The 56,788-nt window shown below is 59.5% G+C and carries 53 protein-coding genes and 1 tRNA gene (2 of these 54 only partly in view); 25 read left to right on the forward strand and 29 right to left on the reverse strand.

Annotated elements, in window-relative coordinates; genetic code table 11:
• From JAO77_RS20665 to JAO77_RS20675, 3 genes are all read right to left on the reverse strand, one after another.
• Positions 1-277, reverse strand: the start of a protein-coding gene (locus JAO77_RS20665; protein ID WP_198992337.1) for an SDR family oxidoreductase. It extends 593 nt beyond the left edge of the window; 277 of the gene's 870 nt are visible here — the first part of the coding sequence; the start codon lies at positions 275-277; its stop codon lies beyond the left edge, outside the window.
• 341 nt (positions 278-618) lie between these two features.
• Entirely contained in the window at positions 619-1,731 is a 1,113-nt protein-coding gene (locus tag JAO77_RS20670) for a toxin-antitoxin system YwqK family antitoxin (protein WP_198992338.1), read from the reverse strand.
• A 135-nt stretch (positions 1,732-1,866) separates the two neighbouring features.
• Positions 1,867-2,682: a cyanophycinase gene (locus JAO77_RS20675; RefSeq protein ID WP_213019448.1), complete on the reverse strand. Its 816-nt coding sequence runs from the start codon at positions 2,680-2,682 to the stop codon at positions 1,867-1,869.
• Between the two features lie 158 nt (positions 2,683-2,840).
• On the opposite strand from JAO77_RS20675, the gene mgtE reads away from it, so the two are divergent.
• On the forward strand, positions 2,841-4,223 hold the full coding sequence (gene mgtE, locus JAO77_RS20680) for a magnesium transporter (RefSeq protein WP_198992340.1): 1,383 nt from the start codon (positions 2,841-2,843) through the stop codon (positions 4,221-4,223).
• Between the two features lie 105 nt (positions 4,224-4,328).
• Positions 4,329-5,402: an exosortase X gene (xrtX, locus tag JAO77_RS20685; protein WP_198992341.1), complete on the forward strand. Its 1,074-nt coding sequence runs from the start codon at positions 4,329-4,331 to the stop codon at positions 5,400-5,402.
• Positions 5,403-5,408: 6 nt separating this feature from the next.
• Here the strand turns inward: xrtX and arfB are convergent, their stop codons facing one another.
• The gene (gene arfB, locus JAO77_RS20690) at positions 5,409-5,816 is read right to left on the reverse strand and encodes an alternative ribosome rescue aminoacyl-tRNA hydrolase ArfB (protein ID WP_198992342.1); all 408 of its coding nucleotides are present in this window, start codon (positions 5,814-5,816) and stop codon (positions 5,409-5,411) included.
• 101 nt (positions 5,817-5,917) lie between these two features.
• Positions 5,918-6,865 (reverse strand): 3-oxoacyl-ACP synthase III family protein, encoded by a 948-nt coding sequence (locus tag JAO77_RS20695; protein ID WP_198992343.1) that lies wholly within the window; start codon positions 6,863-6,865, stop codon positions 5,918-5,920.
• Between the two features lie 244 nt (positions 6,866-7,109).
• Here JAO77_RS20695 and JAO77_RS20700 point away from each other — a divergent pair, with 244 nt between their 5' ends.
• Together JAO77_RS20700 and JAO77_RS20705 are read left to right on the forward strand one after the other, a co-directional pair.
• Entirely contained in the window at positions 7,110-7,550 is a 441-nt protein-coding gene (locus tag JAO77_RS20700) for a hypothetical protein (protein ID WP_198992344.1), read from the forward strand.
• Positions 7,551-7,807: 257 nt separating this feature from the next.
• Entirely contained in the window at positions 7,808-12,706 is a 4,899-nt protein-coding gene (locus tag JAO77_RS20705) for a reprolysin-like metallopeptidase (protein WP_198992345.1), read from the forward strand.
• 312 nt (positions 12,707-13,018) lie between these two features.
• Here the strand turns inward: JAO77_RS20705 and JAO77_RS20710 are convergent, their stop codons facing one another.
• Positions 13,019-13,315 carry a tyrosine-type recombinase/integrase gene (locus JAO77_RS20710; protein WP_198992346.1) on the reverse strand — a complete coding sequence of 99 codons (297 nt, stop codon included), beginning with the start codon at positions 13,313-13,315 and terminating at the stop codon, positions 13,019-13,021.
• 147 nt (positions 13,316-13,462) lie between these two features.
• Between JAO77_RS20710 and JAO77_RS20715 the strand changes: the two genes are divergently transcribed.
• Genes JAO77_RS20715 through JAO77_RS20725 form a run of 3 tightly spaced genes read left to right on the forward strand, consistent with a single transcriptional unit; the run spans position 13,463 to position 14,241 of the window.
• The gene (locus JAO77_RS20715; RefSeq protein WP_198992347.1) at positions 13,463-13,603 is read left to right on the forward strand and encodes a hypothetical protein; all 141 of its coding nucleotides are present in this window, start codon (positions 13,463-13,465) and stop codon (positions 13,601-13,603) included.
• A 22-nt stretch (positions 13,604-13,625) separates the two neighbouring features.
• Positions 13,626-13,790 (forward strand): hypothetical protein, encoded by a 165-nt coding sequence (locus JAO77_RS20720; protein ID WP_198992348.1) that lies wholly within the window; start codon positions 13,626-13,628, stop codon positions 13,788-13,790.
• The gene (locus JAO77_RS20725) at positions 13,783-14,241 is read left to right on the forward strand and encodes a hypothetical protein (RefSeq protein WP_198992349.1); all 459 of its coding nucleotides are present in this window, start codon (positions 13,783-13,785) and stop codon (positions 14,239-14,241) included. Before JAO77_RS20720 ends, JAO77_RS20725 begins: the two co-directional genes overlap by 8 nt.
• A 477-nt stretch (positions 14,242-14,718) precedes the next feature.
• On the opposite strand, the gene JAO77_RS24415 is transcribed toward JAO77_RS20725, so the two are convergent.
• From JAO77_RS24415 to JAO77_RS20745, 5 genes are all read right to left on the reverse strand, one after another.
• On the reverse strand, positions 14,719-14,850 hold the full coding sequence (locus JAO77_RS24415; protein WP_286192480.1) for a hypothetical protein: 132 nt from the start codon (positions 14,848-14,850) through the stop codon (positions 14,719-14,721).
• 45 nt (positions 14,851-14,895) lie between these two features.
• Positions 14,896-15,582 (reverse strand): hypothetical protein, encoded by a 687-nt coding sequence (locus tag JAO77_RS20730; RefSeq protein WP_198992350.1) that lies wholly within the window; start codon positions 15,580-15,582, stop codon positions 14,896-14,898.
• An 11-nt stretch (positions 15,583-15,593) separates the two neighbouring features.
• Positions 15,594-16,097 (reverse strand): hypothetical protein, encoded by a 504-nt coding sequence (locus JAO77_RS20735; protein ID WP_198992351.1) that lies wholly within the window; start codon positions 16,095-16,097, stop codon positions 15,594-15,596.
• 13 nt (positions 16,098-16,110) lie between these two features.
• The gene (locus JAO77_RS20740) at positions 16,111-16,923 is read right to left on the reverse strand and encodes a TIGR04255 family protein (RefSeq protein WP_198992352.1); all 813 of its coding nucleotides are present in this window, start codon (positions 16,921-16,923) and stop codon (positions 16,111-16,113) included.
• Between the two features lie 500 nt (positions 16,924-17,423).
• Positions 17,424-17,496: transfer RNA gene (locus tag JAO77_RS20745), tRNA-Phe, on the reverse strand.
• Positions 17,497-17,670: 174 nt separating this feature from the next.
• Between JAO77_RS20745 and JAO77_RS20750 the strand changes: the two genes are divergently transcribed.
• The 5 genes from JAO77_RS20750 (at position 17,671) to JAO77_RS20770 (ending at position 23,725) form a co-directional block, all read left to right on the forward strand.
• A complete protein-coding gene (locus JAO77_RS20750) occupies positions 17,671-19,053 on the forward strand; it encodes a 4Fe-4S dicluster domain-containing protein (protein ID WP_198992353.1) in 1,383 nt (460 codons plus the stop codon).
• A gap of 29 nt (positions 19,054-19,082) precedes the next feature.
• On the forward strand, positions 19,083-19,991 hold the full coding sequence (locus JAO77_RS20755) for a (Fe-S)-binding protein (protein ID WP_198992354.1): 909 nt from the start codon (positions 19,083-19,085) through the stop codon (positions 19,989-19,991).
• A gap of 144 nt (positions 19,992-20,135) precedes the next feature.
• A complete protein-coding gene (locus tag JAO77_RS20760) occupies positions 20,136-20,621 on the forward strand; it encodes a hypothetical protein (RefSeq protein WP_198992355.1) in 486 nt (161 codons plus the stop codon).
• Positions 20,622-20,731: 110 nt separating this feature from the next.
• Complete coding sequence (locus tag JAO77_RS20765) at positions 20,732-22,654, forward strand: CHU_0125 family OmpA-like outer membrane integrity protein (RefSeq protein WP_213019449.1); 1,923 nt, start codon at positions 20,732-20,734, stop codon at positions 22,652-22,654.
• Between the two features lie 117 nt (positions 22,655-22,771).
• Positions 22,772-23,725 carry a DUF4476 domain-containing protein gene (locus JAO77_RS20770; protein WP_198992356.1) on the forward strand — a complete coding sequence of 318 codons (954 nt, stop codon included), beginning with the start codon at positions 22,772-22,774 and terminating at the stop codon, positions 23,723-23,725.
• Between the two features lie 144 nt (positions 23,726-23,869).
• Here the strand turns inward: JAO77_RS20770 and JAO77_RS20775 are convergent, their stop codons facing one another.
• The gene (locus tag JAO77_RS20775; protein WP_198992357.1) at positions 23,870-24,343 is read right to left on the reverse strand and encodes a DUF4293 family protein; all 474 of its coding nucleotides are present in this window, start codon (positions 24,341-24,343) and stop codon (positions 23,870-23,872) included.
• 97 nt (positions 24,344-24,440) lie between these two features.
• On the opposite strand from JAO77_RS20775, the gene JAO77_RS20780 reads away from it, so the two are divergent.
• From JAO77_RS20780 to JAO77_RS20790, 3 genes are all read left to right on the forward strand, one after another.
• Entirely contained in the window at positions 24,441-25,643 is a 1,203-nt protein-coding gene (locus JAO77_RS20780; RefSeq protein ID WP_198992358.1) for a thiolase family protein, read from the forward strand.
• Between the two features lie 75 nt (positions 25,644-25,718).
• Positions 25,719-26,999 carry a kynureninase gene (gene kynU, locus JAO77_RS20785; RefSeq protein ID WP_198992359.1) on the forward strand — a complete coding sequence of 427 codons (1,281 nt, stop codon included), beginning with the start codon at positions 25,719-25,721 and terminating at the stop codon, positions 26,997-26,999.
• A gap of 70 nt (positions 27,000-27,069) precedes the next feature.
• A complete protein-coding gene (locus tag JAO77_RS20790; protein ID WP_198992360.1) occupies positions 27,070-27,729 on the forward strand; it encodes a hypothetical protein in 660 nt (219 codons plus the stop codon).
• A 77-nt stretch (positions 27,730-27,806) separates the two neighbouring features.
• On the opposite strand, the gene JAO77_RS20795 is transcribed toward JAO77_RS20790, so the two are convergent.
• The 4 genes from JAO77_RS20795 to JAO77_RS20810 all read right to left on the reverse strand — a co-directional run bounded on the left by JAO77_RS20795 (position 27,807) and on the right by JAO77_RS20810 (position 32,115).
• Complete coding sequence (locus JAO77_RS20795) at positions 27,807-28,469, reverse strand: phosphatidylserine decarboxylase family protein (RefSeq protein ID WP_198992430.1); 663 nt, start codon at positions 28,467-28,469, stop codon at positions 27,807-27,809.
• Positions 28,470-28,785: 316 nt separating this feature from the next.
• On the reverse strand, positions 28,786-30,075 hold the full coding sequence (locus JAO77_RS20800) for a Glu/Leu/Phe/Val family dehydrogenase (RefSeq protein WP_198992361.1): 1,290 nt from the start codon (positions 30,073-30,075) through the stop codon (positions 28,786-28,788).
• A gap of 152 nt (positions 30,076-30,227) precedes the next feature.
• Positions 30,228-31,166, reverse strand: a complete 939-nt coding sequence (locus JAO77_RS20805) for a phosphatidate cytidylyltransferase (protein WP_198992362.1) — start codon at positions 31,164-31,166, stop codon at positions 30,228-30,230.
• A 16-nt stretch (positions 31,167-31,182) separates the two neighbouring features.
• On the reverse strand, positions 31,183-32,115 hold the full coding sequence (locus tag JAO77_RS20810) for a CPBP family intramembrane glutamic endopeptidase (RefSeq protein ID WP_198992363.1): 933 nt from the start codon (positions 32,113-32,115) through the stop codon (positions 31,183-31,185).
• A 246-nt stretch (positions 32,116-32,361) separates the two neighbouring features.
• Here JAO77_RS20810 and dusB point away from each other — a divergent pair, with 246 nt between their 5' ends.
• The gene (gene dusB, locus JAO77_RS20815) at positions 32,362-33,351 is read left to right on the forward strand and encodes a tRNA dihydrouridine synthase DusB (protein WP_198992364.1); all 990 of its coding nucleotides are present in this window, start codon (positions 32,362-32,364) and stop codon (positions 33,349-33,351) included.
• 46 nt (positions 33,352-33,397) lie between these two features.
• On the opposite strand, the gene JAO77_RS20820 is transcribed toward dusB, so the two are convergent.
• Complete coding sequence (locus JAO77_RS20820; protein WP_198992365.1) at positions 33,398-33,829, reverse strand: DUF4174 domain-containing protein; 432 nt, start codon at positions 33,827-33,829, stop codon at positions 33,398-33,400.
• A gap of 98 nt (positions 33,830-33,927) precedes the next feature.
• On the opposite strand from JAO77_RS20820, the gene JAO77_RS20825 reads away from it, so the two are divergent.
• Entirely contained in the window at positions 33,928-34,926 is a 999-nt protein-coding gene (locus JAO77_RS20825; protein WP_198992366.1) for a DMT family transporter, read from the forward strand.
• 65 nt (positions 34,927-34,991) lie between these two features.
• On the opposite strand, the gene JAO77_RS20830 is transcribed toward JAO77_RS20825, so the two are convergent.
• From JAO77_RS20830 to JAO77_RS20845, 4 genes are read right to left on the reverse strand one after another with little or no spacing between them, the layout of a single operon-like run.
• Positions 34,992-35,555, reverse strand: a complete 564-nt coding sequence (locus tag JAO77_RS20830; protein WP_198992367.1) for a hypothetical protein — start codon at positions 35,553-35,555, stop codon at positions 34,992-34,994.
• A 24-nt stretch (positions 35,556-35,579) separates the two neighbouring features.
• Positions 35,580-35,789, reverse strand: a complete 210-nt coding sequence (locus tag JAO77_RS20835) for a hypothetical protein (protein ID WP_198992368.1) — start codon at positions 35,787-35,789, stop codon at positions 35,580-35,582.
• Positions 35,786-36,139 carry a hypothetical protein gene (locus JAO77_RS20840; RefSeq protein WP_198992369.1) on the reverse strand — a complete coding sequence of 118 codons (354 nt, stop codon included), beginning with the start codon at positions 36,137-36,139 and terminating at the stop codon, positions 35,786-35,788. The genes JAO77_RS20835 and JAO77_RS20840 overlap by 4 nt, the downstream gene beginning before the upstream one ends.
• On the reverse strand, positions 36,140-37,906 hold the full coding sequence (locus JAO77_RS20845) for an amino acid permease (protein WP_198992370.1): 1,767 nt from the start codon (positions 37,904-37,906) through the stop codon (positions 36,140-36,142).
• A 115-nt stretch (positions 37,907-38,021) separates the two neighbouring features.
• Between JAO77_RS20845 and JAO77_RS20850 the strand changes: the two genes are divergently transcribed.
• The 4 genes from JAO77_RS20850 (at position 38,022) to JAO77_RS20865 (ending at position 41,400) form a co-directional block, all read left to right on the forward strand.
• The gene (locus tag JAO77_RS20850) at positions 38,022-38,843 is read left to right on the forward strand and encodes a carboxypeptidase-like regulatory domain-containing protein (protein ID WP_198992371.1); all 822 of its coding nucleotides are present in this window, start codon (positions 38,022-38,024) and stop codon (positions 38,841-38,843) included.
• A gap of 50 nt (positions 38,844-38,893) precedes the next feature.
• Positions 38,894-39,418, forward strand: coding sequence for a peptidase associated/transthyretin-like domain-containing protein (locus JAO77_RS20855; protein WP_198992372.1), 525 nt, complete (start codon positions 38,894-38,896; stop codon positions 39,416-39,418).
• A 38-nt stretch (positions 39,419-39,456) separates the two neighbouring features.
• The gene (locus JAO77_RS20860) at positions 39,457-40,530 is read left to right on the forward strand and encodes a lipocalin-like domain-containing protein (protein ID WP_198992373.1); all 1,074 of its coding nucleotides are present in this window, start codon (positions 39,457-39,459) and stop codon (positions 40,528-40,530) included.
• A gap of 243 nt (positions 40,531-40,773) precedes the next feature.
• Complete coding sequence (locus tag JAO77_RS20865) at positions 40,774-41,400, forward strand: superoxide dismutase (protein ID WP_235998543.1); 627 nt, start codon at positions 40,774-40,776, stop codon at positions 41,398-41,400.
• Between the two features lie 99 nt (positions 41,401-41,499).
• Here JAO77_RS20865 and chrA read toward each other — a convergent pair whose 3' ends face one another.
• The 4 genes from chrA to JAO77_RS20885 all read right to left on the reverse strand — a co-directional run bounded on the left by chrA (position 41,500) and on the right by JAO77_RS20885 (position 47,059).
• Positions 41,500-42,792, reverse strand: a complete 1,293-nt coding sequence (gene chrA / locus JAO77_RS20870) for a chromate efflux transporter (RefSeq protein WP_370550316.1) — start codon at positions 42,790-42,792, stop codon at positions 41,500-41,502.
• Positions 42,793-42,929: 137 nt separating this feature from the next.
• Positions 42,930-44,297 (reverse strand): putative hexosyltransferase, encoded by a 1,368-nt coding sequence (locus JAO77_RS20875; protein ID WP_198992375.1) that lies wholly within the window; start codon positions 44,295-44,297, stop codon positions 42,930-42,932.
• 237 nt (positions 44,298-44,534) lie between these two features.
• A complete protein-coding gene (aspA, locus tag JAO77_RS20880; protein ID WP_198992376.1) occupies positions 44,535-45,944 on the reverse strand; it encodes an aspartate ammonia-lyase in 1,410 nt (469 codons plus the stop codon).
• A gap of 140 nt (positions 45,945-46,084) precedes the next feature.
• A complete protein-coding gene (locus tag JAO77_RS20885; protein ID WP_198992377.1) occupies positions 46,085-47,059 on the reverse strand; it encodes an isopenicillin N synthase family dioxygenase in 975 nt (324 codons plus the stop codon).
• A 225-nt stretch (positions 47,060-47,284) separates the two neighbouring features.
• Here JAO77_RS20885 and JAO77_RS20890 point away from each other — a divergent pair, with 225 nt between their 5' ends.
• The gene (locus JAO77_RS20890; protein ID WP_198992378.1) at positions 47,285-48,148 is read left to right on the forward strand and encodes a hypothetical protein; all 864 of its coding nucleotides are present in this window, start codon (positions 47,285-47,287) and stop codon (positions 48,146-48,148) included.
• Between the two features lie 164 nt (positions 48,149-48,312).
• Here JAO77_RS20890 and JAO77_RS20895 read toward each other — a convergent pair whose 3' ends face one another.
• The 4 genes from JAO77_RS20895 to ribD all read right to left on the reverse strand — a co-directional run bounded on the left by JAO77_RS20895 (position 48,313) and on the right by ribD (position 51,853).
• Positions 48,313-49,710 (reverse strand): FAD-dependent oxidoreductase, encoded by a 1,398-nt coding sequence (locus tag JAO77_RS20895; protein WP_198992379.1) that lies wholly within the window; start codon positions 49,708-49,710, stop codon positions 48,313-48,315.
• A 37-nt stretch (positions 49,711-49,747) separates the two neighbouring features.
• Positions 49,748-50,149 (reverse strand): hypothetical protein, encoded by a 402-nt coding sequence (locus JAO77_RS20900; protein ID WP_198992380.1) that lies wholly within the window; start codon positions 50,147-50,149, stop codon positions 49,748-49,750.
• Between the two features lie 13 nt (positions 50,150-50,162).
• The gene (gene msrC, locus JAO77_RS20905) at positions 50,163-50,642 is read right to left on the reverse strand and encodes a free L-methionine (R)-S-oxide reductase MsrC (protein ID WP_198992432.1); all 480 of its coding nucleotides are present in this window, start codon (positions 50,640-50,642) and stop codon (positions 50,163-50,165) included.
• Between the two features lie 140 nt (positions 50,643-50,782).
• On the reverse strand, positions 50,783-51,853 hold the full coding sequence (gene ribD, locus JAO77_RS20910) for a bifunctional diaminohydroxyphosphoribosylaminopyrimidine deaminase/5-amino-6-(5-phosphoribosylamino)uracil reductase RibD (protein ID WP_198992381.1): 1,071 nt from the start codon (positions 51,851-51,853) through the stop codon (positions 50,783-50,785).
• Positions 51,854-51,937: 84 nt separating this feature from the next.
• Between ribD and prmC the strand changes: the two genes are divergently transcribed.
• The 3 genes from prmC to JAO77_RS20925 all read left to right on the forward strand — a co-directional run.
• Entirely contained in the window at positions 51,938-52,792 is an 855-nt protein-coding gene (gene prmC / locus JAO77_RS20915) for a peptide chain release factor N(5)-glutamine methyltransferase (RefSeq protein ID WP_198992382.1), read from the forward strand.
• Positions 52,793-52,956: 164 nt separating this feature from the next.
• Positions 52,957-53,730 carry a LytR/AlgR family response regulator transcription factor gene (locus JAO77_RS20920; protein WP_198992383.1) on the forward strand — a complete coding sequence of 258 codons (774 nt, stop codon included), beginning with the start codon at positions 52,957-52,959 and terminating at the stop codon, positions 53,728-53,730.
• Between the two features lie 253 nt (positions 53,731-53,983).
• Positions 53,984-56,788 carry the 5' portion of an FG-GAP-like repeat-containing protein gene (locus JAO77_RS20925; RefSeq protein ID WP_198992384.1) on the forward strand. It continues 1,590 nt past the right edge of the window, so 2,805 of the gene's 4,395 nt are visible here — the first part of the coding sequence; the start codon lies at positions 53,984-53,986; its stop codon lies beyond the right edge, outside the window.

The following is a 56,788-nucleotide window of genomic DNA, read 5'->3' on the forward strand; positions in this document are numbered from 1 at the left end:
CCTGCACTAGCTGCTGCGTTTTTTCAGCATCTTCCTGCTCGCTAGGCATGTACACGATGGCTACGTTGGCGCCTTCGCGAGCAAAGTGCACGGCCACGGCCCGGCCAATGCCCGAGTCGCCGCCCGTAATGAGGGCCACTTTATTCAGCAACTTATCGGCGCCTTTGTAACCCTCGCGGATGTATTCGGGCTCGGGCGTCATTTTGTGTTCGAGGCCGGGGTGACCGGCGCCGGCATCCTGCTTTTGGGGCGGGAAGATGGTGGGTTTGTCAGACATAGAAAGGGAAAGTGAGTGTTACCGAGGAGCTTCAACGCAAGAATTCCCATCGGGTTAGCTCAAGTGTACAGGCACACTGGCAGATTTTAGCCGATGCCGCTTTCCTTTTGTCCACATTCTACCTGGCACCTAGGCAGGCCCTATGCTCATCAATCTTGCGGACAGCACCATTACACTGCTCCCTTTATCAAGGCAAACTCAAAAGGTCATGCAGTGCGCAGCGAAGCATCTCGCGTGCTGACGTCTGCTAACGTTAGAGATTACTGCGCCACGCAAGATGCTTCGCTGCGCGCTGCATGACCTTACTTACTGCCGCAGGACAGACCTTGGCCTCCAACAACCTAGGGAGCGGGCGTAGTCGGCGAGGCCGGCACGGCGGGCGGCGTGGCTACGGGCGCCTTGGGCGGGTGGTAACCAGGGCGGCGCTCCTGAGCCTTACGCACGGGCGCCCGCTGGGCGGGGGGACCGTGGCTGCCGGGACGGCGCGGGTCGTTTTTGGTGGCGTCGGGGTCGGCCTCGCCGCGCTTGTCGAGGTTCTTTTCTTTGTCGTAGATGGGTGAACCGCCGTGGCTGTACTCCCGAATAAGTTCGGGCTCGGCTACTTCGGGCTCGTAGCCGGTTTCGCCGTACTGAAACACGTAGTGGCGGTAGCCTTTATAGTCCCAGTAGTTGGTCCACTCGCCCACGCGGCGGCCGTTCTCGAAATGGCCGCTCCACTCGCGCTTGCCGTCGGCGGTGTACTTCACGTAGTCGCCTTCCAGCTTGCCATTTACGTAGGGCACCACCTCCTTTATCATGGTGTTGCCGCCGTCGTAGTAGCTGATGTTGGCATCGCGCGGGAAGCCCATCTCGAAGTGCGACTTGGCCGTGAGGTTGCCCTTGACGTCGTAGCGCTCCCAGCGCAGGTGCTTGGTACCTAGGGCGTAGTAGCCCGACTCGATGACCTGGTTGTTGCGCATCCGCTTAAACGGGCCGTGCAGCACCTTGTCGGCGCTGGGGTCAAGCTCACCGTTAGCAGCGAATATTTTGTGCTTACGCGGGTTGTAGTAGTAAGCCGCTGGCGCCATCGCGCTAGGCTGCTTGAAGTTCTTGAGGTAGTAGAAGATGACGATTTCCTGGCTTTTGCCGGTGCCCGTCTTGTAGAAGCCCTTCTTGATGCGCTCGCCCAGGAAAAGCTTTTTCTTCTTGGGCGCCTTGTCTTTGCGTTGGGCAGTTTTTTCGGCCTCTTTGGCGGCGCGCTCCTCTTCTTTTGTCAGCACGGCCTTGCGGCCGGCGGTGCTCAGCTTAGGGTTTTTCTTGCCAGTAGTGGTGAGGGTATCGCCGGGCGCGGCGGCCCCGGCCAGCAGCGGCTGGTCGAGTTTGGAGTTAAACGATACGGTTTTGCGCATGCAGGCCCCAGCCAGCAGCAGGACAAACAACACGGCCAGGCGCGGCCCAAAACGGAGTAACGGCATTATCCTAAGCTTATTCGGCAGCCCAACGCAAATATATCCCTATTTGGTGCCCAGCTTTTTATCAATGAGTAGTGAGCAACGAGCAATGGACAGTTGACTGTAGCATCTTTTATGCCGCCATCAACGACTCATTGTTCATTGATAATTGCTCATTACTAAGGTGTCGCCGGCCACTAGTAGGTCTACGCTGAGGCCGCGGGCACCTAGGGGCTTGCCTTTGGGCAGCGTGGCCACGTTGTTGGCCGTTACGTGGTGGGCATCGACCACCACTACTACCTCGGTGCCGAATACCTCGGCGGGGCGGCCGGGGTGCAGCAGCAGGCCAGTTTCTTCGCTCAGGCCCAGGCCCAGCAGGTGGGGGTGAGCCAATACGGCGTGCAGCAAGCGCGGGTATCGCTCGCGCTCGATGAAGTGTTGGTCAATGAGCAGGTTGGGCAGCAACCCTAGGCCTGGTATTACCTCGATGCCGCCGCCTAGCAGGCTGCGCCAGCCGCGGCCGGCCACCAGCATTTGCTCGCCCAGGGCCGAGGCGCCGGCACTGGTGCCGGCTAGCAAAAAGCCCGCCTCATGCTGGTAGCGCTGGCGCAAAATCTCTAAGAACTGCGTGCCAGCCAGGCACTCGGTCAGCCGCTCTTGGTTGCCACCGGTCAGGAAAACCAGGCCGGCCGCTTGCAGCCGGGCCAGGGTGGCGGGCGCGTCGGCAGGGTGCTCGGCATCTACCTGCAGGTGCGCCACGTGCGGGCACCCTAGGGTGCCCAGCACGCGAGCGTAGCCAGCATGCGTGGCGGCCGGCTCGTGGGCCGTGGCGGTGGTCAGTATCTCGATGGGCGCGTGGCGGTCGGGCAGCAGCCCAGCCAGCATGGCCAGCGTGGGGTCGTCGTAGCCACCGCCCAGCAGCACAATGGTTCCTAGGGGCGCGGCGGCAGCAGAGGGCACAGAAACAGGAGTCAAAGCAGCGGAAGGAAGTGTTGCAGAGACGAAGTACGCCAAAATTGCCACCTAGGCCGTGTCTTACAACGTAACTGGGCCGTAATTTTGCCGGGCGCCCCAACTCTTGCCTAGCGAAACACTCATCCCTACCGACATTTTTCGGTTTTTACGCCCTGCCTATGACCTCGCCCGAAACCGTGGACCATATTACATCGCTAATCCAGGAGGGCGAATTTTTTAAGCTGAAAAAGCTATTGCGTTCTTTTCAGCCCGCCGAGCTGGTTGAGCTGATTGAAAACGAGGACGAGCGCGAGCAGCTTATTATTTTTCGGTTACTTCCGCTGCAGCTGGCCACCGAGGTCTTTGAGTACCTCGACCTGGAAATACAACGCCACTTTCTAGATAATCTAGCGCAGGACAAGATTACGGACATCCTCAACGAGATGTCGCCTGACGACCGCACGGCGCTGCTCGAGTACCTGCCCGCCAACTTCGTGGCCGAGCTGGTGCAAAACCTCTCGGAGCCCGAGCGCCGCGTGACTTTGCAACTGCTGGGCTACCCCGAGTACTCGGTGGGCCGCCTCATGACGCCTGACTACATCGCCATCCGCGAGAACTGGACCATTCAGCAATCGCTCGACTACGTGCGCCAGCACGGCGGGCAGTCCGAAACGCTGAACGTGCTCTACGTGACCGATGCCCGCGGCGTGCTCATCGACGACATTCGCATCCGGGAGTTTCTCTTGGCCAACCCCGCCACGCGGGTGCGCGACCTCATGGACCACCGCTTTGTGCAGCTCACCGTGGACCAGGACCAGGAAGATGCTATCGACGTGTTTCGGCGCAACGACCGCGGCGCGCTGCCCGTGGTGAGCGCCGACCAGGGTATTCTCCTAGGTATCGTGACGCTGGACGATATTCTGAGCATCCGGGAAGAGGAAGACACTGAGGACATCCAAAAATTCGGTGGCTCTGAAGCCCTGGACGAGCCTTACATGACCACGCCGCTGATGCGGCTGGTGCAAAAGCGCGCCGGCTGGCTGGTAGTGCTGTTCTTGGGCGAGCTGCTGACGGCCTCGGCCATGCAGTTCTTCGAAGGCGAGCTACAAAAAGCCATCGTGCTGGTGCAGTTCATTCCGCTGATTATCAGCTCGGGCGGCAACTCGGGTTCGCAAGCTACTTCGCTCATTATCCGGGCCATGGCCCTAGGTGAGTTTACGTTGGGCGAATGGTGGCGCGTACTGCGTCGCGAGCTAGCGGGCGGTATCATGCTGGGCCTGATTTTGGGCCTGGTGGGCTTCGGGCGCATCGCCATCTGGCAGAGCATCAGCCCGATATATGGCCCGCACTGGCTGCTGGTGGCGCTTACGGTGGGCGTAGCGCTGGTTGGCATTGTGCTGTGGGGCAGTATTGCCGGCTCGATGCTACCGCTGATACTACGCCGCCTGGGCCTCGACCCGGCCACCTCGTCGGCCCCCTTTGTTGCCACGCTGGTCGACGTAACGGGGTTGATTATCTACTTCACCGTAGCCCTAGTGATGCTACGAGGCACCCTGCTGTAAGTAGCCACCTAGGGGCTCTGTTGGCAGCCCCCGCGCCAAAGACGCTACGGCAGCTTTGGCGCGGGGGCTGTAACTTTAACTACCTCTTAGGTTTTACTTTACAATATGGCGGCATCGTCTACTGCTACTCTTTCCTCTTCTGCGGCGCCGGGCACGCGCCAGCTTTGGCGCTTTGGCCTGGTCAGTGGCGGCTTTCTGCTGCTCTGGATTATTGGCATGGCCTACGGCCTGGGGGTCAATAGTCCGCTAGATGCCTTGCTGTGCCGGCAGCTGGCGGTGGGTAGTGTGTGGGGCCTGCGTGCTATAGGCTGGCAAGCTGGGGTAGCCACCGACATGCCTAACCTGCTGCTGCTAAACGGCCAGCCGACTGTGGTGGTAGGCGCCCCCTGCGATGGCCTGGTGCTGTATGTGTTGCTGGTAGGTTTCGTACTGGCCTACCCGGGCCCCACCCAGCGGCGGCTGTGGTTTATTCCGGCGGGCATTGCGGCATTGTGGCTGCTCAATGTCATCCGCATTATGGCGCTGGCACTCAACCACCGCTACTCGCCCGAAACCTTCGATTTTGACCACCACTATGCCTTCAGCGCGGTGGCTTATGCAGCCCTAGGTGGCCTCTGGCTGCTTTGGACGCGCCAAGCGCCGGCCGCTACGGCGGTAGCAACTCCCCTCCCGGCAGCCGTGCCAACGAACGCAGTGGCCCCCAACTCGTGGCTTACGGCGCGGGCCGCGGCGGGCGTGGTGCTGCTGGCAGTGCTGGCGCTGGTTAGCATTTTTCAGAGCAATATGGTGGCGGCTCTCAGCCGGGGCTGGGCGGCGCTGTTGGCCACGGGCCCGGCCTGGCTGCACTACGTGCCGGGCGCCTCGGCTGCCGATGTGCCGGCGGGTGTTAGCCACTTGGCGCTGCCAGTGGGCGTGGCTTTTCTAGGGTTGTTTCTCGTTATCAGCCTCACGGGGCTGTGGTTGCTTTTGCCGGCCCGCGCTTGGCGGCAGGCGTGGCTTTGCTACGCGGGCATTGGGGCCGCCTGCTTGCTGCTGCTGGCCCTAGGGCGCGCTGGTGGGGGCGCGGGCACGTACCGCCTAGGTCGTCTGCTGCTCGATTTTCTGGCTTCGCTGCTGCCGGTGGTGGGTTTGCTGGTGCTGCTGTGGCGCCCCACGGCGGCACCTCAGACAGCCAAGTAACTCTGGCTACTCAAATCGGCGGCGGTTAGCTTTCTTTTCGCCTTGGCGCTTCTTACTTTCTAGGCGCTGGCGCACGGCGCCGGCACTGGGGCGGGTGGCGCGGCGCGGCTTGGGGCGGCGCAGGCTTTTTTGCAGCAGCTCGCGAAAGCGCGTTAGGGCAATTTCCTTGTTGCGCAGCTGGCTGCGGTCGTCTTGGGCTACTACTAGTAGGTAGCCCTCGGTGGTGAGCTGGCCGGCCAGCTTTTCCAGTATCAGCTGTTTCTGCTCCTCGCTCAGTACCTGCGAGCTTTGCAGGTGCCAGCGCAGCTCTACCCGACTTTCTACCTTATTCACATTTTGCCCGCCCGGCCCGCTGGCCCGGCTGGTCTGAAACGTGATTTCGGGCAGAAAAGCAGCGGCGGGCGGGAGACTCATTTAACAATTATCAATTAGCATTTAACAATTCAAGAACAATAACTGAGACGGTTATTACTACCGCCTAACTGTTAAATGCTAATTGATAACTGTTAAATGATTTACTTCTCCAGCAGCATGGCACCGTAGGAGTAGCCGCCGCCAAATACGGTCACGATGAGCTTATCGCCTTCCTTAAGCGTGCTCCACACTTCGGCTACGCCAATGGCCGAGCCAGCGCACCCCGTGTTACCTAGGCGCTCGATGTTGTTGACGGCGCGGGCAGGGTCGAGGCCGAGCTGCTTCACCACGTTAGCCGAGATGCGCAGGTTGGCTTGGTGCGGTATCAGGTAGGTGAGCTGCTCTACGGTCAGGTTGTTTTTATCGAGCAGCTGCTGGGTAATGCGCGTCATGTAGGTGCACGCCTGCTGAAAAACATCGCGGCCGAAAGGCATTACGATACCTTTCTCGACTGGCTTGAGCGTGACGGCTTCATCGGCTTTGCCTACTGGGGCAGCCCCGCCGGTCATCACCTGCACCACCCGCAAATCGCCGGGAGCCAGGCGCTCTTTGGTGAAGAGCAAAGCGGCTGCGCCGTCGCCCCACAGGTGGCCCGCAATGGTGTCTTCCTCGTTGTTGTAGGCCGTGTTGTGCTCGGTTACTACCACCAGCGCTCGGCTAGCCTTACCTAGGGCAAAGTACCCTTCCACAATCTCGACGGCATTGAGCAGCGATGAGCAAGCCGACGAAACACTTATCGTGGGTATCTCATTGATGTTCAGCTCACGCTGCACGGCGTGCGCGGCGGTGTAGATGGTATCGTGGGGCGTGTAGGTACCCGCCACGATGAGGTCGATACCGGCCGCGTCGAAGTCGGGTAGCTCGGCCAGCAGGGCGCGGGTAGCGGCTACGCCCATAGTGTTGGCGTTTTCGCCGGGGCCTGCTTTACGGCGCTCCCGGATGCCGGTGCGCTCGATTATCCAGTCGGAGGCCAACCCGTTGAGACGGGTAAAATGTTCGTTGGTAACAACGGCCGCCGGCAAGTAGGCAGCCACGTGATGCAAGTACACGCAGTGGGTAGTGGGTGGTAGAATATCAGTACAAAGTTCCGGCTAACACGCGCTGGGCGCCGAATAAAACCCGCAAAAGCCGTAATCTTATACGTTAGCTGGGCGCTAACCCCGTTGAAAATATACACTAGGACCGGCGCCGGGGGCGTTGGCACCGTACTTGCCAAGGCTACTGCCTGGCAGTTTTCTTCTATTTTTTATGCATTTACGATTTTTAGGGTTTGGCGGGTTGCTGAGTCTGCTAATGGCTCATTCCGCAGCTGCCCAGAAATACAATACCGCCGCCGGCGTGCGCCTGGGAGGCGGCAACTACGGCATCACCTTGCAGCAGCGCGTGGCCTCGCGCATAACCATCGAGGGCATTGCCGGGCTGCGCGAGCGCGAGTACAGCGGCACGGTGCTGGGCGAGTACCACTTCGGCATTCTGGGGCCTAGCCTCAACTACTACTTTGGCGCGGGCGGCCACCTAGGGAATAATAAGGATACCGGCGGGTTTGGCGGCTTCGACGGCTTGGTGGGCGTGGAGTATAAGGTGGCTTTCCTGCCGGTAGTGCTCAGCTTCGACTTTAAGCCTAGCTACGAGATTAACAGCGATGACTATGCGCGCTTCCCTACGGCATTTTCGATTCGCTATGTGTTCATCAAGCGCAAAACCAATCTTTTTGACCAAATAAGGGGACGCTAAGCAAAGCTCAGCGCACTCACTTGCTTGCCAGCGCTAATTCGCGACAAGTAGCCACAACGGCTACCTAGGCTAATGCCTTATAGTGTAAAAAGCTATAAAGGCGGCCTAGGTAGCCGTTGTGGCTTTATGGAAAATCAACCAGCCGATTCCTGGAATTTTACAAGCATGGCTAAAGCAATCAGTGCTCATCTGGCGTAGCTTTGACAATATTCACCCCACACTCTCATTCTATAATCCAACTTTTTCCCGTTCATTTCATGCTGCATCATTACTTACGCTTACTCATTGCCTACGCCCGGCGTAGCGCGGGGGGCATGGGCATAGCCCCACTGCTGCTAGGTGCCCTCGGGCTACTGCTCACTTTTGGCGCGCAGGCGCAGCAAGGGCCGGCTCCGGCGAGCTTCTTCACCGACGATGCGGGAGCGCGGCGCGTAGCTGCTACTTCGCCCGCAGCCGCGGCGCTGACAGCCTCACGCGCCCTCACCCTGAACGAGCCGGGCCTGCGCACTGCGCTAGCTACGGCACCGCTCGAAAGCAGAGGTAGCGCTATTAAGCCTTTGATTATAACCTTGCCCCTACCCGACGGTACCAACACCCGCTTCGCCGTGCGCGAGTCGCCGATAATGGCGCCTAAGCTGGCAGCAAAATTTCCGAACATCAAGACCTACGTGGGCGTGGGCCTCGACGACCCCCACGCCACGGTGCGGCTCGACCTAACGCCGCGGGGCTTCCATGCCCAGGTGTTATCTAGCAAGACCGGCGATTTTTTCATCGACCCGGCCGCTAAAGCTGACACGCAGCACTACCTCAGCTTCTGGAAGCGGGCTATGCCGGGCCGGCAATTTGAGTGCAATACCAAGGAGGAAGGCGCGCTACGCCCCGATGCAGGCAAGGGGGCAGACAACACCGCGGGCCGCACCAGCGGCCCCGTGCTACGCACCTACCGGCTAGCCATGGCCGCCACGGCCGAGTACACCGCCTACCACGGCGGCACGGTAGCCCTAGGGCTGGCTGCCATCGTCACGAGCGTAAACCGCGTGGTGGGTGTGTATGAGAAGGAGCTGGCCGTGCGCTTTGTATTGGTAGACGATAATGCCTCGCTGGTATATACCGATGCGGCCACCGACCCCTTTGACAACGACAATGATAACAACGCACTGCTAGCTCAAAACCAAATTAATACCGATGCCATTATCGGCACCGCTGGTTATGACATTGGGCACGTATTCAGCACGGCCAGCGGTGGGGTAGCTGGCCTGGGCGTGGTGTGCCGCGACGGCCTGAAGGCGCAGGGTACCACTGGCACCCGCACGCCCATTGGCGACGCCTTCGACATTGACTACGTGGCCCACGAGATAGGGCACCAGTGCGGCGGCAGCCACACCTTTGACAGCACCACGGGCAGCTGCGGCGGCGGTAACCGCAGCGGCAACACGGCATTCGAGCCGGGCTCGGGCACGACCATTATGGCCTACGCGGGCATTTGCGGTGCTACCAATACGCAGTTGAACTCGGACGCTTACTTCCATGTGGGCAGCTACGACCAGATTTTGGCTTACCTAGGGTCTACTTCCTGCGCGGCTACGGCCAGCACCGGCAATGCCCCGCCCTCTATCTCGCTGCCCACTAGTGGCCTAGTGCTGCCAATTGGCACGCCATTTAAGCTTACGGCCAACGCCTACGATACCGACGGCGACGCCCTTACTTACAACTGGGAAGAGTACGACCTAACTCCCAACGGCGCCGCCTCGCTCGATGCGCCGCAGGTGGATGGCGTGACGATGCCGCTGTTTCGGTCGTTCAGCCCCGTGGCCAGCCCCACCCGCTACTTCCCGCGCCTGAGCGACCTTGTCAACAACACCACCAGCCTGAGCGAGCGCCTGCCCACCGTGACGCGCGAGCTGCGCTTCCGCGTGACAGTGCGCGACCAGCACAATGGCCCCCTAGGTATCATTGGCGGCGTTAATAGCAGCGCCATCGTGAGCCTGAACAGCACCCGCGCGGCCGGGCCGTTTGTGGTATCTGCTCCCAACACAGCCGCAGTAACCTGGGCTGGCGGCAGCACCCAGCCCGTAACCTGGGATGTGGCCGGCACCAACGCCAACGGCGTGAACTGCGCCACCGTGAACATCCGCCTCAGCACCGATGGCGGCCTCACCTACCCCACCGTGCTCTTGGCCAGCGCACCCAACAATGGCTCGGCCACCGTAACGGTGCCCAGCGTGGCTACTACCACGGCCCGCATCATGGTAGAGGCAGCTGATAATTACTTCTTCGACATCTCGAACGCCAACTTTACCATTACCGCGCCAGCCGCCGCCTGCGCTGCCCCCACCGACCTCAGCGTGAGCGCCATCACGGCCACGTCGGCCACGGTGGGCTTCATGGCTAGCAGTTCGGCTACGTCGTATGTGGTCACGACCTCGCCGGCCACTACTACCCAAACGGTAACGACTTCGCCGGTGAGCCTCACAGGCCTGGCTCCGGGTGTCAACTACACAGTAAGCATCGCGGCGAGCTGCGCGGCGGGCGCTACGGCCACCACGGCCAGTGTGAGCTTTGCCACCACGCCCCCGCCTGTGTGCCCCGATATCACGAACCTAGCCGTGAGTGCCATCACGAATACCTCGGCCACGGTGACGTTTACGCCGGCCGCGGCTACTACTACCTATACTATCACCACCACGCCGGTTACCACCACCCAAACCATCACGGGCTCGTTGATAAACTTGGTGGGGCTAACGCCTGGCACGGCCTACACAGTAAACGTGGTGAGCAACTGCGCTGGCGGCGGCACTACCACCAGCACTGTCGACTTTGGTACCATCCCCAGCAACGATGAGTGCACCGCTGCCATTAGCCTCACGCCGAGTATGACGTGCACCGGCACTAATGGCACCGTCACCGGCGCTACGGAGTCGATTGCTTCTTCTTCATGCAGCGGTGCCTCCGCCAATGACGTGTGGTACAGCTTCGTGGCTACGGCAGCCCCGCTGCACATTGTGCAGCTCGACAGCCCCTTCGATGGCGTACTAGAAGTGATGACAGGTGACTGCGGCACGCTAAGCAGCCTGAGCTGCGCTGATGCAGAGGGGTCTGGCACCGAAACCATAGGCCTGACAAGCCTCACGGCCGGCACGCGCTACTACGTGCGGGTTTACCCTTATACTACTTCTGCTACGGAAGTAGTGTCGGGTACGTTCACGCTGTGCGTTACCTCCATCGGCGACCTAGTAGTGGGCGACACCCGGGCCATTGGCGGCTCGTATCGCAACGTGACCGTGACCAGCACCGGGTCGGTGTCGCTCTCGGATAACCTTACCATCTATGGCACGATGACCGTGGCCAGCGGCGGCGCGGTGCGCACCGATGACGTGGCCTACTACATCCAGGGTCCGGGCCGCTTCGTGCTGTCGGCCGGGGCTACGCTCATCGAGCCCAACATAGCCGGCATTACCATCAACGGCAGTGGCGGCTTCTTTTTCTCCCGCACCAGCCAGCTGCAGCTCAGCACCGATGCCAACTATGTGTTTGCAGGGGCCGGTACTCAGCAAACCGGCGCGCTAATGCCACTGCGGGCCCGCAACGTGACGGTGAACAACAACCGCAGCGTTCTCCTTACTCGCAACCTGACGGTGGCCCAGGTGCTACGCCTCCAGCGCGGTAATCTCACCCTCAACGGCAATTCGCTGCTGCTGCCCTCGTCGGCCGCAGGCACTGCCCTAGTCGATAACACGGGGGGCGTGGTAACTGGCGCTACAGCCAGCATGCAGCGCTCCCTCACGGGCGGCGTTACGGGACCGGCCTACCGCCACTACAGCTCGCCCGTGACCGCGCTGCCGTTTGACAGCCTGCGCACAGGCGGCACCGCGCCCGTAGTGAATGCGGCGTATAACACCAGCGCAACGCCGGGCGCGACTACTCCCTTTCCCACGGTATTTGGCTACGACGAAAGCCGCATTGCGACAACTACTTCTTCGTATAGCGACTTCGACAAAGGCTGGTTCTCACCGGCCAGCCTCAGCGAAACCATGCAGCCCAACCGCGGCTACACCGTAAATGCGCCGGCCACCGGCACGCCAGTGCGCTTCACGGGCACCTTTAACACGGGCGCCCAAAACTCGGGCGAGCTCACACGCGGCACCAGCGCCGATGCCGGCTGGCAACTCCTAGGTAACCCCTACCCCTCGCCACTCGACTGGAGCACCGTTACGCCTACCCAGCGCCCTGGCCTGGATGCGGCCATGTCCGTCTTCCAGAGCACCGGCCAGTACGCGGGCACCTACCGCTCGTATGTGAATGGCATCGGTGGCACCGCTGCCCAAATCGAAGCTGGCTCGGGCTACTTTGTGCGCGTGACCGCGCCCGGCACCAACGGCGCCGTTAACCTGACCAATGCCAACCGGGTCACCACCTTTGGCAGCCAGAACGCCTTTGGCCGTACCACTGCCGATGTGCGCCCGCAGTTGCAACTGCGCGTGGCGGGCGCGGGCCTCAGCGACGATGCTTACCTCTATGTCGAAGCCGGCGCGACGACCAGCGTCGATGCCGAGTACGATGCCGTAAAGATTCCGAATCCGACAGGCCTGAACCTGGCCTCGCTTGTGGGCACCACGCCGCTGGCCATCCAGGGCCTGCCCACGCTGGTCGGCACCGCCGAAGTAGTGCTACCGCTGGCGCTAGCTGCGCCCGCCGCTGGCAGCTATACCTTCGAGGTAGCTGACCTCGCCAACTTCGGCGCCACGACGCTGTACTTGCGCGATGCGGCTACCGGTACTCAGCAGGCCTTGGCGGCAGGCACGCGCTACAGCTTTACACTGGCTACTGCCGCGGCGGGCCGTGGGCGCTTTGCGCTGGTGCTGCGCCCATCTGCCACGCTGGCCACCCAGGGCCCGCTGGCCCCGGCCCAAGTCACGGTCTATCCTAATCCGGCCCGCGTTAGCTTCACGGTAGAGGTACCGGCCGTGCCCGCCGCCAACCGGGTAGAAGCTGAGCTACTCAATACCCTAGGGCAGGTGGTGCGCCGACAGTCGGTGGCACTGCCCACCAGCGGCGCGCACTTCACGGTGCCCACCGCCGGGCTGGTAACCGGGGTTTACACGCTACGCTTGCAGGCGGGCGCATCCACCATCATCAAGCGCGTCGTTATCGAATAATTTGATGACAGTGGCCTCGCGGCCTGTACCAAAAAAAGCGTCCTGGCTAGTAGCCAGGGCGCTTTTTTTATTTTGTTCAATGCACTAGCCTTTGTACCCTAGGTGCACAAAAAAGTCTCACTGTAGTCAGCGAGGCTTTTTTTGTGGCAACAGTTGGAGCCTACGCTATGCAGGGCTATGCTGCATCATGTCATTTCTACTAGCTACGGGCTGAAACCATGTTATCATTTCTTACCTGTGCTATCCTCTGGCTGCACCGAAGTTCGCACACTTTCGGAAGGAGTGTGCGAAGTGTGCGAAGCTGCCAGCTTCTCAAAGGCTGAAAGCGTCTGCGTGTCGCGCGGCCTCCCTCGTCTTGGCATAACGGCGCGTCACCTGAATATTCTGGTGGCCGAGGTTGAGCTGCACGGTACCTAGGTCGGCCCCACCATCGAGCAGCAAGGTAGCATAGGTATAGCGGGCGGTGTGCGAGGTGATGACCTCGTGCATCAGCCAGTGCTTCTCAATGCGCACCGTGCCCTTGTAGCTTACATCGAGCACGGGCCGGTCAATGCCGGCAAGCTTAGCCACCTTCTTGATATCGCGGTTGAAGTCCTGCAGGCAGCTCACTGGCAGCCGGCCGCCGTATCGCTCCCAAATGTCCTGGGCTACGGGTGGGCCGCTTCGCTGCTGGCTGGCATTCGCAAGTACGACTTAGCCAGGTACGACCTAATTCCAGGGGTCACTAACACGGCCCTAGCTCGTGAGCTATTCCCATTGCCGGCCAAAGCTATTCAAGCTGGGCTGCTGGAACTAGGCTTTGACCTAGGCCCGGCGGGCGTCGACGGCAAGCTGGGTCCGGCTTCACTAGCTGCTATCAACAAGGCCACCGCCAACAAGCTACTGGCTGCCATTTAAATCATTTACTTCTTTTTCTGCCATGACAAAGTACCTCCTCACCGCCGCCGTCTGGGCCGCGCTGAGCTATCCCATCTATCAATTCATTGCGCCCTGGGCCGTCATCGTGTACGGCGTGGTATCGCTCATCTGCCTGCTCGTATGGGCTGGCACCCGCAAGGGCTCGACGATTAAGCGCAATGGCTAGCCTGCTCTTCGCCCTCTATACCATCCTGAACGGGGCGCAGCAGGGCATCATTACCTGGCTGTTCCGCGAGTACGTACCCGAGAAGCGCAAGGACTGGGTACATGCGGCGCTGCACTACGGCGGCGTGCTCATCTACCTGCTCATTGTGGGCTACCTGGTCTACCTCACCCCCAACCCCTCCCCCCTAGGGGTGGGGGTGCTGCTAGCCGAGGCCACGGCCGCCCGGATGCTGCTCTTCGACCCGTGCCTAAGCTTGAGCCAGTCGTGGTTCAACTACCGTGAGGGCCGACTAGCTGAGCCGCTGTTTAAGGTGGGTACCATCGCGCTACTCGACCGGGCCCTGCGCTGGCTAGCTGGCGAGTTGGGCATGAAGCCAGAGCACCTGCGGCTAGTGGTGTGGGTGGTGAGCTTGGTAGGTGCTATCCTCCTAGCTATCCTCATTTCGCGCTAGCTATCCACACAGCTTTCCACATTTCCATTAAAAAGGCCAGCCCTATCAGGGCTGGCCTTTTTAGATTGTGAACTTAGAAAAGCAGCGCGCTGCCTTTCTGCTATAAATATAAAAGCCCCGACCTGACCGGCCGGGCTCTGCCTCTATTTCCTTTCGGTAGTTATAAGCACTGTTAGCAATACATTCTTGCCGTCGGGGGCAAAAGCCGTGCTTTGTTGAACACTCAATATTCTTTGACCTGGGAAGTTTCTGAAAAACTGTGACATTATATTGCTGAAAGCCTTATTTGTCCCATCTACAGGGCATAGTTCCGAAAGCAGTGTAAATGCTGGTGCTGGTTGGTCGGCCATAAGAATTGAAGATTATGAAATCCTAATATAACTCACGCCTTCCTAAACCACTTCCCATACTGCTCCTTGGTCAACACCAGTGGCGGCGCCCCCGGGCTCACGTGCTCGTGGTGATTCATAGCAATGGCTACGCTGCCATCCTCCCGATGCTCGACGTGCGCAGCTCATAGGTGCGGCCTAGGCGAAAGCCAGCGTAGCCGTCGCCCACAATGGTGGCCGACTCGCCAATGAAGGTGCGGGTTTCGGTAGTAGTGTTCATGGTGCAAATAAAAGCCCCGCTGGTGGGCGGGGCCTCTTACTTTATTCAGCTTGCAGCGGTAGATGCTTGTTCAGCTTTCTTCTTAGCTTCTGCAGCCTCTTCCTTTGCTTTAACAATCTTTTTTGCATCCTCTACAAAATCTGTAGTGGGCAAATAACTCTCAGGAGAAGCTAAATCCCTTGGAATGTTAGTGGGTAGGCCAACGCGCATGTATAGTGTCGCATAAGCTTGCGACAAATGTTCTCTATACGGAGAATTTAGTCGCACAATTTTCTGCTGCCCCTTAAGCATCTGCTTGACAATAGCAGTATTTAAAGAGAATGGTCTATTGAGCGCAACTACCTGAAAGTCATTAAAACTTACTTTATTATCCTTATTAAGAAAATGGAAAGCAGAATAGCCTCCTTTTCTTAAGTTTTCGTAAGCCTTTTCTACTATTTTCTTGGTATTGTGACCCTTCGCAGAATTTAATATATAATCATCGACGGTTTGTAGCCAAGAAGTAAATGGATAAATAGGGCAAAGCAATATCTCAGATGCTTCTTTCGAGCCAATATCACACGATTGAGTTATAATTACTGCATTCGTGTAAATAATATCAACTTCAAAATCCCCTCTATCAACGGAATCTAAGGTCAAATCATCTGGTAAAACGACGCGAGGGCAATTAAAAACCACGTCCCCTTGCATCAAAGTAGATTCTGGAGGAACGATTTGGTACCAGTCCGACATCCGTATATCAACTAAATGCTTAGGTCAATATTATATGACGTGAGCTCGGCCAAGTTGATATTAGAAGGAGTATCTACAGCCGTTTTACGTACTCGAACTCGTGCTTTATGTGACCGCTGAGGAATGAGGCCCATATCGCTAACAGGTGAGGCTTTAAAATCAGTATTATTTAAAGACACTTCTTGGTCTAATTCACTGATTTTATGGGCACGAATTTTTTGCTTTTTAGTGAATAACCTGGCCCTGAGAACCATTTTGCGAAACTCTTCTGACTCAGTTGTAGCTTGAAGTGCAGAATTCGTTGTCATAACCACGGAGGTAACATCAACTGATTGCGTGGCAAGCGATGGAATTGGTGCTGCTGTATTAAGCAATGCGCATAGTACCGCTAAGGGTAACTTACGATTAACATTTGACAAGCCATTGTTCGAAGGACGCGTAAAGGAAGCAAAAGCATACGTTTGCTCGATTCGCGATACCTGGTCTATCGTGAGAACTTGATCGAAGCGGTCCATGGCGTTTGTTTGTCTAGGTGGGAGAGGAGTCTATGTTCTTATTTATAATTTCTAACAATTCAGGATTTATAGACCAATTAAATACATTGAATAATTCATCATTTATAGTTTGAAAAACTGCGTTCAGGTTAGAAAAGCTATTTTCTTCTGACGTATTTAGTATATCAATATCTAGTATAAATTCTCTACTTTTATCGGGGCCAGGCTCTGGAGTAATACCGTATACCAAGTCTAAACGGTAGGGGTCATTTATAAATCTATAATTACTAACGCCTGAATACAGAAACGCAGAAGCTGGCAGCGATGTTCCTGTTACGGTTAATAAATTGTGGTAAAGCGCTTTATAAAAGACTCCTAAGGAAAGGCTTAATTCTGTTGGAATTGCTAGAATATTTATCTTTCTAATTGATATTCTAGACAAATTTGTAAGACGTAAAGCTTCACCTATTCTATAAACAGATTTATCAAGGACTCCCTGAGTATGCTTGAAATTTACGTATTCGTTGCCTACTATAGTAAGAGTTAGTTCATCCTCTTTAATTGAGAATGTACTCTGTCCGCTTTGACTAATTAAAACTAGGTTATTTACGTCAGTTGAGCCAACAGGACTAACAATGGGCGTTTTATCAACAAACTGTATTGCAAAATTCTGTTTTTTACGTTCCTGTGCGATAGGAAACGTGTCAACTAGTAAATCTTGAAATTCTGCGAATCGAGCTGAGATGTCTGGGACGGATGGGAATCTAACCTGAAAAACAACAGTCTTAAGCAGATTTTGTCGCAAGACAAAGTCATCCGTTCGTTGCGCAACAGGAAAACCGAACATACTGAAATATAGTGGGTGGGTGCTAAAAAGTACAGGCCTAGGCTTTCATTGTACGTTACGCCCCACCCAAAGGATGAGCGCGGACTGTGCCGCAAGGTATGGGAATGAGGTCTGACGAATCAATAGGTACTGCTTCCACCATCCACATTCCAACCACTTTTTTTGATACAAAGGCTCTACGTTTAAGCAGGCTTGTTCGGATGTGTCCTCACTCAGTAAGCTGAGCGGTTGCGATACACTTTCTTCATCCGTACCTTATGCAAACCGTGTGCCCGAGAGAAGGCTATAGTGCTCGCATCATAAAAGGCGACTTGCACTTTGGATGTAGCTCATCGGAATAGCTCATAATATGGGCAAATAGCGTTGGCAAAAGTGAAAGTTCGGTGGCCTATTCAGAGCAGGATATTTGTGTTGTGATGACTTCAAGGGCTACCAATCAACACACTTATTCACACACTTATTAAAAAACCCGCCCTAACGACGTGCTGGGGCGGGTTTCGTGGCAACAGTTGGAATCGAACCAACGACACCAGCATTTTCAGTGCTGTGCTCTACCAACTGAGCTATGTTGCCGGGGTTTTCCGTAGACCACCTGAGCGGCTTGGGAGCGCAAAGGTACGCCAGAATGGTTACCACGCAAGTTTTTGCGCAATAATTTTTCTAACCCGGCTGTTTGCCCCCGCGAAAGTAGTCGTCATGCCTACTAAATTGCAGCCTCATCCCACCCCGCTAGCTTACCTTTACTTCATGTTGCAACCCATCCTTTTCGCGCTGCTGTTGCTGGTAGCGTTCGGCCTGTTTACCTGGCAGGTGCGCAAAATCAGGGCTAACATCCTGGTTGGCCGCGACCGGGACATGAGCGGTCATTTTTCCGAGCGCCTCAACAAAACAGTGCTTGTTGCCTTTGGCCAGCAAAAAATGTTTAAGCGCCTCACACCGGCCCTGCTGCACCTAGTGGTGTACGTGAGCTTCCTGGTCATCAACGTCGAGGTGATTGAAATCATCATCGACGGCCTGTTTGGTACGCACCGGGTGCTGCGCTTCCTAGGTTCGGTCTACGATGTGATGATGGCGACCAACGAGTTGCTAGCAGTGCTCGTGATAGTAGCGGTAGCAGCCTTCTGGTGGCGCCGCAACCACAACCCGCCCGTGCGCCGCTTCACCGGGCCCGAGCTGCGCATGTGGCCTAAGCTCGATGCCAATATCATTCTCTACATAGAAGTAGCCCTGATGGTGGCGCTGCTCTTCATGAACGCCGCCGACATTCGGCTGCACGAGCTACGGCGCGAAGAATTGCCGGGCACCTTCCCGGTTAGCCAGTTTTTGGCGGGTTTGCTGCCAGCCGGCAGTGAAACGGCCCTGGAAGTATTGGAGCGCACCGGCTGGTGGATTCACATCATCGGCATCCTGTTGTTCCTCAACTATCTGCCTAGCTCCAAGCACTTCCACATCATTATGGCGTTCCCTAATGTGTGGTACTCGCGCTTAGTGCCGCAGGGGCAGTTCTCCAACGTGGAGAGCATCACCCACGAGGTGAAGGCCATGATGGACCCCAGCTACGAGGTGCCCGCCCCCCCCGTGGGTCCCGATGGCTCGGCCCTGGCGCCTACTCCGTTTGGGGTGAAGGACGTGGAAGACCTGGCCTGGACCAACCTGATGCAAGCGTACTCGTGCACCGAGTGCGGGCGCTGCACCTCGGTGTGCCCCGCCAACCTGACGGGCAAGCTGCTCTCGCCGCGCAAAATCATCATGGATACCCGCGACCGGGTGGAGGAGAAGTACAACTCGCCGCTCATCTTCCACCCAAATGTGTACGGGGAGGAGGCCAAGCACGAGCCCATCACCGACCTCGCCAATGCCACGCTGCTGCGCGGCAAAGTGACGCCTGAAGAACTGTGGGCCTGCACCACCTGCAACGCCTGCGTAGAAAGCTGCCCAGTGAACATCAACCCGCTGGAAAGCATTGTGGAGATGCGCCGCTTCTTGGTGCTCGAAGAATCGGCCGCGCCCAACTCGCTCAACATCATGTTCTCGAACATTGAGAACAACGGCGCGCCGTGGGCTTTCTCGCCCTCCGACCGCCTCAACTGGGCCGATGACCTCTATGTAGCGGAGAAGGCAACCGTATAGTTTATTGATTTATAGCATCCTATAGTTTTATGACGCCTACCTCCTCCCCCGCCACCCCTGCCAAGCGCCAGTTTACTGTGCCCACCGTGGCCGACCTTGCGGCGCAGGGCAAGACGCCCGAAATCCTGTTTTGGGTAGGCTGCGCCGGGGCTTTCGACGACCGCTACAAGCGCGTGACCCGCGCCTTTGCCCGCATCTTGGAGCACGTGGGCACCGACTACGCCGTGCTGGGCCTGGAAGAAAGCTGCACCGGCGACCCCGCCAAGCGCGCCGGCAACGAGTTTCTGTTTCAGATGCAGGCCATGCAGAACATCACGACGATGAATGGCTACGGCATCAAGAAAATCGTGACGGCCTGCCCCCATTGCTTCAACACGATTAAGAACGAGTACCCCGCCCTAGGTGGTGAGTACGAGGTTATTCACCACAGCACGTACCTGCAACAGCTCATCAACGAGGGCAAGGTGGCCGTGAAGGGCGGCGAGAGCTTCCAGGGCCGCCGCATCACGTTTCACGATAGCTGCTACCTAGGGCGTGCCAACAACATCTATGAGGCTCCGCGCGATGTGCTGGCTGCCCTCGATGCTGACCTAGTAGAGATGAAGCGCAGCCGCGCCAACGGTCTGTGTTGCGGCGCGGGCGGCGCCCAAATGTGGAAAGAGCCGGAGCCCGGCAAGAAGGACATCAACATCGAGCGTACCGAGGAGGCCCTAGCTACCCTCAGCGGCCAGGCCGCGGCGCTAGACAACCTGCGCGGCGTCGAAACCGAGCGCACCGCCCCGAGCGAACATAGCCTGCAGGGCGCCATCATTGCAGTAAGCTGCCCCTTCTGCATGACCATGATGAGTGACGGCGTGAAAAACAAAGAGCAGGAGAGCGCGGTGCAGGTATTTGACCTGGCCGAACTGATTGCTTCGGCGGAAGGAATCAACGCCTAGGTACCGCAGATTCAAACGGATTTGTCGGATGGAACGGATACGCCCGCCTCTGGCGGGCTGACTGCTACCTTTGGTCTAAGTAGTTAGCCCATTGGAAGCGGGCGTATCCGTTCCATCCGACAAATCCGTTTGAATCTGCGGTCTATGTATGTAACCTTCGACCACCTGCCACCCCAAGCCCGCGTGTGGATTTACCAGGCCAGCCGCCCCCTCGACGAGGCCGAGCTAGTGCAGGTGCTGCCGCGCCTCGCCGCCTTTGCCGAGGAATGGACCAGCCACGGCCGGCAGCTAGCAGCGTCGGCGCAGTTTCTGCACCGGCAGTTTTTGGTAATCGGGCTCGATGAGGCCATGGCCGGCGCCAGCGGCTGCTCGATTGATGCCTCAGTGCGTTTTGTGCGCGAGTTGGAACAACGCCTAGGCGTTGACTTGTTAGAAAAGTCGCGCATGGCCTTTCTCAACGAGGGCCAACTGCAGTTGCTCAGCCGGCGCGAACTGCGCGAAGCTATTACGGCCGGCCAAATAACTGCCGACACGCCGTACTTCAACAACACCCTGACTACTAAGGATGAGCTGGCCAATAGTTGGCCCGCACCAGCCGGTCAAACCTGGTTGGCTTCTTATTTCAAGTAGTAACTGCCTTAGGCAGACTAGGGGGCTGCTTTGGTGCGTTGTATTATTGCCTACTAAATTATACTTCCGCCCGTTCCGGCTGCATGGCTTTTCTAATTACTTATTCGTCAATGCGTAATTTTTCAGTTATTGGGGCGGCGGCTGGCGCGGTGCTTTTGCTTGGCAGTTGCGCCACCTCGGGCAGCATGAGTAAGGCCGACAAGCGCTTTGCACGGGGCGAGTATGAGCCGGCCATTGTGCTTTACAAAGCCGACGTAGCCAAGGGCAAAGGCGCCGCCACTGCCAACTTTCGCATTGGCGAAGCCTATCGTCTCTCCAACCGCCTCGACCAAGCTGAGTCTTTCTACAAAGCAGCCCTCGATGGCGGCCTGCGCAACGCCGACCTGGCCTACCGCTACGCCGAGGCACTGAAAGCCAACGGCAAGTTTGACGAAGCTGCTAAGCAGTTTACCGCCTACGCCCAAAACGGTACCAACCGCACCCTAGGCGCCCGCGCCGAGGCCGCTGCCCGCAGCGCCACGGCCAGCAAGGCGCTGGTGGGCTCTGCCCCGGGCTACGATATCAAGCCGCTCGATGCGCTGAACACGCCCGAATCTGACTTTTCGGCGGCACGCATGCCTGGCAGCGGCGAGTTGGTCTTTGCCTCGGGGCGCGACGGCAAGACCTACCTAGGCAACGGTGGCAAATTCTTGTCGCTCTACGCGCAGAAGTTCGACGACCCCACGGCCATGACCGGCGGCACTGCCCGCAAGCTGGAGCCTATCTTCAATAACACCAAGGAGCACCAAGCCAGCGCTACTTACACGCCTGACGGCAAAACGATGGTGTTTGCCCGCTCGAACGATGGGTCGAGAAAAGGCTACCGCAGCGTCGATTTGTGGATTTCCTACTTCCGAGATGGCGCCTGGACTACGCCCATTTTGGCTAATATCAACGACCGCACGGCCGACGACTTTTCGCCCGCTTTTGCGCCCGATGGTACTACGCTTTACTTTTCCTCGGCTCGCAAAAGCGGCCTAGGGGGCAATGACCTGTACAAGGCTACCCTAGGCGCCAACGGCCGCTTCTCGCCCGCCGAGAACCTGGGTGACCAAGTCAATACGGTAGGCAACGACAACTTTCCTGGCATTGCGCCCGATGGCACGCTGTACTTCTCTTCGGATGGGCACCCAGGCTTTGGTAAGCTTGACATCTTTAAGTACCAAGGCGGCAAGGTAACCAACCTAGGAGCGGGCGTGAACTCGGCGGGCGACGATTTTGCGCCCTTTTTCACCGGCCCCGACCTCGGCATCTTCTCCTCAAACCGTGAGGGCGGCAAGGGCTCCGACGACCTGTACACGTTCAAGAAGAATCCGCGCAAGGTGGTTACCTTCTACGCCGACGTGACCGTGGTAGAGCGCGACGATAAGGCCAAAACAACTACGCCAATCGCGGGCGAAACGGTGACCATCACCGACGGCCGCGGCCGCAAGCAGGACGTGCCTACCGGCGCCGATGGCAAGTTCAGCATCAAGCTCGACTCGGCGCAGACCTACGCGCTGTTTACTGACCGGCCGGGCGACTTCACGGCGCGGGGCTCACTGAGCACTGTGGGCCGCTACCCCACCCAAGAGTCGCTGACGCAGCCGCAGACGGATATACGACTACCGATTACCTTGACACTCAGCAAGATTATTGTCAACAAGGCCATCGAAGTCAAAGACATTTTCTACGACTACGACAAGTACGCCATCCGTCCCGATGCCGCTGTGCGCCTCGATACGCTGGTGCAAACCCTGCAGGATAACCCCAAGATTAACATCGAGCTAAGCTCGCACACCGACCAGCGCGGCAAAGACGCCTACAACCTCAAGCTCTCGCAGCAGCGGGCCGAATCGGCCGTGGCTTACATTGTGAGCAAGGGCATTACTAAGAGCCGCATCACGGCCAAAGGCTACGGCGAAACCCGGCCCATCGTGAAAGACCCCAAGTCGGAAGCCGATTACCAGCGCAACCGCCGCACCGAGTTCAAAGTGACACGCATCGACAAGTAGATGCCTTCTGGCAAGACCTAGGCCCCCGCACTGCGGGGGCCTTTTTTGTTGGCACGCCATTTGGATTTAGCTGGCGCAGGTCCCCGAAATACGTCGCCGGCCCTCTCCCCTCTAGGTATGAAAACGTTCTTTACGCTTGTGGCTGCCGCCCTACTTACTTGGGTAGCCAGCACTCCGGCTGTCGCTGCCCCACCCGCGCCGCCTGCCGGCGCCACTTTCGTTTCGGAGCGGGGCCAGGTATTTGGCTTGTCACTAGATGGCCAGCCCCTCACGCGGCCAGTGGCCCGGCAGGTGCGCGTGGCCCGCTTAGTGCCCGGCCAGCACTGGGCCGATTTTAGCGTGCCCACCCGCTATGGGCCGCCGCTGCGCTTTCGCACCGCCGTGTGGTTGCAGCCGGGCCTCGAAACCAACTACGTGCTGGTGCTGCGCCCTGGCTACGGGCCTCAACTGCGCCAGCTAGGTGCCGTGCCGCTGGGCCGGCCGGTCTATGGCCCCCAGGGCGGCTACCCTGGCAGCTACCCGCAAGGGTATCCCGCTCCACCGCAGGGCCCCGCCCCTTATAACACCCCTGGTAACTACGACGAGGATGACGAATACGGCCCACCCGCTGGCCCCGGCTACGGCAACACGCCCTATGGCAACGACCCGCGCAACGGTGGCAACTACGGCAACAACGGTGCACCTGCCCCTGGCTACCCTGGCGGCTACAACTCTGGTACTGCACCCGGTACCCCCAACGGGGGCTACTACCCCGGCCCGGCCGCTGGCAGTTACCTGCGCCCCCTAGCGCCTGCCGAGGTGGCCGACCTGACCCAAGCTCTGCGCAACCGCTCGTTTGATGATACTCGCTTACCCATCGTGAAGCAGGCCCTGGCCCAAAGTGCCGTGCGCGCTGACGAGCTGGCGCAACTCATTGGCACGCTGTCTTTTGATAAATCGCGCATCGAACTAGCTGAATACGGCTACGCTCACCTCAGTGACCCACAAAATTTTTACCGCGTGTATGATGCGTTGCGCTACCCATCGAGCATTCGGGAGGTGCAGCAAGCCCTAGGGTTGCCACAGCAGTAGCCTGAGAGCAACAACAACACAAAAGCCCCGGTAGCGCGCAGCTACCGGGGCTTTTGTGTTGTTGTACTTAGTTGTTCATTAGTAGAGAAGCCTAGTATTGATAGTTAGGCACTAACAACTGACAACTAAGCACTGCCAACTAAATTACCGCAGCCGGTCGGCGCTGCGTACCAGCTGCTCGTCGCGCCGGATGAAGCGGTTGGCGAGCAGATTCAGCATGAGCGCCAAGGTAGGCAGGTAGAAAGCGGGCTCAAACTGGCCTTCCAGCTTGGGGTTGAGCAGGGCCTCGCCTTTGTTGGAGAAATAAAACTGCAGGCCAAACGTGGCCACGATGAGCAGCAGGTTCAGCATGCCCAGCTTGAGCTGGCCGAAGCGATTGCGGAATAGAAAAATTTCGCGTACAGCAACAAGTGCAGAAGCAATAGCAGCCGCGGCAATCAGAAAAACGGGACCTAGGTCCTTTGGCGTCGGCATCCCAACGGCGTCGAAGCCGAAGGCGTTCATCGTAAGCTCTTGGTGCGTAAGGCCATCGACCTTGTGCCACAGAGGCAGCGCTAGCATACTCAGCATGCACAAGGCCAGCAGCAGCAAAAACACGCTTTGAATTCTTTGTATCATCTTTGTGGTTGTGAAAAACGGCCGACGGCGATGCTGCGCGGCCAGGCCAAAATTAGCCCTCAACCGGCGGACTCGCTCTGCCTCAACGCTACCCAGAATGCCCAATGCGTATATCGTGGATGCCGTGCGCACCCCGATTGGAAAATTTGGCGGCTCGCTCAGCAGCGTCCGCCCCGACGATTTGGCGGCCCTCGTGCTGCGCGAGCTGCTTCGTCGCAACCCTGGACTCGATAAAAGTGCCGTCGAAGACGTAATCATGGGCGCGGCCAACCAAAGCGGTGAAGACAACCGCAACGTGGCCCGCATGGCGGCGCTGCTTGCGGGCCTGCCTGTCACGGTGCCCGGCGTTACGGTCAATCGTTTGTGCGCCAGCGGCCTGCAAAGCATCATGGACGCCGCTCGCGCCATCAAAGCCGGCGAGGGCGACGTGTACCTAGCCGGCGGCGCCGAAAGCATGACCCGTGCGCCCTTCGTCATGGCCAAGTCGGAAACCGCCTTTGCTCGCGACTTTACGGCCCACGATACTACCCTAGGGTGGCGCTTCGTAAACCAGCGCCTGGCCAAGCAGTTCTTCCCCTACACCATGGGCCATACGGCCGAGAACGTAGCCCGGCAGTTCAATATCAGCCGCGAAGACCAGGACGCCTTTGCCTTCGAGAGCCAGCGCAAGTATCATCGCGCGGCCGAAAAAGGTCGCTTCCGCAAGGAGCTGGTGCCGGTATTCGTGCCCCAGCCCAAAGGCGATGCGGCCCTGTTTGACACCGACGAGCAGCCCCGTGTATCGACCCTCGAAAAGCTGGCCACTCTCAAGCCCGCCTTCCAGCCCGACGGCGGCACCGTAACGGCCGGCAACGCCGCTGGCATCAACGACGGCGCCGCCGCTGCGTTGCTGGTGAGCGAAGACGCCCTAAAGCGCTTCAACCTCAAGCCGCTGGCTCGTATTATCTCGTCGGCCGTGGCAGGCGTTGACCCGGCCATTATGGGCATGGGCCCGGTGCCCGCTACGCGCAAGGCGCTGGAGCGCGCCGGCCTAACCCTAGGTGACATAGACCTCATCGAGCTTAACGAAGCCTTTGCGTCGCAGAGCGTAGCTGTTATTCGGGAGCTGGGCCTCGACGTGGCCAAAGTGAACGTGAACGGCGGCTCTATTGCCATGGGCCACCCCCTTGGGTCGAGCGGGGCGCGTATCGTGGCTACGCTGGTGCACGAGATGCAACGCCGTGAGGGTGTGCGCTACGGCCTAGCTACTATGTGCGTGGGCGTAGGCCAGGGCGCGGCCATGGTTTTCGAAAAAATGTAACCTAGGGCGGGCCCTAAGGCCGCTTATTCTCGTTAGTGATTGCGCGGGCTCGTTGGGTCCGCGCTCCTTATTTACATGACCTACAACGCTTCTCCCACCTTTGCCGCCGCCCAGGATGCGGCCGACCCGCTCGCCCGCTTCCGGCAAGAATTTCACTTTCCGCCCGGCCCCGATGGGCAGCCGGTGGCTTATTTCTGCGGCAACTCGCTAGGCCTGCTACCCAAGGCGGCCCGCACCGCCGCCGAGCGCGAGTTTAAGGCCTGGGAAGAACGAGCCGTAGAAGGCCACTTTACCGGCAGCCGGCCCTGGCTGACCTACCACGAAACGCTGGCCGAGGCCACGGCCCACGTAGTAGGTGCCCGGCCCGATGAAGTGGTGGTCATGAACACGCTGACCGTGAACCTGCACTTGCTGCTGGTCACGTTTTACCGCCCCACCGCCACCCGCTACAAGGTGCTGATGGAGGCTGGCGCTTTCCCCAGTGACCAATATGCGCTGGAGAGCCAGGCCCGCCTGCACAACCTCAACCCCGACGATGTCATCGTTGAAATCGCTCCTAGGTCCGGCGAACACACGCTGCGCACCGAAGACATCGAGGCCAAAATAGCCGAGCTCGGCGACTCACTCGCCACGGTGCTATTTGGGGGCATCAATTACTATACGGGGCAGGTATTTGATATGGCGGCCATCACGCGGGCCGGGCACGCGGTGGGCGCTACGGTGGGCTTCGATCTGGCCCACGCGGCTGGTAACGTAGTGCTGCACCTGCACGACTGGGATGTGGACTTTGCCTGCTGGTGCAATTACAAGTACCTCAATTCGGGCCCCGGCGGCTCGTCGGGTATCTTCGTGCACGAGCGCTTTGCCCACCGGCCCGACCTCGTGCGACTAGCCGGCTGGTGGGGCCACGACCAGGCCGCTCGCTTCCAGATGAAGAAGGGCTTCCAGCCTATGCCGGGTGCGGCGGGTTGGCAGCTCTCTAATGGCCAGATTATTACCCTAGCCATCTACGATGCCAGCGTTGACCTCTTTGAGCAGGCAGGCGGCATGGAAATACTGCGAGCTAAGAGTGAAAAACTCACGGGCTACCTTGAGTATCTGATTAAGGACCTAGGGCTGCCCCAGAGCAAGCTGGAGATAATAACCCCAGCCAACCCGGCCGAGCGGGGCTGCCAGTTGTCGCTGCTGGTGCACGAGCGCGGGCGCGAGCTGTTTGATTATTTGGCCGCCCAGGGCATTATTGCCGACTGGCGCGAGCCGAATGTCATTCGCCTTGCACCCGTTCCGCTCTATAATTCGTTTGAGGATGTACGCCGGGCGGGCGCAGCATTAGCTCAATTTTACAAGGAGCAATGAAACAAGAGCAGGCTCGATAGGCAACCATCGAACAGCCAGTTTCTTGCTCATTGCTAATTGCTCGTTACCTATGGAAGACTATGCGGCCAAGATGGCCCTCAAGCCCGATGCAGCCCTGCGCGAATACGTAGCGGGCCACGCCCAATACCGCGAGGAGGCCGTGCTGGCGGCCCTCGACGAGCTGCGGCGGCGGGGCCAGCCCGCGCCTGAAGATGCTGCCTTGCGCCCTGCCCTTGAAGCCACTGTGCAGCAGCAAGCTGCCGCTACCCAGGCCGCGCGCGAAGCAACTACCGAAACCGCCGAAGAAGACTTGCCCCCTCTGTATTCGCCGGCGAGCATTGTGGTTATCTCGGCCGTGGTGTCGGTCATAGCTGGGGCCTTCTTGCTGGGCATCAACATGTACAAGCTCAAGCGGGGCAGCGCCATCGTGGGCTTAGTGTCTTTTGTGCTGGTGTACCTCATCGGTGAGGCGCTGCTGCTGCGGTTTTTGGTAACGCAGCACCTCTTCTCGCCAATGATGGCTTTCCTGCTCGACTTGCCCCTGATTCTGGCTTACATCTGGTGGTTTTGGCCGCGCTACGTGGGCACCTACCAGTTTCAGCCGCGCAACTGGCTGCTGCCCCTAGGTATCTGCTTGCTGCTCAAGTTTGGCCTTGCCTACCTGCTGCTGCTCAACCCCACCGTGGCCCAACTGATGAAGCAGCAAATGGAGCAACTGCAGCAGCAATAAGCAGCTAACTCCTATCAAACTAAAAAGCCGGTACTTCCTTAGCGGAAGTACCGGCTTTTTAGTTTGATAACTACTGGCTAGCCCTTTAGCTGGCACAGCACGGTTTCGCCGCCTTTCACTTTCTGTCCTAAGGTCACTTTGATGTCCGCATCGAGAGGCACAAAGACATCGACGCGCGAGCCGAACTTGATAAAGCCAAATTCTTCGCCCTGGCTTACTTCGTCGCCCTCGTTCACGTACCACACAATGCGGCGGGCCATGGCCCCGGCTATCTGCCGGAAAAGCACGAGCGGGCCGGCGTCGCTCTCCACTACTACTGTGGTGCGCTCGTTGTCGGTGCTGCTCTTGGGGTGCCAAGCCAGCAGGTATTTGCCGGGGTGATACTTGAAGTAGCGCACGATGCCCGACACGGGGTTGCGGGTGATGTGCACGTTGATGGGCGACATAAATACGCTTATCTGCCGTCGCGCATCCTCAAAATACTCTGACTCATATACCTCTTCAATCACCACTACCTTGCCATCGGCTGGGGCCAGCAGCAGGTCTTCGTGGGTGAGCAGGCGCCGGAAGGGCGAGCGGAAAAACTGAAGCAGCGTTAGGAAAGCCACTACCGACACCCCGGCAAAAATGCGGTTGAACACCACATTGGGGCCATTGTAGCGGCTCAGCAACAAGTTGAGGGCCAGCAGCACCAGCAGCGTCACAAACAGGATGCGGCGGCCTTCTTTGTGTATCTTAATCACAGATTCGAACGGATTTTTAGGATTTAACGGATACGCCCAGTTGTGCTGGGCTGGCTATCCGGGCGCAGCGCAGCGCTTGGATTTGTGTGGTTTACGTGAGCAGGCGTAGTTGGTAGACAGCTCGTGGAGCTTTAACGTGCCTAGTGGCCTCAAAAATAGAAAGGCGCGGGCCAACCCGCCCCGCGCCTTTCTTCGATTTGTGTAGCGTTGCTTAACCAATAAGCTCAAACGAGCTAAGTCAACGCCTAAACGTTAGCTCGCCGGAGGCGAGCGTATCCGTTAAATCCGACAAATCCGTTTGAATCTGCGGTCTTTAGTAGCCGCCGCGGAATTTATAAGTCTGGGCTACTTTGTCGATGGCAACCACGTAGGCGGCGATGCGCAGCGAGCAGTTGTATTTCTGGCTTACGGCATACACCTTCTCGAAAGCTTCGGTCATGATGCGGTCGGCGCGCTCCGTCACCATATCCTGGCTCCACTTAAAGCCTTGCTTGTTCTGCACCCACTCGAAGTAGCTCACCGTCACGCCGCCCGAATTGGCCAGAATGTCGGGCACTACCGAAATGCCTTTGCCGTAGATAATAGGGTCGGCCGAGGCGGCGGTGGGACCGTTGGCGCCCTCCACAATCAGCTTGGCCTTGATGTACGGTGCGTTGTGCTCAGTAATAACATCCTCCACAGCAGCGGGCACCAGCACGTCTACCTCCGAGGTCAGTAACTCGTCGGGGTCCATGGGCGTGGCGCCAGGAAAGCCGTCGAGGCGGCCTGCGTGCATGTTCTTGTACGCAATTGCCTCGTCAATATTGATGCCGTTTTCGTTCCAGTATGCGCCCGAAATGTCGGACACACCTTTTATTTTCAAGCCTTTGTCAAACATCAGCTTAGCCGTCCAGGAGCCTACGTTGCCGAAGCCCTGAATAGCAACCGACGTGTTTTCTACCTCCATGTCTAGCTTGCTCATGGCCGCCAGGCACGATACCATTACGCCGCGGCCGGTGGCCTCGGTGCGACCTAGAGAGCCGCCCATTACGAGGGGCTTGCCCGTTACTACGGCCGACGAGGTCTGGCCTACGGTCTTGGAGAATTCGTCCATAATCCAGGCCATCTCGCGGGGGCCGGTACCCATATCGGGGGCCGGAATGTCGCGGTCGGGCCCAAACACGTCCTTCATCGAGTTGGTGTAGGCGCGGGTCAGGCGCTCCAGTTCGCCAGCGCTCATGGTGCTGGGGTCGCAGATGATGCCGCCCTTGGCGCCGCCGTACGGAATGTCAACTACGGCGCACTTCCAGGTCATCCAGGCCGCCAAGGCTTTTACCTCGTCGAGGTTTACGTTCTTATCGTAGCGAATACCGCCCTTGCTCGGACCTAGGATAGTATTGTGCACCACGCGGTAGCCCTCAAATACGCGCACGTGGCCATCGTCCATCGACACAGGCAGGTTTACAATTACTTGCTTGTCGGGCGCCTTTAGTACTTCGTAAGTAGTGTCGTCGAGCCCCAGGATTTCGGCCGCAACATTGAAGCGCGACATCATGGACTCAAGCGGGTTTTCGGTGTGGCCTACTTTGGGAGCGGGCTCTTTGTACACAGTGGTGGCTGCCATCTGAGAAAAAATTGGTGAGGGTGGGTGGGAAGGGAGGTAAAACGCGCTTTACGAAAAAGCGCCGCAAAGGTACGGTATCCGCAGGCGCGCGGACTTCGCGGGCTACGTTTTCCCCACCCTGCGGGCCGCCTACAAAGTCCGCGCCACCTTCCCTACCCCGCCAGCACTTGCAGCAAGGCCAGCACCGGCAGCACCAGCAAAAAGGCGTCGAAGCGGTCGAGCAGCCCACCGTGCCCGGGCAGGAAGGTGCCCGAATCTTTCACGCCCGCGCTACGCTTCAGCATCGACTCGGCCAGGTCACCTAGGGGGCCGAAAACGGCCACCACGCCCGCTGCTACTAGCCGGTGGCTCAGCGGAATATCGGGCAGAAAATACCCCGCGGCCCAGCCCACGGCCAGCGTCAGCAGCGCACCACCGGCCCAGCCCTCCCAGGTTTTGCCGGGCGAGATGCGGGGAGCCAGCTTGTGCTTGCCAAAGTTTTTGCCCGCAAAGTAGGCGCCCGTGTCAGCTGCCCACACAAAGAAAATAAGGCAAAAAACCCGACCCGGCTCGAAGTGCCCCGCGCCAAACGCAATGAGACTTAGCATGGCCATGGGCAAGCTGACATACAGCAGTCCTGTAATGGTAGCGCCGATATTGACGAACGGATGGTTATTATCGGGCCACAGCAGCACTTCGCGCAGTACCAGCAGTACTAGTAGTACCAGCAGCCCACCAAGCCAGAAAGGAGCCGAGCGTATGATGGAAGCGTAAAACCAGGCGTCGGATTCGCCGCTCGACCATCCAAAAAGCTGCGCGTAGTAGGGGTAGCCAACCGTGAAATTGATGGCGGCAAAAACGAGCACCCCAATGACTAGGCCAATCCAGAAAGCGGGCTTGTGGCCGCTGGCGCGCATGATGCGGTAAAACTCTTTGATTATCACGGCCTGCACCGCTGCAAAAAACACGGCGAAGGGAATAGGCCCGCCAAACGTGCAGCCCGCGAGTAGGACCGCCGCCAACGCACCCCAAATGGCACGCAGGCGCAGGTTGCTAGGTCCCTTTTTGGGCTGGGAGTCGGGCGAAGGAGGGGAGTCGAGGGCTGGGTTCAACGGCGAAAAAGGAATATTAGCGCAAGGGAGCAGAGGAGTCGGCAGGGGCTAGCGGTGGTGCGGCTGCTACCATGCGCTGGTGCAAGGTGTAGAGCAGCGCTGCGCTGAGCACGGTCGATAACAGTACCACGGGCCAGGGCAGCGTTTGGTTGGCATCAGGGTCGAAGGAGCTGGGCAAGTGCCGGCCCTGCGCCAGGTAGAGCAAGAGGAGTTGAAAAGCGTTTTGGGTAAAGTGCGCGGCCATCGGCACCAGTATGTTGCCGCTCCACTCGTAGAGATACCCTAGGATGAGCCCTAGCAAAAAGCGCGGCACAAATCCAAAAAACTGCAAGTGCACCGCCGAAAACAGTGCAGCCGTGAGCCACACGCCTACGTGCTTAGAATTGAACCACCGCACCAAGTTGCGCTGAATAACGCCGCGAAACACCAGTTCTTCGGCAATGGCGGGTATTACGGCAATAACGAGCAGGGCCACCAGCAAGCGGGCGGGCGATGTAAACTCGGTGAGAAACTTTGTGAGCTCGGCGGCTTGGTTTTCCTTGTCGCGGGCCCACTGCTCGAAGTCGCGCAGGAAAGCGGGAAAGTGCGCGTCGGCGTTCCACGCCACCAGCGCCGACTGCATAGGCGCCGATACCAAAATCAATAAGCCCGCGGCCCCTAACCACCACACCTGCCGCAAGGGGCGCGGCGCAAAGTAGCGCTCGGCCGGCTGCTTGGGTGCGCGCAGCACCAGTGGCAGCACGGCCGCCCCGGCCCCTAGGCCCGCCAAAGACAGCCCCTGCAGCAGCATCGACACGGCCCAGCCGTGGGGCACCCGCTCAGGAGTGGTACCTAGCTCGCCAAACTGCGCCAGCGACAACCCAAACACCGAGCTGGCCAGCACCAGCGCCAGTAAACTGGCTAGGCACAGCCCCGCCAAGGCCAGCCCCATTAGCAGCAAAATTTGCAAAAGGGGATGCAGCGAGCGGGAAGGCAAACCATTCATAAGGGTGGAGGTGTTCAAGGGGGTGTAAATTTGCGCAATAAAAATTCGTTTGTCAGAAAGCATACGTTTGTCAGTGCGAGGAGGAACGACGAAGCAATCTTTCCTTTTACGCTAGCATACGTTTAGTTAGTCGGCGTGGAGCCAGCATTGCTTCGTCGTTCCTACTCGCAATGACAAACGCTATAAAGCTCGCTAAATCAACTTATTCCAGTGCCTAACATCCGCGATATTCAGCTGCCCGAGTTTCCACTGCTCCTAGCCCCGATGGAGGACGTGAGCGACCCGCCGTTCCGGGCTGTGTGCAAGGCCAATGGCGCCGACCTCATGTACACCGAGTTCATTTCGAGCGAGGGCCTGATACGGGCGGCGGCCAAGAGCCGGCAGAAGCTCGATGTATTTGACTACGAGCGGCCTATTGGCATTCAGCTCTTCGGCTCCGATGTGCACACCATGGGCGAGTGCGCGGCCATCAGCACCGAAGCCGGACCCGACCTCATCGACATCAACTACGGCTGCCCGGTAAAGCAGGTGGCCATGCGCGGTGCGGGCGCGGCGCTGCTGCGCGACATTCCGAAGATGGTGGCCATGACCGCTGCCGTGGTCAAGAACACGCCCCTGCCCGTGACCGTGAAAACCCGCCTAGGGTGGGACAATGACACCCTAAACGTGGAAGAGGTGGCCGAGCGCCTGCAAGACGTAGGCATCGAGGCCCTGACCGTGCACGGCCGCACCCGCGTGCAGCTCTACAAAGGCGAAGCCGACTGGCGCCTGATTGCTAAAATCAAAGAGAATCCGCGCATCAAAATTCCGATTTTCGGCAACGGTGACATCGACTCGCCCGAAAAGGCGCTCGAATACAAGAATCGCTACGGCGTGGATGGCGTGATGATAGGCCGCGCGGCCATTGGCTACCCCTGGATTTTCCGGGAGGTGAAACACTACGTAGCCACCGGCCAAAAGCTGGCGCCGCCCACCCTGGAAGAGCGCATTGCCATGTGCCGCATGCACTTCGACAAGAGCCTGGAGTGGAAGGGACCCAAGGCTGGCATCTTCGAGATGCGCCGCCACTACGCCCATTACTTCCGCGGCCTCGAAGGCGCCAAGCAGTGGCGCACCCGCCTGGTCGATGCCGAGGATGGCGAACAGGTATACGCCATTCTTGAAGAAATTGCGGCCAGCGACGCCGTGCTGGTAGGTTAAGTCCTTTTTGAGCTACCTAGGAATAAAGCCGCCCCCTGGGGTGGCTTTATTTTTTTGCGCGCCGCGCCTCTTGCCGCCGCATGGGCATCTTATCGACGGTGCCAAACAGGTCGGCCGGTGCGAGCGGCTTGGACTCGACGCGCTTCACGCCGCCGTCTTTGCCGATGAGCACGACCGCAAACGCCGTGAGCGACTGCTTTAGCTCCTGCTGCCAGTACTGGCGGTCGGCGGCCGAAAGCTGGTCGTAGGGCAGTTCCAGCACCACAAAGTCGCGCTCCCGCAGTTGGTCGGGTACGGCGGCGAGCAGCTTTTTTTGCTGCTGAAAGTGAGCCTCGCCAGCCGTGGGCGCGCCCACGAGCAGCACACGCTTTTGCCAGTGGCTGGTGCGCAATTGCTGGGCCAGGCCAATGGAGCGGGGCGCCTGGGCGGCAGCCACTACCACGGCTACGATTACAAGGACCAGGGGCAAGATTTTCATTACGCGCTTCATACTAGCGGCCTAACTCTACTTGGGGGCGCCGGGTTGCCTAGGTAGCTGCCTCAGCCGCCCGCCCGGGCAAGGCGTAATTTTGCCGCATGTCCGTTCACTCCCCCCTTTCATCACCCGCTCTCCCACCTAATGTCCCGGCCCCGCCGGCCGTGGCCGCCACCCCCGAGGTGCTGCCCGCCCCGGCTGCGCCCGGCGTGCCGCCTCTGGCCTGGGGGCTGCTGGGGGTGTTGTCGCTGATTTGGGGCACGTCGTTTATCTTGATGAAGAAGGGCTTGGTGGTGTTTTCGGCCCTCGAGCTGGGGGCCGTGCGGGTCAGCGTAGCGGCGCTGCTGCTGCTGCCGTTTGCGGTGCGCGAGGTGGGCCGCGTCGAGCGCAGCCGCCTCAAGTGGCTGGCGCTGAGCGGCACGGTGGGCACGCTCATCCCGGCTTTTCTATTTGCCTATGCCGAAACGCGGCTGGCCTCGGGGCTGGCGGGCGTGCTCAATGCCCTCACGGCGGTATTTGTGCTCTTGATGGGCGCGCTGCTGTTCGGGCAGCGCCTCACGGGGCTGCGGGTGCTGGGCATCACCCTAGGGCTGCTGGGCACTGTGGTACTGATGCTGCTGGGCGGTAGCGGTGGCGACGCGGCCACGCCGGCCAGCAGCGCGGGCAATGCCTGGTATGGCCTCTACATTGTGGCGGCCACGGTAGGCTACGGCCTCAGCGTGAATGTAATAAAGCACTGCCTCCACGGCATGACGCCACTGGCCGTCACGTCGTTGCTACTGCTGCTCATTGGGGGGCCGGCGCTGGCGTTTCTGTTCCTAGGTACTGGTTTTGTGCACAAGCTGGCTACAGTGCCGGGGGCGTGGGCGGCCTTCGGCTACATTGTGCTGCTAGCTACGCTGAGCACGGCCGTGGCTACGTTCTTGTTCAATATGCTCATTCAGCGCTCTACGGCGCTATTTGCCTCGTCTAGCACCTACCTCATTCCCATTGTGGCGCTGGGCTGGGGCGCGCTCGACGGCGAGGCCTTCAACCTGTGGCACGCGCTGGGCATGGTCATTATTTTGGCCGGCGTCTTCGTTATTCACCGAGCCAAATAGATTTAATGAGCAATTAGCAGGGAGCAATGAGCAGACTCGTTAGTCAAGCTGCTCATTGCTCCCTGCTAATTGCTCATTAAACTATACGGCCACACCTGGAAGCGCGGCGCCAGCCCCGCCTGCTGGGGCTGCGCGGCCACGTAGGCCAGGATGCGGGCTAGTTCGGCTGCATCGGCCACGGGGTAGTCGAACCAGCCGCCTTGCCAGAACGGGGCCTCGGGCGGCAACCTAGGGCGCACAAGGCGGCGGCAGGCGGCCTCGGTGCGCTGGTGCAATAGGTCGATGGCCGGGGCGAAAGACAGGCGGCTACCCGCCGGCAAATGCAGCACCAAGTGCGCATGATTGGGCAGAATGGCGAAGCCGTGCACCACGAATCCTGTTTCTTCGAGCATCATGATTTCGCCGGCCAGCACCTCAGCAAGCTTCTCGCTATCGAAATACCGCTGGCCAGTGGGCATGCGGTCGAGCACGGCATCAAACCGGGCAAAAAAGCTTTTCTGAGCCCGGCGGTGGTCGAGGCCAGCCGCGCGCGAGGTGGCAAGAGTCGTCTTGAGTTCGCGGGCGGTGGCGGCTGGAATAGTGCCGTGCAGCCGGAGGGTGATAAACGCGGTTTCGCCGGGTGGCAGCATGGGCGCAAAGCTACCGCCCGGCTACTACCGCCGCAGCTGCCGCAGCCGAACCCACTGCACCACCCGTACCCCGATGAGCAGTACCAGCAGCCCAGGCAGCACTAGCAGCAGCACCCAGGTATTAGCCTCATTGTAAGAGGAATGAGTAAGATTGCTCAGGTTCACCATAAAATCGCAGCAGTACCAATAGGCCAGGTGTATAAGCCGCGTCAAGTCCTGAAGTAGCGTGCTCATAAGAGGTTTTTGAGCTGCTGTATGCGGGCCGCGTCGCGCAGGGCACCGTGCAGCAGCCACCCGAGCAAAGCGGGAATACACACTAGGTAAAAGCCTATATTAACTGCTGCGTACCGTGCCCGCCCGCCCAACATGAGCCCCCGCACAGTAGCCGCATACACCGGCCGCAACTGAAAGTAGGCCGGGCTATTGGCGCGTGTGGCGTGGCGGCAGCCGTGGGCCGCGCAGTACCGTGTGCAGCGGACCGGGTTGTAGGCCCGCGTGGGCGGGTGCGGAGCAGTAGCATTTACCCAAATACCGAACAGCAAGGGTAAAAGGGCCAAGCCCACCGTGAGAAGCACGGGCTTCACCTACGCAGCTAGCTTGCGGTTTAGCTTCGAGTGCTTGTAGCCGTAACCGAAGTAGATGCCCAGGCCAATGAGTAGCCAGGCAAAGAACATGGCCCAGTTGCGGACGCCAAGCTGCGTCATCAGGTACAGGTTGATGATGAGCCCTAGGACCGGCAGCAGCGACAAGCTGCGCACAAACGTGACCACGGCCAGCGTCAGCGTGGCCAGAATGAACACTAGGTACGGAATCTGGTGGGCAAAGCCACCGATAATCTTACCCGTTTCGTCTTCGCGCAGCCAGCCGCGCGCGCCGCTCACATCTAGCCATAGCTCGTGGTTGCTATCGGCATTGTACACGTACACCAGAACCGCCACCACGAGCAGCAACGCTGGTATCAGCCAGCGCCCATTGATATAAGGTACCGTGAAGCGGGCCGTAGACTTGCCGTAGGGGTCGAGAATGAGGATGCCTCCGCACACCAGCGCAAACGCGAACAGCGTGCCGATGCTGGTGAGGTCTACCACGAGGTCGATGTTCAAAAACAGCGCCGGCACGCCCACAAAAATGCCCGTGATAATGGTGCTGAACGAGGGCGTATGAAACTTAGGGTGCACCTTGGCAAACAGTGGCGGCAGCAGCCCATCGCGGCTCATGGTGAGCCAGATGCGTGGCTGGCCTAACTGAAACACCAGCAGCACCGAGGCCATGGCAAACACGGCACTCACGGCCACCAGGCCCGAAAACCACCCTAGGCCCACCTTGGCAAACACAAACGAAAGCGGGTCGCCCACGCCTAGTTCTTTGTAGCTCACCATGCCGGTGAGCACCAGCGTAATGAGCACGTAGAGTATGGTGCAGATAATGAGTGCCCACATCATGGCCCTAGGCAGGTCGCGCTGCGGGTTTTTGCACTCCTCGGCCGTGGTCGAGATGGCGTCGAAGCCGATGTAGGCAAAGAACACCGCCGACACCCCCTTGAGCACGCCGCCAATGCCGTTAGGCGCGAAGGGCGTCCAGTTGGCGGGCTTCACGTAGAACACGCCCACGGCAATAACCACGGCCACCACAGCCAGCTTGAGGAGCACCAGCAGGTTGCTGGCATTCTTGCTTTCCTTGATGCCCACATATACCAGCGCCGTAATAACTACGGTAATAAGAAAGGCCGGCAGGTCGATAACCAGGTGAAAATCACCGAATAGCTTGGGAGCATTTTGCCATAGCACGTAGCTGGCCTGCTGAGCGGCCGTGAGCTTGCCGCCGGCCTGCATGGTAGCTAGCGCCTGCTCGTAGCCGCTGTAGGCGCTTTGGGTGCCGGTGGTAAGCCAGCCAGGCATGTGCATTCCCACCCCATCGAGCAGGCCGGTGAAATAGTCGCTCCATGAGATGGCCACCACGATGTTGCCCACCGCATATTCCATGATGAGCGCCCAGCCGATAATCCAGGCCGCAAGCTCGCCAAACGAGGTGTAGGCGTAGGTATAGGCCGAGCCGCTAACCGGGATGGTAGCCGCAAACTGCGCGTAGCACAGCGCCGAAAAGGCGCAGGCCACCGCCGTGAACACAAACAGCAATGACACGGCCGGGCCGCCATTGAGGCTGGCCTGCCCGATGGTGCTAAAAATGCCGGCCCCAATGATAGCCGCAATGCCCAGGCCCGTGAGGTCGCGCACGGTGAGGTGGCGAGCTAGGCCCCCGCCCCCACCGTGGCCATCGGCATCGGCGGGCGGGTTGGCTAGGATAGACTCGATGGTTTTGCGGCGGAAGAGCGAGGTGTTGCGGGGGGGCATTTGGCCAAGAAAAAATTGGAGCGGCAAAATAGCAAACGGCCAAGTTACGGCAGGGCCGTGTGCAATCGGCCGCAAGCCGGCATCAAGGGGAAAAGCGACTTCTTCTTTCTGAGCTATGCCCCAGCGTTCTACCTCTATTATCCGCATCCCTACCCCCTGTGCCGAAAGCTGGGACGCCATGACGCCTACTGGCCTAGGCCACCACTGCGCGGCCTGTCAAAAAACGGTGGTGGATTTTACCCAAAAAACCGACGCCGAAATTTTGGCGGTGCTCCGCCAAGCAGCCGGCGGCACCTGCGGCCGTTTGCGCGCCGACCAGCTTGGCCGGTCGTTGATGCCCCCTACCCCGCCTTCGCGCTGGCGGGCCTGGCTCGGGGCAATGCTGGCCGTGGGCAGCGTGCTGGGAGCCAGTAGAGCCAGTGCCCAATCGGCCCTAGGTGACTACCACGGGGGCCCGGTACCCGCGGCTCACCCCGCGGGCACCGGGCCGGCAGTGGCACCACCCAGCCCCTTGCGGCCCGCCGAGCCGCCTCTCAGTTCCAACCAGACGAAGACGGAGCCTGGTGGCCCCCTTGTGCTACGAGGCACGGTCACCGACTCCACCACCCACGAAGGGCTACCGGGAGTAACTGTCTTGCTGGCAGGCACTACCATCGGCACTTCGACCGATGTAAACGGAGAATTTTCATTACCACTGGCGGCTAGTGCTGGGCCAGTGCACCTTGTCTTTAGCAGTGTAGGCTATGCCAGCCAAAAGCGCACGATAACGGCCAACTCACCTACGCTGAGCATTTTAATGGCTCCCGATACGCATATGCTGGGCGAAATGGGAATTGTGGTAGTGGGCGGCTTTAGCTACAAACGCCCGTGGCCCTGGCACCCTAGGCGCTTTTTCAATTGGAGCAAATACTGGCTCACGCGGCCCTTTCGCCCTTAACTAAGCTTACCCTGTTCGTCTCATTTACTCTGACTACACCTTTAGCCGCTATGCTTCATTTCGACCACCTAGGCGGGCAATTGCCGCAGTCTATTACCAAGGGCAAGGGGCAGGGCCGCGCACCACATTGGCTGTTAGTGGCAGCCCTCTGCGGGTGGCATACTGCGGCGGCGCAGCCACGACCTGCTGCTACTACGCCGGAGACGCTTACAATTAGCGGAGTAGCGATGGATGACTCGTTGAACGTGCCTATCCCCGACCTATGGCTGTACCTCAACGAAACCAAATACGGGGCCGTAACTGATGCGCAGGGCAAATTTTCGTTCAGCTTTCCGACCGGGTGGAAACACGTGCGAGGCGGCGAATTGCGCATTTTCGTGGTGCCGGTGGGCTACACGTTTAAGCCTCTACGCCGAAGACTCGACTGGCGCACTTATAACCCGGTGCAACCATTAGTGATGCGCCTGGCCTCGGCACCAGGACGCGGGCGACCCAACCTACACGGCTTCCGACTGATGGCCCCGCCCATACCGCCGCCCGTGTACCCTTCGCGCTCGCACACCGGCCGACCCTAGGTCAAACTTTTTGGCTGCCAAAAGCCTTGTGTGAGGGTATGATGAGACTACCCCTTGCGCTGCTAGTTACGCTGTTTTTTACCGCCTGCTCTACCTTTAAGCCGGTTCCGACCACCCGCTTCAACCCGCCTGCCACCCGCGCCGAGCTACCCCACGAGGAGGCCGTGCACCCCAAAAACTCGCTGGAGTGGTGGTATCTCACCGGCCACCTGCGTGACCAGGCCACTGGCGAAGACTTCGGCATCGAGTACGTCTTTTTTCACTTCAACCTGAAGGATGGCAAGGACGACTACCAAATGGTGAACGTGGCCATCACCGACCCCAAGGGCCAGAAATTCAACTACGACTACAAGCTCGGCAAGCTGCCGCGCCTGCTCACCGACTCGCTGCCGCTGCGCCTGCGCGACCGCAAGGACGGTCAGGTCTGGAAGTTTGACGGCCAGGAAGGCAAGTACCAGTTTGAAGCTGCCCTTACTGGAAAAGATAACGCTGGCTACGCCCTCAACCTCAGCACCACGCCCACCAAGCCCGTGCTGCTGCACGGCGGCACCGGCTACGAAAACTACGGCCAAGGCATTGTGGCGGGCTACTACAGCTACCCGCGCCTGGCCACCACCGGCACCCTCACGGTGGCAGGCAAAACCCATCAGGTAACCGGTGAGCTGTGGTACGACCGGCAGTGGAACTGCACCAGCATCGTGGCTAAGGGCGTGGGCTGGGACTGGCTTAGCATTCAGCTCGACCAGCCCCGCGAGGAGCTGATGCTGAACACGCTGCGCAACACCGAAACCGGCCAGAGCCTCAACAACGGCTCGTTTTTCAGCGCCAGCAACGAAAACATGCACCTAGGCGGCACCGATTTCACGCTGACGCCCCTCACCTACTGGACCAGCCCTAAATCCAAGAAGAAGTACCCCGCCAAGTGGCGCGTGCAGGTGCCCGCCCAGGGCTACGACCTGGTAGTAGAGCCGCTGGTGCCGCAGCAAGAGCTGGCCCTCAAGTTCTTCCACGCCTTCACCATGTACTACTGGGAAGGCATGTGTAAAGTAATCGGCACCCACCACGGCCAGCCCGTAACGGGCAAAGCGTATGTGGAAATTACGAATAAGTAAGCTAGACGGCTGTAGTGTAGGCTTTCAATTCGCGACTCCAGCGCGGCAACTTGGTTAGCTTCGCGAACTGAAAGTCCGCGCTACAGCGGCTAAACCATTCCTCTGCCTGTAGGTATATAACTCATGCTCAAACGCGATTTTATCAAGAACGCCGCCGCGTTCGCGCTCAGCGCCCTCGTTAGCCCCGCCGTGCTGGCCCGCGCTCAGGAAGAACGCTTCCTGCGCGATGCCCGCGCCATGCCAATGGCCGATGGGCCATTTACGCTGCCGCCGCTGCCCTACACCTTTAATGCGCTGGAGCCGCACATCGACGCGCGCACCATGGAGATTCACCACGATGCGCACCACAAAACCTACGTCTCGAAGCTGAATGAAGCCGTAGCTGGCAAGCCCGAAGAAAAGCTGCCGCTTGCCGACCTGCTCGCCACCGCCAGCAAGCAGCCCGACGCCATCCGCAACAATGCGGGCGGCCACTACAACCACTCGATGTTCTGGACGCTGCTGGCCCAAAAGGGCGGTGGCCAGCCCACCGGCGCATTGGCCGCGGCCATCACCAAGGACTTTGGCTCGTTCGATAAGTTTAAGGAGGAGTTCACCAAAGCTGCCACCTCGCGCTTCGGCTCGGGCTGGGCCTGGCTGAGCGTGGACAAGGCCGGTAAGCTCTTCATTTCGAGCACCCCCAACCAGGACAACCCGCTCATGGACCTGCCCGGCATCCAGCGCGGCACGCCCGTGCTGGGCCTCGACGTGTGGGAGCACGCCTACTACCTCAAGTACCAAAACAAGCGTCCCGACTACGTGGCCGCCTTCTGGAACGTAGTGAACTGGCCCGAGGCCGACCGTCGCTTTGCTTCGGCGAAGAAGGGCTAAGCGAGGCTTCGTTCTCAGTACCTCTCGCCAACAAAGGCCCTCAAACTAGCTACCTAGGTAGCTAGTTTGAGGGCCTTTGCGTTAAGGGTGCCGCCACTTCTAGCCCACCAACCAGCCGGCTAGCAGAGCCGCGCCGATAATAGCCACGCTCGGAATGCGCTCCCAGAGCAGCACCAGAAAGGTGATGCCCACCAGCAATGGGTTGAGGGGCAGCTGCCAACCGGGCGGGCAGCCGGGCATGTCGAGCAGCCGGTCGGGCAGCGGGTGGTAGAGCAGCAGCGCCGCCGCGCACACCAGGCCGGCACTCACGGCGTTCACGCCTTCGAGCGAGGCTTTCACCACGCGATATTGACGTAGGCCGTCCCAGAAACGGATGGCAAAGAATATCAAGAATATACCGGGCAGAAAAATACCTAGGGCGCCCACTACAGCCCCTACAAGCTGCCCGGTAGTGCCTAGGCCAGTCGGCCGCATAGCCAGCGCTCCGATATAGGAAGCAAAAGCAAAATTGGGTCCCGGCAGGGCCTGCACCATTCCGAGGCCAGATAGAAACTCGGCGCTCGTGAGGTAGTGCTTAAACTCCACAAACTCAGCAAAGAGTAGCGGTGCCAGCACCTGCCCGCCGCCAAATACCAGCGAGCCATTGCGGTAAAAATTCTCGAATAGCCGCATGGGCAGCCACTCAGTGTAGTGCCCCAGCAGCGCTGCCCCCAGGAAGATGCCGAGCCACAGCCCAAAGTTGGCCCACTCCACCTGCAAGGGCTTCTTATTCTGCACGATGGCGTGCTTACGGTAGCGTAGCGTGGTGACGCTGCCGCCGGCCAGCAGCAGCACTGGCAGCACCCACGGTAGCTGAAAGAAGTAGGCTACCATGGCGGCCACCACCATCAGGGCTACCGAGGTTTTGGTGTGAATGACCTTTTCAGCAATGCGGTAGGCCGAAAACGCCACGAAACCCACCGCCACTGGCTGCACGAACTGCACTACCTGCGCCGTGCGCCCGCCATCGACGTGGCTGAGTAGCAGGCCGGCTACCGTCATAATAATCACCGCCGGCAAGCACCATATCAGCAGGGTGAGGTATGCCAAATTGGGGCCACCTAGGCGCAAGCCGATGGCCGTAATAGTCTGGGTCGAGGTGGGGCCGGGCAGCAGCGCGCACAGCGCTTGCAGCTCCAGCAGCTCGGCCGCGGTAAGGTAGCGGCGCTTGGCCACGAGCAAGCGCAGCATCATAGCCACGTGGGCCTGCGGCCCGCCAAAGGCGGTGCAAGCCAGCCCAGCTACGTCTTTGAGGAAGATAAAATTACGGTTTCGGCGCATCCGGCGGCCCTCCCGCCGCAAAGGCGCCAGGGGCACGGCAGGAGTAGCACGAATGGGAGAGTCGGTAGGCACGAAGTGGTAAAAGTTACCTACGTCGAAGATAAAAGAATGAGCAGCATTTTCTGCACCGAGGCAAGTAGTTGACTACGATAAACTCCTACCTACCTATGCATTACGAATGACACAGAATCAGCTTATAAAACAACTTTTTACCCCAGCCATACTGCGCTCATAAACCAGTTTAACATGTAAACTTGGATAAGAGTATTGAATAGGTAGATAGCACCACCTAGCTCTCGCTGAAATGGCAGCTTATTAAGCTTACTATTTCCCGCCACCAACATGGCTACCACGTAGGCAGCCGCTAACCCGAAATACCACGCTGCCTGCGGCGTCTTGAAGCCTTCTACTTCATAAGGAAACCCTACAAAATACAGTACGAGGCAAGCTACTATTGCTCCAACCACCCACGTGCTCCAGCTATAGCGCTGCTGCCACATAGCCCACAGTAATACACCAAAGAACGGAGTACCTAGCGTGTAGCGGCTAATCCCAACGATATCGCCTCCTTGCTGAAAGACAGTGAAGATACCGATACATACACAATAACCTAGAGCGAAACGCACAGCTTTAGAGGAAGATGGCTTAGTCGGCACCACTTTCCTCATATTCCACAAGCGACTACTTAGTAAATATATACAAACCATAATCGCACCTAGCGATATGCCTAGGCTAATAGTATCTAGCCATTGCATACGCGTCTTTGCTGATGTGCGCAGCCAAAGAGTGGGGAGGCGCCATTCGTGCTGCCAATGCCGATGCGCTTTATAAAACCCTAGCCACTCACCGGTCTGCCAGTGCTGAAACCAGAGCACGCTGCCTACCGCGGCAGCCATTGCCAGTGTACCTAGTACCACTGCCTTCACACTAGCCTTCCAATCAGCCCGGGCCTCTAGCCAGTTCAGGAGTTCGGCAAGGCAAAGCGCTGGCAAAAAGAACGTGGCAGCTATTCGCGTTAAGCAGCAGCCCAATAGCCCTAGTAGTAGCCAACCTAGGTGCTGCCGGTGCAAGCCCACGAGTATCAGCGCTCCGAATAAATAAAAGAGAGCTTCTGTGTATGGCACCCAGGTAAACATCAGTAGGGGTACTGAAGCCAGCAGCATTCCTTGCCGACGAGTGCAGGGCAGCGCCGCTAATAGCAAGGCGGTGCCCACTATCCATATTAGCAGATTTAAAATACTGATGCCTAATGCCTGCAGGCCCGTAACCCGCCATAGGTGTGGAAAGAGAGGAAAGAAAGCCACGTTGCTCTGCTTGCCTTCTTCATAGCTATAGCCATGGTCGCGAATAGATTGAAACCAGCCAGAATCCCAGCGAGCTAGCACTTGCTCGGTGGGCAATTGAACCAAGTCGAAGCAGTAAAGCACGGAGTACAACGCCGTCAGTATTGCCATATGCCCAAGCAGGAGCAATACCCAGCGGCACACCCCCCACCTGTAGACCGACCACCAATGTTTTTCTGCGGGAAATTCTAAGATATTGGATTCGGCAGGAGCAGAAACCGTGGAAAAGGACATGGCGAGAGGATTTATACTTTCAAGCTAGACATACAGAGTATCCTATGCTAGCTAGCTTGTGCTACCAATCAAAAGTCGGCATAAAGCACGAGACTTGCCCTGCAAACAAGGGTTACAGCCTTTATCCACCTAAAGTCACCCACGAGCTTTACTATGGAGCGGATTGTGCACAGCAGTTGATTAGACCTAGCAGTGTATACCGGCTCTCACTAAGCACTTGCACCTTCTGACACATGCCTACTGAATAAACACCGGCCGAATCAAGTTCTCGAACGTGAAAATCTCGTCCCACTTGGCCTGCGTCAGCAAGCCGCGCTCGGTCACGGCAATATCGTGGACCGACTTGCCAGTGGCCAGCGCCTCCTTAGCAATGCTGGCCGAGGCCTCGTAACCTAGGACCGGGTTGAGCTGCGTCACGATGCCGATGCTGTTGTAGACCATGTTGGCCGCGTGCGCGGCGTTGGCCGTGATGCCGAGCACGCATTTGTCGCGCAGGGTGTGGCAGGCGTTGGTGAGGTAGCTGATGCTGGTAAAGAGCGCGAACGAGATAACCGGCTCCATTACATTGAGTTGAAGCTGACCCGCTTCGGCGGCCATGGTCACGGTGAGGTCGGCGCCGGCCACGTAGAAGGCCGTTTGGTTCACTACTTCCGGGATTACCGGGTTGACCTTGCCGGGCATGATGCTACTGCCGGGCTGCAAGGCGGGCAGGTTTATTTCGTTGAGGCCGGTGCGGGGGCCGCTGCTGAGCAAGCGCAGGTCGTTGCAAATCTTACTCAGCTTCACAGCCGTGCGCTTGAGCACGCCCGAGAGCTGCACGTAGGCACCGGTGTCGTAGGTGGCCTCAATGAGGTCGCCGGCCAGCAATAGGTCCAGCCCAGTTACCTGGCGCAGGTGTTGGGTCACGAGGCCTGCGTAGCCGGGCGGTGTGTTCACGCCAGTGCCGATGGCGGTGGCACCCATGTTGATTTCGGAGATAAGCCGGCGCGAGTCGTCGATGCGCAGCAGTTCCTCGCGCAGGTTGGTGGCGAAGGCATGAAACTCGTCGCCCATGCTCATGGGCACGGCGTCTTGCAGCTGGGTGCGGCCCATCTTGAGCACGTTCTTGAACTCCTCGCCTTTCTGGGCAAAGGCATCGGCGAGGGCACCTAGGGCCTGGCGGTAGCCTACGAGCTTGTTGTTGAGCGCGATGCGGAAGGCCGTAGGGTAGGCGTCGTTGGTGCTCTGCGAGCAGTTGACGTGGTTGTTGGGGTGGCAGTGGTCGTAGTCGCCCTTTGCGTGGCCCATCATTTCGAGAGCTACGTTGGCGATTACCTCGTTGGCGTTCATGTTCACCGAGGTGCCCGCACCGCCCTGTATCATGTCGGTCAGAAACTGGTCGTTGAACTCGCCGCTCGCCACCCGGTCGCAGGCCGCCACGATGGCATCGGCAATGGTAGCGGGCAGCACGCCAAGCTCTTTATTAGCCAGCGCTGCGCCTTTCTTCACATAGGCCAGCGCCTGCACAAATAGCGGCTCATTCTTTATAGGAATGCCCGTGATGGCGAAGTTTTCCATCGCCCGCAGGGTCTGGATGCCGTAGTAAACGTTGGAAGGAATATGGCGTTCGCCCAGAAAATCGTGCTCGATGCGGGTGGTTGGATTCATTACAGGAAGTATGTAGGGAGGGGCTTTTAGTACGAAAATCAACGGGATGTAGCGACGCGAAGCAGTGCCCCCTGCCGCTCGCTAAATAAAAAGCGGCTGGCCTTTTCAGACCAGCCGCTTCAACACAGTAACTTATTGATTTACTCCTTTTTCAAACCTAGCTCAATCAGGCGCTCGTTCAAGAACTCGCCGGCCGTGATGTCGGCTTCTTTCTTGGGGTTATCGGCCGTGACGAGGTGTGGCAGGGCCGCCAGGCTCATTTCAGAGCGCGGGTGCATAAAGAACGGGATGCTGTAGCGTGAGGTGTTCATTTTCTCGCGGGGCGGGTTTACCACGCGGTGAATGGTGCTCTTGAGCACGCCGTTGGTGAGGCGCTGGAGCATGTCGCCCACGTTTACCACAATCTGGTCGGGCAGGGCCGTGATGGCAATCCACTGGCCGTCGCGGCGCTTCACTTGCAGGCCGTCGGCGCTGGCGCCCATCAGCAGCGTGATGAGGTTGATGTCGCCGTGCTCGGCGGCGCGCACCGCATCGGTGGGCACGGCGTCGGGGTCTTCGATGGGGAAGTAGTGGATGGGGCGCAGGATGCTGTTGCCGTTCACTACCTTGTCATCGAAGTAATTCTCGGGCAGCTCTAGGTACAGCGCAATGGCGCGCAGCACGTCTTTGCCGGCGCTTTCGAGGGTGCGGTAGGCCTTCATGGTGCTCTGCGCGAAGCGGGGCACCTCGTTGGGCCAGATGTTGGCGGGGTACTGGTCCTTCACCGGGTCTTCGCCCTCGACCTCCTGGCCCACGTGGAAGAACTCCTTCAGGTCGCCAGTGTTGCGGCCTTTAGCGTGCTCTTTGCCCTTGCTGATGTAGCCGCGCTGGCCAGCCAGCTCGGGCACTTCGTAGGCTTGCTTGGCCTGGTCGGGCAGTTGGAAGAACTCCTGCACGTCGCTGTACAGGGCTTTGGTCTGCTCCTCGTTGAGGCCGTGGTTTTTGAGGGCGATGAAGCCGATGCTTTGGTAGGCGTCGCCGAGTTCTTTTACGAACTTGGCTTTGCGCTGGGGGTCGCCGGAGCGGAAGTCGGCGAGGTCGAGCGACGGAATGTGGTCAGGCAGATTATCAGCCATGATAAGGAAGTAATTGGGTTAAGAATTACTTGCTGATTGGTTCTACAACCAATAACCACTGGTAGCGAATCAACTGACCGGCTGCGCTTGTCAACCAGCCGCCCGCGCCAACCCGCCAGCAGCAAACCAATGGTTACCTACCACAAAGTTACGGCAAAACCTTGAGGCGGGTTAATGCCGTATTGTGCAGATTAATCCTCTCTCTTTCACCGACGCTCTTTCGCCATGAAATCTGCTTTTTCACTCCTAGGCGGTCCGCTGGCCCTGGCCGCCGCGCTAGCCCTAGGTAGCTGCAGCGCTTCGCAAACCACCGAAACCGCGACCACCAGCCCCGCCGACCGCCCCACCGCCCTAGGTGCCCAAACCACCACCAACACGGTGGCCGGCGAGGCCCAGTCTAAAAACGGCATTACGCTCACGCCCTTCGACGATTCGCCCAAGTTTCCGACTGCCCAGCTGCGCCTCAATCGGCCCATCGCGGGCTCGTCGGTGCCCAGCCCGGTCGAGTTCAACTACGACCTCACCAACTTCCAGTTGACCAAAATGACGGGCAGCGACCACGCCCAGCACATGGCCAACTCGATGAAGGGTCAGCACATTCACCTCATCATCGACAATAAGCCCTACATCGCGCAGTACGAAACTAAGTTTTCGCAGCCCATGGAGCCGGGCCAGCACGTCATTCTCTCGTTTCTGTCGCGCTCGTATCACGAGAGCCTCAAGCATCTAGGGGCCTATGACCTGCGCACCATCACGGTAGGCAACAAGGTGGATACAACCAGCGCAAAGGTTGACCTGAAAGCCCCGCACCTCTTCTACAGCCGCCCTAAAGACACCTACGCGGGCGCTGATGCAAAGAAAATCATGCTGGACTTCTACCTGGTGAACACCACCCTGGCTCCCGATGGCAACAAGGTGCGCGCCACCATCAACGGCACTGAGTTTATGCTTGACCAGTGGCTGCCTTACATGATGGAAGGCCTACCCGCCGGCCAAGCCACCATCAAGCTGGAGCTGGTTGATAACGGCGGCAAGCTGATTCCAGGACCGTTTAATTCGGTAACGCGCACGATTACGGTGCAGCCGTAAGCCATACGCGCCGAGCATCTACTCAGCAAGTAAGCCTAAAAACAGGCTGCAAAAACCGCCTGTCATACTGAGCTTGCGAAGCATCTTATCACGCCCGGGTTAGTAACTCCAACGCGATAAGATGCTTCGCAAGCTCAGCATGACAGGCGGTTTTTTTTGAAGCGCTACTCGTTGATAACTGACTTCACCAGCTCCTGCACTTCCGGCTTCTCAAAATCAGCTTCCGTTTGGATATGCGGCATGAGGCGCGCCATAATACCGTCTTGCTTTTGGCCAGCGGCCCAGGCTTCGGCGTAGGGCGTATCGGGCGAGAACGTAACGCGGGAGTAGAGCGGCAGCCACTTATCAGGGTACTGGGCAGCGATTTTGGCCTCAATGCGCTTTTGTAGCAGGAAGCGAGGGTCGGCCACGCGGTCGCGCATTTCTACGAAGTTGTAGAGGGCCAGCTCGGCCATGGCGTCGGTGTTGGGCTTGCGTAGGCGCTCAAACTCGTCCATAATGTGGCCCCAGTCGCCTTCGCCTAGGTCGTCGAGCAGGCGGTCGAGCACGGTGCAGTCCTCGAAGCCCGCGTTCATGCCCTGGCCGTAGAAGGGCACGATGGCGTGGGCCGCATCGCCGAGCAGTAGCACCGAATCTTGGTAGCTCCAGGGCCAGCACCGGATGGTGACGAGCGAGCCCGTGGGGTGGTCAAAAAACTCCGTGTCTAGCTCCGGCATCAGCGGCACCACATCGGGGAAGACCTCGCCAAAGAACTTCTCGACCTCCTCAGGCGTGCGCAGGCTGTCGAACGACAGCGGCCCCTCGTAGGGAAAGAACAGCGTGGCATTGAACGACCCATCGAGGTTGGGCAGCGCAATCATCAAATAATTGCCCCTAGGCCAGATATGGAGTGCGTTTTTCTCCATCTGCCAGGTGCCATTCGGCCCGGCCGCGATGGTCAATTCCTTATAGCCATACTCTAGGTACTGCTGCGAGTAGTCGGCCCGGTCGAGGCGCTGCATGGCACCGCGCACCGCCGACCACGCACCATCTACGCCAAACAGGCGCTGGTAGGGCACGTCGTACTCGCGGGCGCTGGCCACATCGCGCAGGTGCAGGCGGCGGGCGGGCAGGTCGAGCTGGGTTAGCTTTTGACCAAAGGTGATTTCGACGCCCGGCTTGGCCTCGGCCAGGTCGAGCAGGGTGCGGTTGAGGCTGTCGCGGCTCACCGAAAAGATGGCCTGGCCCTCCTGCCCGTAGGGCTGGTAGGTGAGCTGCCCGCGCTGGTCGTGCATCACGCGGCGGTACATCGGAATACCAACCTTCTGAATATCATCGGTAACGCCCACGCCCGCCAGCCCGCGCCAGCCCCTATCGGAGAGGGCCAGGTTGATGGAGCGCGCCTCGCGCAAGCCAGTTTTGCGCGGGTCGGGCAGACGCTCGTAGAGGTGCACCGGGTGGCCGCGCCGCACCAGGTACAGGGCCAGTAGCGTGCCCACCAAGCCCGCGCCCATGATAACCAGCGGCTCGGTGGCGGTGGGGGCAACGGCGGCGGCAGGCGAATAGGAAGAAGGAGAATCCATGCGGTGAAGGTAGCGGCAACAGCGGCCCGGCGGGGCGCTATTTTAAGCTGGCTATCGGGTAAATAAAGGCTAGAGAGCTGGCGTTCTTATCCTTCGAAAGGAGGCCGGGCTTGAACGAGGCCTGGGCATTTACCACTTGGTAGTCAGCAGGTTTTTTTAGGTCGCTTACCAGCAGGCGAGCCAGTTGGCGCATCCGCTGCTTCAGCGTATCGGGCTGCTCGGCCGAGCCCAGGGGGTTGATTACGTCTAGGCTGAGCACGGCCGGACCAGTGCCGCTGGCCGCGGCCGATACCTTCACCTGCTCGGCTTCCAGCAGCTCTATCTGCCGCTGCAGGGCCGCATCGTGCTGATGCTTCAGGGCCACGTCGGAGGCCACGTCGAGCTGCCGCCCGCAGGCCGCCAGCCCTAGGGCCAGCAGTCCCCAGCAATATTTTTTCATACCTAGCATTTTCTTAAAACCACTTGGCGGCCAGCACCATTAGCTGCTCTAATGCCACTTGGTCGTCGTGGTCAAAGTCGTTGAGCTGGTCGCTGTCTACGTCGAGCACGGCTACTACGGCACCGTTTTTTAGCACGGGCACCACGATTTCGGACTTCGAGTCGGAGCTGCAAGCGATGTGGCCCGGAAACTCCTCCACATCGGGCACCAGCACGGTGCGGGCCTCGGCCCAGCTCGTGCCGCACACCCCGCGCCCCTTGCGGATGCGCGTGCAGGCTATCGGCCCCTGAAATGGACCTAGGACCAGTTCGTTGCCCTTCACCAGGTAAAAGCCCACCCAGAAGAACCCAAACGCTTGCCGCAGCGCGGCGGCTGTGTTAGCGAGGTTAGCGGTGAGGTCGGGCTCGACGCTCGTAAGAGCCTCGATTTGAGGTAGCAGCTCAGCGTAACGAGCGGCTTTGGTATCGGCGGTGATAAAGAGGTTTTCGGCCATCAGAATAGGTAGCGTGTAGGATAGGTCATGCTGAGCGCAGCGAAGCATCTCGCGTGGCGCAGTAACTTCTAACGTTCGCAGATGTCAACAACGAAGTGAGCGAGATGCTTCGCTACGCTCAGCATGACAAACGGTTTGGATTATACCAGCGGCAGCGCGGCGCTCTGCTCATTCACAAACCAAAACAGTTTGTCGTCGCCTACGTTTTCGACCGCCTGCCAACTGCGCAGCCCTACCCTAGGTGCGGCGATGCCGCGCTCGAGGCGTTTAGGGCTGCGAAAGACGCGCATTTCATCCCACAAGCCGCTGGTCAGTAGCGCGCCGATTACGGTGGGGCCGCCTTCTACCAGCACCGATTCGAGGCCGCGGGTGTGCAGGTCGGCGAGCACGGCGGGCAGCACATCGGGCGCGGCGGCGATGTCGGGCGGCAGCGTGATAAAGTCAAGATTGGGACGCGCGTCGCGGTGGCGATGTGTGAAAACTAACGTGGGCTGCGAGCCATCGAAAAGATGGTGGGTAGGCGGCAAGCTCAGGTTTTTGTCGAGCGTGACACGGGTGGGCTGCGGCCCCGGCCACTCGCGGGCGTTGAGGCGGGGGTTGTCGTGCAGGGCCGTGCGGGTGCCCACCAAGATGGCGGCTTCCTCGGTGCGCCACTTATGCGTGAGCAGGCCCGCCTGCGGCCCGCTTATCTGCACCGGCTGGAAGTGCGGGCCGGCCAAAAATCCGTCGGCCGACTCCGCCCACTTGAGCACTACATAGGGCCGCTTTTTTTCTTGCATCGTGAAGAAACGCTTGTTAAGCGCACGGCCTTCGGCGGCGAGCAGGCCGGTACTGACCTTGACGTCCGCGGCGCGCAGCTTACTTAGGCCTCGGCCGCTCACGAGCGGGTTAGGGTCGTCGTTGCACACGATGACTTCGGGCACGCCCTTGGCAATGAGCAAGTCGGCGCAGGGCGGTGTTTTGCCGTGGTGCGAGCACGGCTCTAGAGTCACAAACACGCGGCTTTGGCGCAGCAAGTCCTGGTCGGCCACGCTGGCTAGGGCATTGACCTCGGCGTGGGGGCCGCCGTACTGCTGGTGGTAGCCCTCGCCGATGATGGTACCCTCGGGGCCGACTACTACGCAGCCCACTAGGGGGTTGGGGCGCGTGGTGCCCTGGCCCAGGGCGGCCAGGTCGAGGGCGCGGCGCATGAATAGCTCGTCGGTGGTCATAGGCAGAATGAAAAGCGGCGGGCCGCACAGGCCGGAGCCAGCCCGCAAAGTACGCCCACCCCGGCCGCTTGTACCTTTGGCCTGATGACTACTGCCGCCTTCACCGCCCAGCTCAGCACTGCCCTGCAAGGCCCCTACCCCGCCCCCGAGGCCGCCGCCATCGCGGCACTCGTCACCGAAACATTATTGGGGTTCAGCCCCTTGCAGCGGCGCATGCAGGGCGCGGCGCCCGTGCCCGCCGAGGTAGCCGCCCGCCTGCCCCACATCGAGGCGCGGCTGCTGGCCCACGAGCCGGTGCAGTACGTGCTGGGCACGGCGCACTTCGCGGGCATGGACCTAGAGGTATCGCCAGCCACGCTCATCCCCCGCCCCGAAACCGAGGAGCTAGCTCAACTCATTGCGCAGGAGCAAGCCGGGCGCCCCGGCCTCGCGGTGCTCGACGTGGGCACCGGCTCGGGCTGCCTGGCGCTGGCCGTGGCGCAGGCGCTGCGCCCGGCGCGCACCCTAGCCGTCGATATTTCGGAAGCAGCGCTGGCCGTGGCCCACCGCAACGCGGCCCGCTACGCGCCCGGGGTAGAGTTTCAGCAGCTTAATATTCTGACTACTACGCCGGACATTGTGCCCGGCACGCTCGATGTGCTGGTGAGCAACCCGCCCTACGTGCGTGACAGCGAGCGGGCGCAGATGCGCGCCAACGTGCTAGCTTGGGAGCCCGAAACGGCCCTTTTTGTGCCCGACGCCGACCCGCTCCTTTTCTATAAACGACTGGCCGAGTTGGCGACCGTGTTATTAAAATCAGGCGGCGTAGTGTACCTCGAAATCAACGAGGCCCTAGGTGCCGAAACAGCGGCGCTTTTCCCAGATGTCAGTTTTACGGCGGTGCGAGTGGTAAGCGACTTTTTTGGCCGGGCGCGGTTTGTGCGGGCTACTAAATCGTAGCTTTTGCGAAGGCGCACTGCGAAAATAATTTTAATAGATAACCCTTTTATCAGAAGCCCGGCCGCGCACCTACGGTTGGGCTTTTGATAAACCACATTGATTATAAGTACTTTGCAACAAGGCGATAAGTACTTTTGCGTTAGGTTTTGACTTAGTTTACCGGCATGGCAGCTGCGCCCATTCGCATCTTGCTCGTAGAAGACGAGCCCCTGTACGCGCAGTACCTAGCCCTGGCAGCCCAAAACCTCGGCTATGTGCCCCTAGGGCCCGTGTCATCGGCAGAAGAGGCGCTACGCCTGTATCACCAAGGCCCGCCGCCCGACCTGGCGCTGCTCGACATCAACCTGGCTGGCGACCTTGATGGGGTAGACCTGGCCCGCGAACTGCTGGCCGCGCAGCCCCTACCCCTGCTTTTCAGCACGGCGCGGGCCGATACCGTCACCTTTGCCCGGGCCAAGGTGCTGGGGCCCTCGGCCTACCTGCTCAAGCCCTTCGACGAGCGCACGCTGGCGCACGCCGTAGCGCTGGCCCTGCACAACTTTGCCGGCATCCAGGCCACGCAGCTGCCAGCCGCGGCCGACGACGCGCCCCTGCGCCTGGGCGCCGACCTCAGCCTGCGCCACGCGTTGTTTTTACGCGACCGGGGCCGCTTAATCAAGGTACTACCAGTTGATATTCAGTACGTAGAGGCAGGCGAGAAATACTGTACCGTAGTCACGGCCGCCAACAAATACGCCGTGCGCCTCTCGCTGCGCGAGCTGGCCCAGGAACTACCGGCCCAGCAGTTTGTGCAAATTCAGCGCGGCTACCTCATCAATGCCGAGTACCTAGAGCAGCTCGACCCCACTGCCAACACTATTACGGTGGCTGGCACCGTGCTGCCCTTGGGGCGCGCCTACCGCGAGGCCCTATTGCGCCAGCTGCGGCTGGTGGGCTAACCTACCCGGCTTTTTTCAAGGACAAAATCTGACCATTGGCGGCGCTTGGCGAGCCGGTGGCGGACATCTACGTTCTGCGTGCCCCTAGGACTACCCAATTTTGGGATGGCCCTGGGGGCTTTCTATTGTTGGCCTACCCAGCCAGCTTCTATTCGGCCGGCTGCGTGTATCTACAATCCAAGCATCTCACCTGTAGGCTCCTAGCACACATCAAGTATCTACTTCCTTCTATTACATCACCTACCTGTTCTTTATGACTAAACCTTACGCCAATCGATTAGTAAGCCGGCTGTGGCAGCCAGTAGGCGGCGCGGGCCTCACGCTACTGCTGGCTTCGGCTAGCCTGGCGCAGGCTCAAACACTACCCCAGTACTCCCTGCCGTTTAACGGCACCAACCAGTACGCGGGCGTGCCCAATACAGCAGCACTGGAGTTTACTACCGGCACCGTCGAGCTGTGGGTGAAGCCGACCTGGACGGTGGGTACGCACAGCGGCGCCAACCTATGCCTGGTTTCGGAGCGCTCGGGGGCTAGCCTTAACGGGGGCACGCGCTTTAGCTTGCACATGGGCAATGACATGAAGTCAATAGGTATTTGGAATGGCGGTAGCTACGAAACTGTGTCGTACAATTTCAGCAAAGGGCTGTGGTACCACGTAGCGGCGGTAATGACCACCACCAGCACCCAGTTTTACGTGAACGGCGTGCTCATCGGTACCACGGGCAACGGCATTAACACTAGCCGGACGGGCTATACCCTCAAGATTGGGGTTTCCGAAACGGAAGGCACTGCCGTGAGCAATGCCGAATACTTTGAGGGCGAGCTCGACGAGGTGCGCGTGTGGAACACCGCCCGCACCGCCGCCCAGATTCAAGACAACTACCGGGCGCCCGTGAGTGCGGCCAGCGCCGGCCTGGTGGCGTATTACCCCATCGACAACGGTATTCTGGGCACCGGCAATGCCGCGGCCCGCCTGCTAAAGGACTACGCGGCCAGCGGCTACAACGGCACCCTCTACAACTACTGGACCGAGCAGTCGCCTACTGTCAGCACTTTTACGCCGGCGCGCAACGCCGTAAGTGCCCCGCTCACGGGCCGCATCGCCGTTGGCTTTTCGCAGAACATGAATAGTGCGGCGGCTTCCGAAGCTGCCCTTAAGGTATTTGGCTCGCACACGGGCAAGCGGGCGGGCACCTTTGCGGGGGGCGGCACGAGCGTCATTACGTTTGACCCCGCGCAGGAACTGCTACCGGGCGAGCAGGCCACCGTTATTGTAACGACGGCGGCCAAGTCGATGGGCGGCCTGGGGCTGGCTAAGCCACAGGTGGCGCAGTTTGTGGGCAAAGCCGGCGGTACTGGCCAAGGCGTGCTCAGCGGCTTTCAGAGCCTGCCGACGAGCGGCTACCCGGGGCAGCTAGTCACCGCCGACATCGACGGCGATGGCGACCTGGACCTGCTGGTGCCCACGGCCTATTCCAGCGTGATGGTACGCCTCAATGATGGCAGCGGCACGTTTGGCCCGGCCACTTCCCTGAACGTGGGCACTAGTTCGAACAATACCCTGGCCATGGCCGACATCGACGGCGACGGCGACCTGGACATGCTGGTGCCCGACTACGTAACCAACGGCACCGTGAAGGTGCTGCGCAACAATGGCCAAGGCACTTTTGCGGCCCCGACTACGGGCGCCCAGGTCGGCGACCGGCCAGCCTACGTGGTGCCCGCCGACCTAGACGGCGACGGTGACCTAGACCTGCTAGTGAGCAACTACGGCACCGGCCGGGTAAGCGTGCGCTTCAACGACGGGGCTGGCAATTTCTCGACCCCGTCTGCCAACGCCGAGGTAGCGGTATCCTCGGGTGCCCGCCACGCCGCCGCAGCAGATATTGATGGCGATGGCGACCTAGACCTGCTTTCGGTGGGCTACACCGACCCTGGTAAAGTGAGTGTGCGCCTCAACAACGGCGCCGGCGTTTTCACCGCCCCCGCTACCAATGCGGAGTTAGCGATGGCCACCCGCCCATACAGCATTGCGATGGGGGACGTGAATGGCGACGGCAGCCCCGACATGGTGGTGTCTAACACTACTACATCAACGGTGAGCCTGCGCCTTAACAACGGCAGCGGCGTATTTACCGCCCCAGCTACCGCCTCGGTAGCCGAAATCAGCGTTGCCAACACGGGCTTGCAGGCCGTTTTGGCGGATATAGACGCGGATGGCGACCTCGACCTATTGGCCACCGCCTACAGCAGCAATGGCGCGGTAAGCGTGCGGCTCAACAACGGCCGGGGTGTTTTCACGGCCCCGGCCACCGGGGCGGAGGTTGGCACGGGCGGCGCGGCCCTGCTAGCCACCGGCGACCTAGATGGGGACGGCGATATTGACCTGCTAGCCAGCGGCAACAGCGGCGGCAGCCAGGCGCAGGTGCTCTTCAACGCGCTGGCCCCCACCATCAGCAGCTTTTCGGCCACCAGCGGCATGGTGAGCAGCAGCGTCGTGCTCACGGGCACCAACTTCTCCGGCGCCACCAGCGTAAAATTTAATGGCGTGACGGCCAGCGCCTTCGCCGTTAACTCGGCCACCCAGATTACCGTGGTTGTGCCTGTGGGCGCCTCCTCCGGGGTTATTTCTGTCACGACCCCGGCCGGCACAGGCGTGTCGGCCAGCCCCTTTACTCTCATTACCGACCTAGTCGTCAGCACCGCGCATGTGGTAGCCGGCGGCACTTACCGCAACATCACCGTGGCGGGCGGCGGCGTGGCTACCCTAGGGGGCAGCGTAACGGTGAGCGGCACTCTGACGGTGCAGGCCGGCGGCACCCTCAATACCAACTGCCAAGCCCTGACCGGCGCGGGCAGCTTGGATTTGGAAGCGGGCAGCACCCTGGGCATCTGCGACCTGGCCGGTATTACGGCTAGCGGCAACAGCGGCGCGGTGCAGTTGGCGGGCGCTCGCTCGTTCAGCCCCGACGCTTCTTACGTCTACAACGGCGGCGACTCGCAAGTAACCGGCTCGGGCCTGCCCAGCCAAGTGCGCAGTTTCACGACTACCAATGCC

Source organism: Hymenobacter sp. BT559, assembly GCF_016427535.1.
GTDB lineage: Bacteria > Bacteroidota > Bacteroidia > Cytophagales > Hymenobacteraceae > Hymenobacter.

What these genes read in the sequence shown, in the direction of transcription:
- JAO77_RS20735 (WP_198992351.1), bottom strand. Translation starts at nt 16,097, where the DNA reads ATGGACCGCTTCGATCAAGTTCTCACGATAGACCAGGTATCGCGAATC.
- xrtX (WP_198992341.1), top strand. Translation starts at nt 4,329, where the DNA reads ATGGCGGCATCGTCTACTGCTACTCTTTCCTCTTCTGCGGCGCCGGGC.
- JAO77_RS20845 (WP_198992370.1), bottom strand. Translation starts at nt 37,906, where the DNA reads ATGCCCCCCCGCAACACCTCGCTCTTCCGCCGCAAAACCATCGAGTCT.
- JAO77_RS20890 (WP_198992378.1), top strand. Translation starts at nt 47,285, where the DNA reads ATGAAATCTGCTTTTTCACTCCTAGGCGGTCCGCTGGCCCTGGCCGCC.
- JAO77_RS20875 (WP_198992375.1), bottom strand. Translation starts at nt 44,297, where the DNA reads ATGTCCTTTTCCACGGTTTCTGCTCCTGCCGAATCCAATATCTTAGAA.
- JAO77_RS20730 (WP_198992350.1), bottom strand. Translation starts at nt 15,582, where the DNA reads ATGTCGGACTGGTACCAAATCGTTCCTCCAGAATCTACTTTGATGCAA.
- JAO77_RS20835 (WP_198992368.1), bottom strand. Translation starts at nt 35,789, where the DNA reads ATGAGCACGCTACTTCAGGACTTGACGCGGCTTATACACCTGGCCTAT.
- JAO77_RS20825 (WP_198992366.1), top strand. Translation starts at nt 33,928, where the DNA reads ATGTCCGTTCACTCCCCCCTTTCATCACCCGCTCTCCCACCTAATGTC.
- JAO77_RS20885 (WP_198992377.1), bottom strand. Translation starts at nt 47,059, where the DNA reads ATGGCTGATAATCTGCCTGACCACATTCCGTCGCTCGACCTCGCCGAC.
- JAO77_RS20755 (WP_198992354.1), top strand. Translation starts at nt 19,083, where the DNA reads ATGACGCCTACCTCCTCCCCCGCCACCCCTGCCAAGCGCCAGTTTACT.
- JAO77_RS20700 (WP_198992344.1), top strand. Translation starts at nt 7,110, where the DNA reads ATGGCTCATTCCGCAGCTGCCCAGAAATACAATACCGCCGCCGGCGTG.
- JAO77_RS20800 (WP_198992361.1), bottom strand. Translation starts at nt 30,075, where the DNA reads ATGGCAGCCACCACTGTGTACAAAGAGCCCGCTCCCAAAGTAGGCCAC.
- JAO77_RS20900 (WP_198992380.1), bottom strand. Translation starts at nt 50,149, where the DNA reads ATGAAAAAATATTGCTGGGGACTGCTGGCCCTAGGGCTGGCGGCCTGC.
- mgtE (WP_198992340.1), top strand. Translation starts at nt 2,841, where the DNA reads ATGACCTCGCCCGAAACCGTGGACCATATTACATCGCTAATCCAGGAG.
- JAO77_RS20920 (WP_198992383.1), top strand. Translation starts at nt 52,957, where the DNA reads ATGGCAGCTGCGCCCATTCGCATCTTGCTCGTAGAAGACGAGCCCCTG.
- prmC (WP_198992382.1), top strand. Translation starts at nt 51,938, where the DNA reads ATGACTACTGCCGCCTTCACCGCCCAGCTCAGCACTGCCCTGCAAGGC.
- JAO77_RS20830 (WP_198992367.1), bottom strand. Translation starts at nt 35,555, where the DNA reads ATGCTGCCACCCGGCGAAACCGCGTTTATCACCCTCCGGCTGCACGGC.
- JAO77_RS20775 (WP_198992357.1), bottom strand. Translation starts at nt 24,343, where the DNA reads ATGATACAAAGAATTCAAAGCGTGTTTTTGCTGCTGCTGGCCTTGTGC.
- ribD (WP_198992381.1), bottom strand. Translation starts at nt 51,853, where the DNA reads ATGACCACCGACGAGCTATTCATGCGCCGCGCCCTCGACCTGGCCGCC.
- JAO77_RS20860 (WP_198992373.1), top strand. Translation starts at nt 39,457, where the DNA reads ATGATGAGACTACCCCTTGCGCTGCTAGTTACGCTGTTTTTTACCGCC.
- JAO77_RS20780 (WP_198992358.1), top strand. Translation starts at nt 24,441, where the DNA reads ATGCCCAATGCGTATATCGTGGATGCCGTGCGCACCCCGATTGGAAAA.
- kynU (WP_198992359.1), top strand. Translation starts at nt 25,719, where the DNA reads ATGACCTACAACGCTTCTCCCACCTTTGCCGCCGCCCAGGATGCGGCC.
- JAO77_RS20720 (WP_198992348.1), top strand. Translation starts at nt 13,626, where the DNA reads ATGACAAAGTACCTCCTCACCGCCGCCGTCTGGGCCGCGCTGAGCTAT.
- JAO77_RS20770 (WP_198992356.1), top strand. Translation starts at nt 22,772, where the DNA reads ATGAAAACGTTCTTTACGCTTGTGGCTGCCGCCCTACTTACTTGGGTA.
- JAO77_RS20705 (WP_198992345.1), top strand. Translation starts at nt 7,808, where the DNA reads ATGCTGCATCATTACTTACGCTTACTCATTGCCTACGCCCGGCGTAGC.
- JAO77_RS20895 (WP_198992379.1), bottom strand. Translation starts at nt 49,710, where the DNA reads ATGGATTCTCCTTCTTCCTATTCGCCTGCCGCCGCCGTTGCCCCCACC.
- JAO77_RS20855 (WP_198992372.1), top strand. Translation starts at nt 38,894, where the DNA reads ATGCTTCATTTCGACCACCTAGGCGGGCAATTGCCGCAGTCTATTACC.
- JAO77_RS20750 (WP_198992353.1), top strand. Translation starts at nt 17,671, where the DNA reads ATGTTGCAACCCATCCTTTTCGCGCTGCTGTTGCTGGTAGCGTTCGGC.
- aspA (WP_198992376.1), bottom strand. Translation starts at nt 45,944, where the DNA reads ATGAATCCAACCACCCGCATCGAGCACGATTTTCTGGGCGAACGCCAT.
- JAO77_RS24415 (WP_286192480.1), bottom strand. Translation starts at nt 14,850, where the DNA reads ATGAACACTACTACCGAAACCCGCACCTTCATTGGCGAGTCGGCCACC.
- JAO77_RS20790 (WP_198992360.1), top strand. Translation starts at nt 27,070, where the DNA reads ATGGAAGACTATGCGGCCAAGATGGCCCTCAAGCCCGATGCAGCCCTG.
- JAO77_RS20850 (WP_198992371.1), top strand. Translation starts at nt 38,022, where the DNA reads ATGCCCCAGCGTTCTACCTCTATTATCCGCATCCCTACCCCCTGTGCC.
- arfB (WP_198992342.1), bottom strand. Translation starts at nt 5,816, where the DNA reads ATGAGTCTCCCGCCCGCCGCTGCTTTTCTGCCCGAAATCACGTTTCAG.
- msrC (WP_198992432.1), bottom strand. Translation starts at nt 50,642, where the DNA reads ATGGCCGAAAACCTCTTTATCACCGCCGATACCAAAGCCGCTCGTTAC.
- JAO77_RS20865 (WP_235998543.1), top strand. Translation starts at nt 40,774, where the DNA reads ATGGCCGATGGGCCATTTACGCTGCCGCCGCTGCCCTACACCTTTAAT.
- JAO77_RS20820 (WP_198992365.1), bottom strand. Translation starts at nt 33,829, where the DNA reads ATGAAAATCTTGCCCCTGGTCCTTGTAATCGTAGCCGTGGTAGTGGCT.
- JAO77_RS20760 (WP_198992355.1), top strand. Translation starts at nt 20,136, where the DNA reads ATGTATGTAACCTTCGACCACCTGCCACCCCAAGCCCGCGTGTGGATT.
- JAO77_RS20725 (WP_198992349.1), top strand. Translation starts at nt 13,783, where the DNA reads ATGGCTAGCCTGCTCTTCGCCCTCTATACCATCCTGAACGGGGCGCAG.
- JAO77_RS20765 (WP_213019449.1), top strand. Translation starts at nt 20,732, where the DNA reads ATGCGTAATTTTTCAGTTATTGGGGCGGCGGCTGGCGCGGTGCTTTTG.
- JAO77_RS20740 (WP_198992352.1), bottom strand. Translation starts at nt 16,923, where the DNA reads ATGTTCGGTTTTCCTGTTGCGCAACGAACGGATGACTTTGTCTTGCGA.
- JAO77_RS20670 (WP_198992338.1), bottom strand. Translation starts at nt 1,731, where the DNA reads ATGCCGTTACTCCGTTTTGGGCCGCGCCTGGCCGTGTTGTTTGTCCTG.